This is a genomic window from Burkholderia pseudomultivorans, from assembly GCF_001718415.1.
Lineage (GTDB): Bacteria > Pseudomonadota > Gammaproteobacteria > Burkholderiales > Burkholderiaceae > Burkholderia > Burkholderia pseudomultivorans_A.
The window spans coordinates 1,090,026-1,144,245 of record NZ_CP013377.1 but is presented as its reverse complement, the minus strand read 5'-3'; the positions used below and the strand labels follow the sequence as shown (position 1 = coordinate 1,144,245).

Here is a 54,220-nt window from a genome sequence, read left to right as displayed (position 1 = left end):
CTGCGTTGAACCCGACCGGCACGCTGATCACCGGGCAGCCGGCGAGCGTCCACGGCACGACCGTCTCCATCCAGCGGTGATAGGTGTCCATCGGGCGGCCCGCGATCTCCTTCGGCCAGCGCTGCCCGACGTCGAACGGGAACACCTGCGCGGTCGGCGCCGCGATGAAGTCGTAACGGTCGAAGAACCGCAGCACGGCCTGATGCCATGCGGTGCGTTCGACGCTTGCCTCGAACACCGCGTCGCCCTTCATCGCGAGCAGCCCCTCGATCTCGTAGATCGCCTCGGGCTTCAGCAGCGCGCGGCGCGCCGGGTCGCGATAGTGCGCAAGCAGCCCGCCGCCGGACAGCAGGTGCCGGTGCGTGAGCCACAGGCGCCAGATCCGCTCGGGCGCGAACGCCGGCAGCGCGGCATCGACGTCGCAGCCGATCTCGCGCAGCGTCGCGAGCCCCTTCTCGCACTGCGCGAGCACGCCCGGCTCGGTCGCCAGGTAGCCGTTCCAGTCGCCGACCCACGCGATGCGCTTGCCGCGCAGGTCGGTGTCGAGCGGCTGCGCGAACACGGCCGGATCCTCGGCGAGCGACAGCGGATCGTTCGGATCGTAGCCGGCCTGGATCGCGAGCAGCTGCGCGACGTCGCCGACCGTGCGCCCCATCGGCCCTTCGATGCCGAGCTGCTGGACGAACACGTCGACGCCCGGCCAGCGCGGCACGCGCCCCTGCGACGGCCGGAAGCCGTAGATGTTGCAGAACGCGGCCGGATTGCGCAGCGAACCGCCGAAGTCGCTGCCGTCCGCGACCGGCAGCATCCGCGCGGCGAGCGCCGCCGCCGTGCCGCCGCTGCTGCCGCCCGCGCTCTTCGTCAGGTCGTAGGGATTGCGGGTGGCGCCGTACACCTCGTTGAAGGTGTGCGAGCCGAGCCCGAACTCCGGCGTATTGGTCTTGCCGATGAAGATCGCGCCCGCCGCGCGCATCCGCGCGACGCCGACCGAATCGGCCTGCGGCACGTTATCGCAGAAGATCGGCGAGCCGTAGGTCGTGCGCAGCCCCTTCGTCATCGCGAGATCCTTCGGCGCCTGCGGGATCCCGTGCAGCCAGCCCTGATACTCGCCGCGCGCGAGCGCCGCGTCCTTTTCCGCGGCTTCGGCGAGCAGCACGTCGCGCTCGCGCAGCGCGACGATCGCGTTGATCGAACCATTCACGCGCTCGATGTGATCGAGATACGCGCGCATCGTCTCGACGCAGGACACGGCCTTCGAGCGGATCGCCGACGCCAGTTCGCCCGCCGGCAGGCGCACGATCGGATCGACGGGAATGGAAGCGGGAGCGAGAAGCGACGGGGCGCCGTGCGACATGCGGGGTCTCCTGGAAAACGCGATGGATGGGCGGCCCGCGTGCGGCGGCGGTCTGTTCCGACCTTGCCGGGAAGCACCGTGCGGCGCGCCGATGCTCTACTCTACGCGACGCTGCGCAGGCGACCTCCGATATTTTCCGGCGCGATTCATTGCGGATTCGACTAAATCGGACGCGCGGGACGCCGCGACGCGATGCGCGCCAACGGCGGCTCGGCGCACCCCCGCGATGAAATCGTTTATGCGCATAAACTTAAAATTCTTATATTTTTTATCGGCTCGCCTCGGGCAGGTGCGCGTTAACGACTTTTTTACGCGGACGCCCGATCTCTTTAGGGCATTCGGATCGGCCGCGCGCTACGCTTCAGGCATCTCGTTCCTGGGACATCATCCATGCTCAAGCTGCTGGTTCCGGTCGGTCACTCGCCCCGCTCGCTCCAGGCGGTTCGCCACGCGACATTCCTGTATCGCGAACGCTGTGCGTCCGAGATCGTGCTGATCAATGTGCAGGCGCCGCTCGAAGCGACGCGGCTCGAGGCCTATCACCCGCTCTCGCGGTTGCGCTCGATCGAGGAAAAGTTCGCGTGCGACGATCTGGCGACGGCCGAGCGCATTCTGCAGGAAGCCGGTGTCCAGTACAGCGTCGTGAAGAAGGTCGGCCCGGTGGCCGATACGATCGCGGCAGCGGCGTCGGAGATCGGCTGCGACGAGATCGTCGTGGTCGCGCCGAGACACGATCCGCTGCATGCGCTGCTGTCGATGTTCCGGCGCAGCGTGATGGACCGGCTGGTGCGGATTTCGAATGTGCCGGTGACGGCGGTGCAATAAACGATGCGCAGCGCGCCGCCACGCGGCTCGGGCAAGCGCGCCCGGCGCGACGCGCGCGCGCCGGCATGAATTGGCGCTTGCGGCGCTTACTTGAGCGCCTTGCGCCAGAACACGAGATAGGCGGCGGCAGACGATGCGACCAGCAGGATGCCCCACATCGGAGCCAGACTGACGAGCACGGCGGAGACGGGTAACATTTGGATTCCTCACGATTGGGATAACGATTTCGATACGCGACTGCTTCGCCCGGAATCGAAGTGCCGGGCGCGCTTCGTGTTCCGTCGAACGATGTATTCATGCTATCGCCCCGGACAGCCGCGCAACCGCGGCCGCCCGCGCGTCCCCTGACATTCGTCAAACTCGCGTCAATCACGTCATCCGCCGGGCGATTCCACATTCGGGAACCCGGTCCGGTCGCGGCTTGCGCGCGGCCATTCGCGTGCCGACTCCGCCCGGATCTCGCCTGCGGCTGTCAGGAAATAACCAGGCAAATCGCCAGCCGCGCGTGTTCCGGCTACGGTTTCCCCTTGCCCTCGGCGCAAAAAAACAGGACAGGATCACCCTGTCGCGCACTCATTTCAGCAGACGTTTACCGGGGGAAGCCCCAAGTGCTTCGCGGAGCGGGTCCGCGATACGCTAGGGCAACGAGGAGACGAACCATGATGAGACGAGCCGTACATATCGCCGTTTTCGCGCTGCTGGCCTATCTGATCGCCGATCGCGCGGTCCTGCACGCGCAGGGTCGCGACGCCAGCCCGCTCGCGTGCGAGCAGGGTGCGCAGCGCGTGAAGTACGACGCGCTGAGCCGCGGCTTCGGGGAGGCCGCTGCCGGCAGCCAGAGCGAAGCGTTCATGTCCGGTTGCCTGGTGACGGGTCGCGGCGACGCCGACGTGTCGCTCGCGAAGAATTGACGCGAATCGCGAGGCGCTTGATCCGGGCTGCGCGGGACGGCCCGCGCAGCCGGACTGTGACGGTCGGCCGGCATCGTCCGGATATGCCCGCGACAACTCCCCGCCCCGCTTTCACGTAACTGAATTCCATGCGCGCGGCGACTGGCCGAGCAGCCCGGATGCCATTCGAGCCGCCGCCCTGCCCGGTCGTCCCATGCATCGCACGGGCTTGTCTTGCGATCCTCGCCGATACGATCACGCGTCGAGAAACGGCGTCGATAGCCTCGCTTCACCGCCACGGCCGCGCTCGCACGATGCCACGACAGGTGAACCACGACTCACCGTGCATATCGCCGCCAGTCTTGCGCATCGGCCGCAGCGATCGAAATGCCCTCCCATCGGCTGCGTATTCGCCCTTCCCCGGTTGCGTCTGCGATAACGACAAGGAAAACCATGCAGCTCCAGTCGAACTACGCGAAGACCTTCCGGTACATCCGGCAGAACGCGCGCCGCCTGCCTTACGACATCGGATACCACCTCGTTCAGCGCGACGACGGCAGGATCGTCTATGGGTTCGAGATCGTGCAGGAATCGTATGACGGCCGTATCGGCAGCGGCGCGGCCGCGCTCGATTTCTGCGGCTCGCTCGAAGACGCGGAACAGTATCTGATCGGGAAGCTGCAGCAGATGGTCGAAGCCTTGCCGGAGTCATGGGAGTCCGGTCGCACTCGCCCGCAAACGGACGAAAGCGCGGTCGAACATGCGTGGCTGATTCGGCAAATCTTCGGCTACTGGCCGTCGTTTCACGATGCCGAACTGCTTTCGGTCACGCTACGCCGGGTCGCATCGAACGGAGCGGCACATACGGACATGGAACTCACGCTCCGTCATGACGGACAGGGCAATCCGGCCGGCAGCGTGCCGACGACGCCGTGCAGGATCACGTTCGTTTTCGAACAGGTCGACGGCGACACGTTTTCGACGGAAAACGTGTGCTACCCGTCATGGATATACGATCTGCGGTTTTCCCGCTGTGACGGCGGCCGCATCCAGATCGACCTGTACCCGTCCACGGGGTTCGAGATCCTGCTCCAGTGCCGCGCGGCAAGGGTTGCGCGTATCGAGCCGTGCCTACACGCGTAGGGCCGCGTTTGACGATACGTCGCATGGCACCGCTGCGGAAGCAAGCCACGGGCGCCCGAATCGTCGACAATAGCCGGCTTGTACCCGAACGCCCGACGTCGCCACGATGAAATCCCCCCACGCCATGAAGCCCGTTTCCGTCGACACGGTTCTCGCAGCAGCCGAGATTCTCGGCGCGCATCCGCATGTGGACGACGAAACCGAACAGCGTGTCCGCGCGCTGGTCGACGACGATCTGACGATGCGCAGGCTCGTCGACATCATTCCGGAAGCGTTCGGCCTCGTCGTCGCGTCGCATCTGCCGTCGGCATCCGGCATGACGCTGCCGGACAGCTTCTCCGTACAGGACGAATCGGGCACATGGCACAGTGCCGATCGATTGCGAGCCGGTGTTCGTCGCGGCGCTCGAGATTGCCCGGCACGCTTTTCACGCCGGCCCCCGGCATCTGGTGAAAAACAATGCCGAGCGCAGCAGCATGCTCTGCGCCATCAGCAATGCGCTCGATGACGGCGTATCGCTGGCAGGCAGCACGCTCGGCGGCCCGGCGTTCCTCGGCCTGCCGGCTTCGCTTTATGCATGACGCCGGCCGCACGGCTACATCGCGTGCGGATCGAAATAGGCTTCCCACGTCGCCGGATCGGCATCGAGCGCCGTGCCGCGCGCCAGCACGGCCCGCGCTTCTTCCATCGTCGAATGGTCGAGCATCGCGACGAACAGATTGAAGAACGTGTTCCGGTCGGTCGAGCCGAGTTCGATCGCCCGCGTCAGGCACGCGCGTGCGTCGGCACGCAAATGCAGATCGCACAGCACTGCGCCGAGGCAGGTCAGGATCGCGACATCACGGGGATCGTCCGCCAGCGCCGCCTCGAGCAGCGCGCGGGCTTCGCGAAGCGATTCGTCGTACACGCCCGGCCTCGTCATCGCCTGAATGACGAGCGCCTTCGCCGATGCGATGCGCATCCCGTTCCGATCGTTCATATTCCGCTCACTGGCCATCTCGTGGCACGTTGAAGGCATACGGTCTTGCCGCGTCATCCGTTGATCGCGCCTCCGGCGAGCAAGCTTCTTCAGGACAGGAACGCACGCGCCGAATGCGCGCCGCCACCGTCGCATCGCGTCACTCATGTCGCATCGGCGCCCGGTTCAGGCCGGATCACCAGTTCGTCGAATCCGGTGGCCGCATCGAACGCGCGGGAGAAACGGTGTGCCGGAAGCAGCGCGAGCAAAATCTCGGCGGTCGTGCGCACCTCGCAGCCTCGCGCGACATGGCCGCCCGATACGCGCCCTTGCGCGTCGGACACCGACATATGCAGGTGTGCGCCGTCCGGCGAGACCGAACCGGCCAGCGTCAGAATTTCGAGGTCGCCGCGCAATGTGGTCGGCGCGTCCATCCCGGCAAACCGCAGTTCGGCAACGCAAAGACTCCCGATTCCCTGAACGACGAACGCCGCGCGCGAGCCGTGCCGGCACAGCGCGTCCTCGATCGACGCGCGCAGGTCGTCGCCGGGGGAAAGGCGCAGAGGATGGGCTTGCATGGTCGATTACCTGTTGGCGGGCCGATGTATCGGCAAAGAGTACGGTCGGCCGTGGCATACGGCAAGTCCCGTCGGCTAGGCACGCGCAGCCGATTGCTCTAGTCTTCACGCTAATCCAGCTCGCACGCCACGCCCCGCATCCGATGACTACTCTTCCGAACCAAACGACCCGCCTGCGCGGCGGCCTGCTTGGCCTGCTGATCGGCGACGCGCTCGGCGTTCCCTACGAATTCCATGACGCCGCATCGATTCCGCCGCCCGCGCTGATCGACATGACGCCGCCGCCGGGCTTTGTCCGCGCGCACGCGGGCGTGCCGCCCGGCACGTGGAGCGACGACGGCGCGCAGGCGCTCGCGCTGCTCGACGCGCTGCTGCGCGACCGCGCGCTGAATCTCGACACGTTCGCCCGCAACCTGCTGGACTGGTTTCATCGCGGCGCCTTCACGCCGGACGGCCGGGTGTTCGATGTCGGCCTGCAGACCCGCCGCGCGTTCGACGCGCTCGCGGCCGGCGCCGCGCCGTCGGCGGCCGGCCCCGACGGCGAGCGCGACAACGGCAACGGCGCGCTGATGCGCTGCTTTCCGGTGGTCATGATCGCCGCGTCACGCGACGATGCGATCCGCGTCGCGCGCAAGCAGAACCTCGTCACGCACGGCCATGTGCGTTCGCAACTCTGCTGCGCGCTCTATGCGCTGACCGCGATGGGCATGCTCGAAGGCCGGTCCGCGCCCGACGCGGTGCGCGCCGCCGAAGACGAACTGCTGGCCCGCTACGAAGGCACGGCCGACATCCTCGAATTGAAGATCGTGCTGGACGGTCGCTTCGATGCGCCGCAGGGATCGGGGTATGTGGTCGACAGCTTCTGGTCGGCGATCCATTGCCTGCTGTCGACCGGCAGCTACGAGGACTGCGTGAAGCGCGCGGTCGCACTCGGAAACGATACGGACACGACCGCGGCAATCGCCGGCAGCCTCGCCGGCGTGCTGTACGGCGAATCCGCATTGCCCGCGCGCTGGATCACGGCCCTGCACGGGAAATCGATGGTCGAGGACTTGCTCGCGACATTCTGAGCGGTGGGCCGCCCGCGCCTCCTGCACCGGCCGCCGTCAGCGTCCCTCGCCGCCTCCCGTCGCGCGCCGGTCGCTGTCGAGCAGCCCGTACAGCGCGCTGTCCGACACCTCGTCGCCGACGATCCAGCGATCCCGCAACAACCCTTCCCGTACGAAGCCGAGCCGTTCGAGCAAGCGCGCCGACGCGATGTTGCGTGGATCGATATCCGCTTCGATCCGGTGCAGGTGCAGCGTGTCGAACGCATGATCGAGCATCGCGGACGCCGCTTCGCGCATATAGCCGCCGCCCCAGTACGCGCGCCGCAGGCTGAAGCCGATTTCCGCGCGCCGGCATTGCGCGTTCGCATGAAACAGCGAGCACTCGCCGAGCGCCTCGCCGCTTTCCCGCAGTTGGAGGACGCAAACCAGGTCCTGCCCGTCGGCCGACGCCTTCACGTTGCGCGCGACGCGTTCGGCCGCCTGCGCGCGCTGCGTCATCGGCGCGAACGAGAAATAGCGCATGGCGTCGGGATCCGACCAGACCTCGAACAGCGCCGCGGCATCGTCGTCGCGGGGCGGCCGCAGCACGAGACGGGACGTATGCAGCGTAACGGGTTCGAACAGCGGCATGGCGACGGGCAACTCGGAAACGGAATGCCGGATTAAAGCACGCGAGCCGTGCGTCGACAATCTCGCGCGGACGCCCCAATCGGGATAGGGGCGGTCAGTTAACCTGACCGATCCCCTCCCACACCACCCGGCATGCGGGTCCGCACCGGGCGGTTGGAATGGTTGAGGTTGCCGGGCTTGTGTTGCTCCCGACCCGACACCCAGGTTCGCTGTTGTCTGCTTCACCGAAACTGATTCCTCGCTGCCTGGGCCTGTCGGGCTTCACCCTATCCACCGTTCGGCGAGCTTCACTTACGCGAACATCTGAGGCTATTCACTTCCGAGAACCAGAGGGCTTGCCCTCCCATTCCTTCGGCCCTTCGCTGGCAGCTTTAGCCTTCCCGGCCACACCACCTCACTACTACGGCCTCTGCTGACTTCTCGCTCCGGTCTGCACCGTCGCCCTTTCAGGCACAAGGCGAGATCTCCCCAGGTAAGAACGCACTCCTTCATCGCACAACCGCCGTATTTACGCCGCTTCGCTTTGGTCACGAGAGCTTTGCGGTTTGTTGCCCGCTCGCCCTGCTCGGCAGCGCCTTCTATACGGTTCTTGTCCATCGGCTCGCGATTTACGCTCCACGCTTCCTCCCCACACTCGGTCGCCCTCATGCAGTTGCGCTTCACTTCATTCGCCATGACCAGCTTATGGCGGGACTTTCACCCGCAGGAGTGCGCCCATGCTGGGCGCACAACGAAAAGGCCCGGACATCGTCCGGGCCCCGCCGAATCACGACACGTCGTCGCCGATGCTCAAGCCTCCAGCGCCTCCAGCACCTTGCCCTTCGTCTCGATCCCGACCAGATGCACCGTCACGGCCGCGATCAGCGGCACGGCGCCGATCAGGTAGAACGCCGGCGCGAGATTCCCGCCGATGATCGCATGCGGCACGACCATCGGCGCGACGAACGATGCGATCTTCAGCCACGCGCTGCCGAGCCCGCAGCCCAGCGCGCGAATGCTCGTCGGATACTGCTCGGGCGTATACACATATGCGGTGATGAACCCCGACGCCATCAAGCCGAGCGACAGCGAGCAGAAGATCGACACGACGTACACCGATTCCGCGTGATAGACGCCCGCGAGCACCAGCGACACTGCGCACAGCACGAACGACCAGACGATCACCGGCTTGCGGCCGAGCTTGTCGACCAGCAGCGCGGACGCCAGCGAACCGAGCACGCCCATCACCGAGCCGATTACCGCGAGGTTCAGCGCAAGCTGCAGCGGCGCGTGATAGAAGTTCTTGTAGAGCGTCGGCAGCCACGTCGACAGCCCGTACTGGATGAACCCGCAGGTCGCCCACAGCGTCGCGACGGCAATCGTGCGCTTGCGATACGCGGCGCTGAACAGGTCACGCATCCTGCGCTTCGGATGCTGGCGCACCATCTCGTCGAACGCGGCCGTCTGCGTGACGGGCGGCAGTTCGCCGCGCACCGACGCTTCGAACTCGCCCACCGCCCGGCCGGCTTCCGCGAGCCGCCCGCGCGATGCGAGCCAGCGCGGCGATTCCGGCACGAGACGCGTGAGCACCAGCGCGAGCAGCAGCGGCAAGCCGCCGACGAAGTACATGATCTCCCAGCCGAAGCGCGGCACGAGCCACGCGCCGAGCGCCATCGACACGAGCAGGCCGATCGGGAACACGATTTCGTACAGCAGCACGAAACGGCCGCGGCCATGCGCGCGCGTGATCTCGTTGATGTACGTCGCCGCGACCGGCAGCTCGCCGCCGAGCCCGAGCCCCTGCAGAATGCGCAGCAGCACGAAGATCTCGAAGGTCGGTGCGAAGCCGCACGCGATACTCGTGATGCCGATCACGGCCGAGCTCCACGCGATCGACTTCACGCGGCCATGTTTTTCCGACAGCGCGGGAAACAGGAAGGCGCCGATCAGCTGGCCGATCGCGCCGGACGCGATCAGCATGCCGATCTGCGTCGGCGACAGCCCCCACTTGTGAATCAGCAACGGCAGCGTCGCCGCGATCGTGATCACGTCGAAGCCGTCGAAGAACGTCGCGGTGCCGATCAGCACGCGTGCGCGAATCTGCATCCCATTGGCCGGAAGCCGCTCGAGCCGCGCGATGATCGCGCCGGGCGTGGAGGCGGCAGCTTCCATCGTGGCCCGACCGGCCACGACGTTGTCGAAAGTGCTCATGCGGGGTGTCTCCTGGATCTCGTGTGGGCCTGTCGGTCAGGCAAGCGCCTTGGTCGTGTCTGCCAGGGCTTCCATGTCCACCGCCCGGCCCTGGTTCATCCACTTGCGCGCGAGCTTCAGCTCACGCGCGTTGTTGATGGCGATCACACCTCTCACATGTGCATCGCCAACGAAAAACAGCGTCGCGCGTCGCGCGGCGAGATCGCCGCGCACGACGAGCCGCGCGTCGGCCGGCAGATCGCCGAGGATCTGCAGGTTCACGTCGTACTGATCGGACCAGAACCACGGAATCTCCGCATACGGCGCGCGCACGCCGAGCACCGCCCTGGCGGCCGCGATCGCCTGGTTCTGCGCGTTCGCCCACGATTCGAGCCGCACGCGCCGCTTCAGCCAGCCGTTGTGATGGTTCGCGACGTCGCCGCACGCGAAGATTGCCGGGTCGCTCGTCGCACCGAATTCGTCGACGACGATGCCGTCGTCGACGACCAGCCCCGCGTCGCTCGCGAGCGACGCATTCAGCGCGAGACCGATCCCCGCCACCGCGAAATCGGCGTCGATCGTCGTGCCGTCGGCGAGCGTCGCGCGCACCTTCGACGCGTCGTCCGGCTGCGCATCGAGCGACGCGAGCGCCGCGCCGAGCCGCACGTCGACGCCGTTCGCGCGATGCAGGTCGAGCAGGAAATCCGACACGATCTGCGGCACCGAACGCCCGCACAGCCGCGGCGCGCCTTCGACGACCACCGCCTCGACGCCGAGCTTGCGCGCGGTCGCCGCGACTTCGAGCCCGATCCAGCCGCCGCCGATCACGAGCACGCGCCGGCTGGCGCGCAGCTTCTCGCCGAGCGCGGCCGCCTCGTCGAGCGTGCGCAGGTACTGCAGGTTCGGCGTATTGACGATCGCGTCGGGCAAGCGGCGCGACGTGCCGCCGGTCGCGATCACGAGCCGGTCGTATTCGATCTCGCGGCCGCTCGCGGTCTTCACCACGCGGCGCGCACGATCGATCGATGCTGCGCGTTCCGGCTGCCATGCCTCTACGTTCAGCGCGTCGAATTCGTCGGGACGCACCACGCGCACGGTCTCGATGTCGGCGTCGCCGGCCAGCACGGCCTTCGACAGCGGCGGACGCTCGTACGGCAGATGCGGTTCGTCGGCGATCATCACGAGGCGGCCCGCGTAGCCTTCCGCGCGCAGCGTCTTCAGCACCCAGCCGGCGGCCTGCCCGCCGCCGATCACGACGACCGTGCCCGGTGCGGCCGGTTCCTGCGGGTTCGCGTCACTCATGATTTGCGCTCCGTCATGAACTTGCCTTCCGGCGCCTTCGCTTGCTTCTGCCGGCGCGTGTTGCCGTCGAGGCCGCCGTCCACCGCCCATTCGGCGAACACGGTCGGGCCCGGCTCGAATTCGCGCGGCTGCCAGTCGGGCGTCAGCACGTCTTCGTCCGCGTAGTACTCGATCAGGCCGCCGGCCGGATTCTGGAAGTACCAGAAGTACGCGGACGACACCGGATGACGGCCCGGGCCGAGCTGCGTTTCCCAGCCGCAGCGGTCGATATGCAGGCCGCCGCCGAACACCTCGTGGATGTCGCGCACGGTGAACGCGACGTGGTTCAGGCCGCGCTTGCCGTTCGGCAGCGCGAGCAGGAACAGGTCGTGATGGCCGCCGTGCGGCGCGCAGCGCATGAACGCGCCGCGGCCCGGATAGCGATCGGAAGTCTCGAAGCCGAGCAGGTCGTGATAGAAGCTTTCCTGCGCATCGAGGCAGTTCGTGAAGAACACCACGTGGCCGACCTCGACCGGTTCCGCGCGCGGATAGATCGGGCTCGGCTGGTCGACGCGCAGCGTCCGGCCCCACACGTTCGACGGCGAGCCGGTGATGTCGAGCGCACGCTTGCGCGTGACCTCGATGCGGATCGCCATCCCGTTCGGATCGATGCAGCCAAGCGCATCGTCGTGCGCGTAATAGCCGGGCTGGCCGGCAAGCTTGTCGCGCAGCGCGTCGAGTTCCTGCTGCGTGGCGACGCCCCACGTCACTTCGCGCAGCGTCGGGCCCGCTTCGAATGCGGGCGGCAGCGCCGGATCGTCGGCCTTGACGACCAGCACGGTGCAGCCGTTCATCGTCTCGAAGCGCGCGCGCGTGTCGTCGTGCGCGACTTCCTTCAAGCCCCAGTCGGCGAAAAAGCGCCGGCACGTGTCAAGATCGTCGACGCCGTACGTGATCTGCTCGATACCCAAAATGCTCATTGCGTGATTCCCCTTCGCTCAGTTCGCCCACGGCAGCGGCGCGTCGTTCAAGCCCCAGTAGAGGCTCTTCTGCTGCATGTACTCGCGGATGCCCAGACGCCCCTTCTCGCGGCCCATCCCGCTCTCCTTCCAGCCCGAGAACGGCGTGGAGATCGAGAACAGCTTGTACGTGTTGATCCACACGGTGCCGGTTTCGAGCGCGCGCGCGGTGCGCCATGCGCGCTTGTAGTCGCGCGTCCAGATGCCGGCGGCCAGGCCGAACACGCTGCCGTTCGCCTGCGCGATCAGCGACGCCTCGTCGTCGAACGGCATCGCGACCAGCACCGGCCCGAAGATCTCTTCCTGGCAGATGCGCGCGCTGTTCGGCAAGCCTTCGAGTATCGTCGGCTGGTAGAAGAAGCCATGCTCGCGCCCGTCGCCCGACGGCCGCTCGCCGCCGCACAGCAGCCGGCCGCCTTCCTCGAGGCCGAGCGCCACGTAGCGCTCCACCGATTCGCGATGCTTCGCGGTGATCAGCGGCCCCATCTGCGTGTCGGGCCGCGACGGGTCGCCCACGCGCAGCCGGCGCGCGCCTTCGACGAGGCGCTGCATGAAGGTGTCGTAGATCGAACGCTGCACGAACAGCCGCGAACCCGCGATGCACGCCTCGCCCGACGAACTGAAGATGCCGTACAGCACGCCGTTGACCGCGTGGTCGAGGTCGGCGTCGTCGAACACGATCGTCGGCGACTTGCCGCCGAGTTCGAGCGACACCGGCATCAGCTTCTCCGCCGCGATGCGCGCGATGCCGCGGCCCACTTCGGTGCCGCCCGTAAACGACACCTTCTTCACGAGCGGATGACGCACCAGCACGTCGCCGATCACCGAGCCCTTGCCCGGCAGCACGCTGAGCACGCCCTTCGGCACGCCGGCTTCCTCGCAGATGCGCGCGAGCGCGAGCGACGCGAGCGGCGTGACTTCGGCCGGCTTGAGCACCACCGCGTTGCCGCCCGCAAGCGCGGGTGCGAGCTTCTGCGCGTCGGACGCGATCGGCGAATTCCACGGCGTGATCGCGGCGATCACGCCGATCGGCTCGTACACGCTCATCGTCAGATAGTCGCCGCGCGACGGCGTCAGGTCTTCGTCGAGCGTTTCGAGGCACGCCGCGTAGTAGCGGAACGTGTTCGCCGCGCTCGCCACCAGCACGCGCGTCTCGCCGATCGGCTTGCCGTTGTCGCGGCGCTGCAGGTTCGCGAGCGCCTCGTGGCGCTGCATGATCAGATCGGCGATGCGGTACAGCACCAGCGCGCGCTGATGCGGCTTCAGCCCGGCCCAGTCGGCGCGGCGCCATGCGGCATCGGCGGCCTCGACGGCTTCGGCCGCGTCCTGCGCGTCGGCCGTCGACACTTCCATGTTCAGCGACTGGTCGGCCGGATAAACGCTCGCGTAAGGCGCGCCACGGCCGCGCCGCCACTCGCCGCCGATCAGGATGTCGCCGTTGGGCACGAGGCTCGTATCGAATGGAGTCATTTCACAAGTCCCACAAGTCTGTCTCTGCGCACCCGCCCTCGCCGTGGCAAGAACGGGCGCGCGGTTCGATCGCCCGGTCAGATCACGCAGCGGGCCGCACGGTTGCGCAGCGCGCGGATCGCGCTGAACGCGGTCAGCGCGGACGTCTTCGGGTTGTCCGGTAGCGGCTTGCCGCTCATTTCGAGCGACATCTCGCCGAATGCGCCGCGCGCGGCGATACGGTGCACGTTGCGCGTGACGGCCGGATCGGCGATCAGGCGCACGCGCGTCGCATCGAGGCCGACGCCTGCGAGCGCGACGGTCGCCGCGACGTTCGCATTCTTCGGATACAGCCGCGCAGCATCGCGCGCGGTGCCTTCGAAGATCACCTTCTCTTCGGTCATCGCGCGCAGGTCGCACAGTGCCTCGGCCGGCGTGCCGAGCCAACCGAGCGGCGGCTTGCGGCCGACGTACAGCACCTCGTCGAGCCCGCCCTGCCGCGCGGCGGCCAGCGCGTCGATGCCGCCGATCGCGCCGGACAGCAGCGTCACCGTCGCGTCGCCCTCGTCGGCAGCCTGCGACAGCGCGTCGAGCAGCGCGAGATCGGACAGCGCGCCGATCGATGCAACCGCGCAATCGGTGCCGGCCTTCAGCAGCGGCACGACGTGGTCGACCAGCGCGCCGTGGCCCGCGCATTCGAGCGCGAACTCGGGACGGCGGGCCAGCGCGTCGACCGACGACACGACCTCCACCGCCTCGCCCAGCTCGCGCTGCACGGCGCTGCGCTGGTGCTCGGGCACGATCACGTGCGCGACGCGCAGCGACGCGTCGTGCTCGACCGCCCGGTACACGGCCGCGCCGATCGCGCCGAAGCCGATCATCGCGACGTCGACGGGCGCGTGCCCGTGTGCGTGTCCGTTACGCATACTGGCGCTCCTCGGGCGCTTCCTTCTTGACCGGCGGGCCCGCGAACGCGGACGCGAACGAGCCGACCGACAGCATGTCGACTTCCACCATCACCGGGCCTTCCTTCGCCAGCCCTTCGCGCACGATCTGCTCGGCCTGGTCGAGCGACGTGATGCGGTAGTGCGTGAGGCCGAAGCTCGCGCAGAACTGCGCGAAATCGGGCTGGTGCAGCTGCACGAAGCAGCGGCGGCCGCCGTACTGCGCGTCCTGGATGTTGCGGATCACGCCGTAGCACTGGTCGTTCATCAGCACGATCATCACGTTCGCGTTTTCCTGCACGGCCGTCACGAGCTCGCCGACGTTGACCATCAGGCCGCCGTCGCCGACCAGGCAGACCGTCTTCGCCGCCGCGCCCGCGAGCGCCGCGCCGATGCCCATCTGCATCCCCTGGCCGATGCCGCCGCCGAGTGCGTGCACGCCCGCGCGCGGCTCGAAGATCTTGAGCAGGCGGTTGCCCCACGTGCTGTTCGAGATCGTCACGTCGCGCACCCAGTTGTAGTCGCGGCCGACAGCGGCCTGCAGCGTGTCGACCAGCGCCTTGTACGGGCCGAGGCCTTCCGACACGTCCGCCACGGCGCGCTCGCGCGCGGCGGCCAGATCGACCGCGAATTGCGGATCGACCGACAGGCGGCCTTCGAGGCGGTCGGCCAGCTCGGCCAGCACGCGCTTCGAATCGCCGTGCACGAACAGTTCGTTGCGATAGCCGCGGTTGTCGGCAAGCGCGTCGGCATCGACGCGGAACAGCGGCTGCGGCAGCGCAAGCTTGTACTTCAGCGTTTCGTTGCCGCGCAGCCGCGAGCCGACTACGACCAGCGCGTCGCAGGTCTTGTAGAACGCTTCGACCGCCGCATGCACGTTGAACGCGCCGAGCGTGGCCGGATGATCTTCGGGCAGCACGCCGCGGCCCTGCACGCTCGTCACGACGCCGAAGCCGAGCTTGACGAGGCGTTCGACTTCGGCGCGCGCGTGACGCGCGCCGCCGCCGAGCCACAGCAGCGGGCGGCGCTTCGCGGCCAGCGCGTCGGCGAGCTTCGCGACGCGTGCGCTGTCGTGCTCGCGCACCGCGACGTGCGCGGGCGCCAGGTCTTCCGGCCATTCGATCTCGGCCGCCTGGATGTCGATCGGGATCTCGACCGAGACAGGGCCGGTCGGCGCGGTCTGCGCGACGCGCACCGCTTCGCGGATCGTCGGCAGCACGGTCTCGACCGTGCGCACGCGGTATGCGGCCTTCGAGATCGCGTCGAGCATCGTCAGCTGGTCCGGCGCTTCGTGGATGTATGCGAGGTCCTGGTCGAGGTACGGCGTCTCGATCTGGCCGGTGATGTGCAGCAGCGCGGTGCCGGCGGTCAGCGCCTCGACCATCGCGCCGGCCGCGTTGCCCGCCGCCGTGCCGGTGCTCGTGAACGCGACGCCGAGGCCGCCCGACACGCGGGCCAGGCCGTCGGCCATGTTGACCGCGCCGGCTTCGCCGCGCGCGCCGACGTAGCGGATGTTGCCGCGCGAGTTGATCGCGTCGAGGATCGGCATGTTGTGGATCGAGATGACCCCGAATGCGGTCTTCACGCCGCACTGCTCGAGAAAGGCGGCAATCAGCTCGCCAACCGTGGTTTTTTTAGACATGGCGTGCAAAGCCTCCAGAAACGTCGATATGGCTGCCCGTCGTGTAGGACGACAGATGCGTTGCGAGATAAAAGAGCGCCCAGGCGGCCTCGTCGGGCCGGCCGAAGCGGTTCAGCGGTATGTTCTTGTTGCGCGCGAGCGCGCCCGTCCAGTCCTCCCAGCTTTCGCCGGGCTGTGCCTGCGCTTCGTAGCGACGGCGCCACTGCCCCGACTCGACGATGCCGATCAGGATCGAGTTCACGCGGATGCGCTGCGGCGCGAGCTCGTTCGCGAGCGACTTCACGAGGCTCAGCACGCCGGCGCGCGCCGACGACGTCGCGACCATGTGCGGCTCCGGCTGCAGCGCGAGCAGCGAGTTCACGCAGGTGATCGTCGGCGCGGCCGCGTCGCGCAGCATCGGCAGGAACGCGCGCGTCGGGCGGATGATGCTGAAGTACTTCAGCTCCAGCTCGTCGCGCCATGCGTCGTCGGTCGTGTCGGCGAAGGTCGACACGCGGCCCTGGCCGGCGTTGTTGACCAGCATGTCGGTGCAGCCGAAGCGCGCCGACACGGCCTGCGCGAACGCGGCGACATCGGCTTCGTCGAGCACGTTGCAGCGCACTGCGAGCAGCGGCGCACCCGGATATTTTTCGCCGAGCATCGCCTCGGCGCGCGCGAGACGTTCGCCGTCGCGGCCGCAGATCGCGACCGACGCACCCGCCTGCAGAAACCGTTCGGCGGTCGCGAGGCCGATGCCGGACGAGCCGCCCGTCACCACCGCCACCTGCCCGCCCAGATCGATCTGAATCATCGGAGTCCTAAAGCCTTGAGAAACGTGTGCTCGTCATCCGAGCGATAATTGAGTCTTCGCGACAGTTCCGCCGCCGCGCGCTGCACCTTGTCGATCAATCCGTCCGCGATCAGCGCGTCGTCGATCTCCGGACGCGGCACCGTCACCGTGATGCACGCGACGATCTTCTGCGTGTCGTTGCGCACCGGCGCCGTGACGACCGAGATGCCGCGCTCGAACGACGAATTGCTGACGCCGTAGCCGCGCAGCGCATCCTCGCGGATCACTTCGTACAGCGCCTCGACCGTTTCCGGCGTCGCGCTCGTCATCCGCGGCAGCACGCCTTCCGGATACAGCGCGCGCAGTTCCTTCAGCGACAGGTCGCCCATCAGCACGTGGCCGTGCGTCGTCGCATGCGCAGGCAGCCGCGTGCCGACGTTCACGCGAATGGAGCTGAACACCGCCGCCTGGCTCTGCGCCTTCGCGACGAACACCACGTCGCGGCCGTCGCGGATCACGATATGCGTCGTGAAGCCGGTCGCGTCGCGCAGGCTTTCGAGCACCGGCAGGCCGAGATCGGTCAGCTCCAGCGAGCTCAGGTATTCGAAGCCGAGCCGCAGCACCGCGATGCCGAGTTTGTAGTTGCGATCCTTGTCCGCACGTTCGAGAAAGCCGAGCGATTCCAGCGTCTGCAGCAGACGGAACACCGTCGTGCGCGGAATCCCGAGCCGCTTCGACAGTTCCGGCGCGCCGAGCACCGGCTCGCGCGGCGAGAATTCGGCGAGGATCCGCAAGCCGCGCTCGAGGCCCGGCACCACGTAGTTGGCCTCGCTCTTCGCGCCTTCCACTTCCTTTTGCAGCGGTTCGCTCATGCCAGCCCCCACTGCCGGTCGCACTGACGACAGAACGCGTCGATCAGCGCGGAATAGACGGCCGGCGCTTCCACGTAGCCGGCGTGGCCGGCCTGCGGAATCACCTGCAGCCCGACCCGCGCGGCCGCGGCGATCCGCTCGCACGCGGCGGGCGGCGTGATCGCGTCGTTCGCGCCGACCGCCACCGCCGTGCGGCCGCGAAAGCCGGCGAGATCGGTCGCGAGATCTGCGTTCGCGAGCAGGTGCGTGGCCTGCGCATAGCCGGCCGGCACGATGCGCGCCATGTTCCAGCGCACCCATGCACGTGCATCCTCGCTCGCGAAGCCCGACAGCATGTTGCCGCTGCGCTGCGCTGCGAGCCCTTCCGGGCCGAGCTCCGCGAGCATCGCGAGGCGCGCGTCGCGGCGCGATTCGCGCGTTTCGGCGGGCGCACTGCCGTAGCCGCCCGCGGGCGAGATCAGCAGCAGGCCGGCGATCCGCGCGGGCATCACGCGGGCCAGGCCGCCCGCGACGATCGCGCCGAGCGAATGCCCGACCAGCACGCAGCGTTCGATGCCGAGTGCGTCGAGCCACGCGTTCAGCGACGCCGCGTAATCGGCGGCGGCCGGCGACGCGCCGTTCACGGGCGTCGATACGCCGTAGCCGGGCGCATCCCACGCGAGCACGCGGCGCGACGCGCCGAGCGCATCGAGCTGGCACACCCACGACGCGGCGCCCGAGCCGATCCCGTGCAGCAGCACGACGGGCAGCGTGCGGCCGGCCTGTTGCGCGCCGGCCTCGCGGTATCCGATCGTGCCCGCCGCACCGGCCGCGCAGCGCTGCTCGGGAAACTGCCCGAGCAGCGTCGCGAACCGGTCGCGCTCACGTTTTTCGACGACACTCATCGCTTCGCTCGCTCCGTGTCAACGCTTGATCTTCGCGAGCGGCGAATCCGGCGGATAGGTCGGCGTGATCGGCTTCGGCGAGCCGAGCATCACGCACATCAGCGCATCTTCCTCGCCGATGTTGATCTCCGTGCGGTACACGCCCGGCGGCACCGAAATCAGGTCGCGCTCGCCGAGGATCGCTTCCCAGGTCTCGCCGTCGCGCTCGCAGATCACCTTCATCTTGCCGCGCAGCACGAAGAAGATTTCCTCGACGTCGATATGGATGTGACTCGGGCCGATGTTGCCGGCCGGAATCACCATCGTCGAGAACGTGAAGTTGCCCGCCGGCACCGTGTTGACGTCCTTCGCGACGCCCGTGCCGCCGGTGCCGACATAGCGCATCTGCGCGCGGCGGTACTTCGGGTCGTAGTCGGCCTGGAACTTCAGCGCGTCCCAGTCGTAGCGACGCGTCGCATAGCGCGCGACGCGCCCTTCCATCCAGTCGCCAAAGCTTGCGCCTTCCGGCTGGTCCCACGACTTGCGTTCGAGATCGGCGTCCGCCATCGTCCTCTCCTTCCTCAGAGTGAAAACATCAATTCATTACGAAGCCGCCGTTGACCGGCAGCAGTTGACCCGTCACGAAGCGCGCGGCGTCGGACAGCAGGAACAGCACGGGGCCCGTCACGTCGCCGGGCACCTGCGCGCGCGTCAGCGCGCGGCCCTGCAGGTAGTACGCGTGGCGATCGGCCGGCACGTAGGCGGTCGCCTCGACTTCGGTCAGCCCCGGCGCGATCGCGTTGACCGTCACGCCGTGTGCGCCGAACTCGCGCGCCTGCGCATGCGTCATCGCGATCACCGCGCCCTTGCTCGCGACATACGCGAGCAGCTTCGGCGCACCCCACAGCGCGGTGTCCGACGCGAGGTTCACGATCGCGCCGCGCCCCGACTGCGCGAGGTGCGGCAGCGCCGCATTGCTGACGAGCCACAGGCCGCGCACGTTGACGTTCATCACCGCGTCCCACGTCGACACGTCGAGTTCCGTCGACAGCCTGCCGCCGGAGTTCGTGATCGCCGCGTTGTTGATCAGCCCGTCGATGCCGCCGAGCGCGGCCGCGCCCTGCTCGACGAAGGCCGAGACGCTGGCCGGATCGGCAAGGTCGAGCGCGACGAAATGCGCGGTATGGCCCGCCTGCGCGAGCTGCGCGGCGAGCGCGCGGCCTTCGTCGGCCAGCACGTCGCCGAATGCGACCTGCGCGCCCGCTTCGACGAGCGCCTTCACGAACGCCGCGCCCAGACCGCGCGCGCCGCCGGTGACGAGCACGCGGCGCCCCGCGAGCGACACGACCGGTGCATGCTCAGCCATTCGCCGGCTCCGATGCGGCCTGCGCCGCGCGGTGCGCGTCGAGCGCGGACAGATGTTCCTGCGCGCGCTGGCGCAGCATCCGGCGCACGCGCGTGATGCCGACGTCGTGCTGGTACAGGTATTCGTGATCGCGCGCATTCGGCGCGAGGCTTTCGAGGACGTAGCGGTCCTGCTCGAGCACGTCCCAGTGCAGGCCTTCGAGGCGGTTGCGGTACATGAAGCGCCACACGTCGCGCTGCCAGCCGCTGACCTTGCGGGTGCGCCAGAAATAGACCTGGCAGTGGTCGTCGTCGACCGGCGTCGCGAAGCCGATGATCCCGAAGCTGCCGCCCGGGCCGAATTTCTGCTTGTACGGGATCGCGAGGCGCATCCACAGGCAGCCCGTGTCGCCGAGCTCGACCCAGTCGAAGTTCACGTCGCGCTGGCCGATCTTCTCGAACATCAGGCCCGTTTCCGTCTTGCGCACGCGCATCTCGGCCTGCTTGTCGCCTTCGGCCATCGAGTGCGAGGTCGCGTGCAGGTACGCGCCGTGCATCGGGTCCATCACGTTGTCGATCGCGTACTGGTAATTGCACTTCCAGTTCGACACGCACAGGAAGTGCGCGTATTCGTCGGCGACCAGTTCCTCCGGCAGGTTCAGCGGCGCCGGCTCCGCGTGCGCTTCGTCGCCGAACCACAGGAAGATCGCGCCGGCCTTCTCCTCGACCGGGTACGACTTCACGCACCGGGTGCCTTCGAGCGGACAGTTCGCGACGGCCGGCACCTTGTTGACCGTGCCGCTGCCGTCGACTTCGATGCCGTGGTACCAGCAGGCGAGATTGCCGCCGAGATTCCAGCCGAGCGACAGGCGCGCGCCGCGGTGCGGGCAGCGATCCTCGAGCGCGTGAACCTTGCCGTCCTGGTCGCGCCACAGCACGATCTGCTCGGACAGGCGCGTCAGGCCCACCGGCGCGTTCGACACCTGCCAGCTCGGCGCGACGGGATACCAGAAGTTCTTGATGCCGCGGTCGAGATAGGCACGGACCGGGTCGTGTTGGGAAGCGTGTTGTGCGGGGGACGTCATCAGTGTGCTCCGGATGCGGTTGTCGTCGGGTCGGCGCTTGGCGCGGTCATTCCGCGAGCGAGGCCATTTCGGCGCGGAAGCGCTCGGCGGTCCACGGCGCGCCGTCCGGCGTGCGAAAGCCGATGCGGTTCAGGCCCGCGACGACATCGTCCAGTTCGGTTGCGCCCGACTCGAACACGCGTTCGAGCGCGTCGCCGAGGTCGTTCTCGTACTGCGTCGGCTCGGCCTTGCGGGTCTGCCAGACGCGGTTCTCGACCTGACCGGGGATCTCGATCTGCCCCTTGCCCGCGACGTTGTTCGGCTGCGGCGCCACCCACGGCTTCAGGAACGGGTTGAAGTTGACGGTCGCTTCTTTCATGTCATTCCACCTTGATCTGGATTTCCTCGCCGGCGAGGCGCACCGCGTACTGCTTCAGCGCCCGCCCGCCCGGCCCCTTCAGGCACTCGCCCGTCCTGATGTCGAACACGGCCTCGTGCAGCGGGCACTCGACCGTGCCCTCGTCGACGAAGCCCTGCGTCAGCAGCGCGTACGCATGCGGGCATACGTTCTCGAGCGCATACACCTCGTCGCCGACGCGATAGATCCCGATCTCGACGCCGTCGGTCCGCTTGAACTCGATCGGCGTGTCTTCCGACAGCGCGCCGGCGTGTCCGGCGCAAACCCATTGTTCAGACATCTCACACCCTTCCTTCTGATCGACTCTCGATTTGTTCCATATCAGGAACATCAGTTTATGGATGGTGATTATAGGAGCGACTTTCCACGAGCAAAACAAAAAGCTGCTCGTCCTAGGGAAAACACCGACCGACAAATCGGCGGTCGCCCGAGTGCCGTGCGCCGTGCGTGCTTTTTTCTTCTACTACGAGGATTTACGGCCTCCTGGCCGACATCCCGCGCCGCCGGCTTGCATCGCTTTCGAATGCTTCCGACCCGAAAAATTTATTTTTTTCCAGCCATCCACCGCCTCTATACTCCATTCCATCAGAGGCACATCGTTCCTTATATGGAACAATAAAAAGCCCATCCGGCAGTGGAACCGCGTGACGGCTGGTCGTCCTTTCGCGCGCCGCCACGGCTCGTTTTCATTCGGTTGGAGAGTCAGGAGATCACATGGTCAAGCATGCGGTAGCAGCAGCAGTCATCGGGATGGGCGCCGTGTCGGGCGCATGGGCGCAGAGCAGCGTGGTGCTGTACGGCAGCCTCGATGCCGGCATTGCGTACGTCAACAACGCCGGCGGGCACGCAAAATGGGCGATGATCCAGGGCAATACGCAGCCCGATCGCTGGGGCCTGAAAGGCAAGGAGGATCTGGGCGGCGGCCTGTCGGCGATCTTCCAGCTCGAAAACGGCTTCTATACGAACAACGGCCAGTTCGCGACCGCGAACACGATCTGGAATCGCGCGGCATTCGTCGGCCTCAGCTCGGAGCGTTACGGCACGCTGACGCTCGGCCGCCAGACGCCGCTGTCGTTCGACTATCTCGATCCGCTCAGCACCGCCTATCTCGCGATGAGCTGGTACGCGTTCCACCCCGGCAACATCGACGGGCTCGCGGCGACCGGCAACGTGCCGTACAACAATTCGGTCAAGTACCGCTCGCCGAGCTTCGCCGGTTTCTCGGCCGCGGCGACGATGGCGCTCGGCAATACGACGAACTTCTCGACCGGCAAGTCGGTCGGCGTCGCGCTGAACTATGCAAACGGCCCGTTCAAGGCGTCCGCCGTCTATTCGAACGAGCACGATCGCTCGATCCTGATCAGCCAGACGGGGATCGCCTCGTTCCAGGGGCAGAACACCGCGAACGGCTATATCGCGAACAAGGTCGAGAACATCGGCGCGGGCGCGTCGTACCAGTTCGGCGACTTCCTCGTGCACGGCCTCTACACGCGCACCAAGATGCAGTCGAACGGCTATTCCGACACGTTCCAGAGCTACGACGCGGGCGTGAACTATCGCAGCAGCGCATTCAACACGATCGCCGGCGGCGCCGCGACGACGACGCTGTCGGGCCGCCGCTGGACGCAGTTCGAGCTCGGCGACATCTACGCGCTGTCCAAGCGCACGCAGCTCTACGCGAACGTGCTGTACGAGCATGCCTCGGGCGGCGCGCACGCGGCGTTCTTCACGGCCGGCGTGTCGAGCACCGCGAACCAGGTCGTCGTGCTGGCCGGGATCCACCACTCGTTCTGAGGTCGCGCAGGCGCGCGTCGTTGCGGGCTCTGCGGGCGCGCCGGCCGGTTACGCGTGCGCCGCGTCGAGCGGCCGCGACCGGGCCGGATGCCCGAATCGGGATAGGGGCGGTCAGTTAACCTGACCGATCCCCTCCCACACCACCCGGCATGCGGGTCCGCACCGGGCGGTTGGAATGGTTGAGGTTGCCGGGCTTGTGTTGCTCCCGACCCGACACCCAGGTTCGCTGTTGTCTGCTTCACCGAAACTGATTCCTCGCTGCCTGGGCCTGTCGGGCTTCACCCTATCCACCGTTCGGCGAGCTTCACTTACGCGAACATCTGAGGCTATTCACTTCCGAGAACCAGAGGGCTTGCCCTCCCATTCCTTCGGCCCTTCGCTGGCAGCTTTAGCCTTCCCGGCCACACCACCTCACTACTACGGCCTCTGCTGACTTCTCGCTCCGGTCTGCACCGTCGCCCTTTCAGGCACAAGGCGAGATCTCCCCAGGTAAGAACGCACTCCTTCATCGCACAACCGCCGTATTTACGCCGCTTCGCTTTGGTCACGAGAGCTTTGCGGTTTGTTGCCCGCTCGCCCTGCTCGGCAGCGCCTTCTATACGGTTCTTGTCCATCGGCTCGCGATTTACGCTCCACGCTTCCTCCCCACACTCGGTCGCCCTCATGCAGTTGCGCTTCACTTCATTCGCCATGACCAGCTTATGGCGGGACTTTCACCCGCAGGAGTGCGCCCATGCTGGGCGCACAACAAAAAGGCCGGGCCCTGTACAAGACAGGGCCCGGCCTTCATTGGTTGAGCCGCATGCGCAGCCTATCCCAGTCCCGGGAGTCGGTTCACGCGAGCCGTTGTTCGTTCATCGCGCGAGGCGCGACGCGCCCGAGCCGCGTCGGCACAGTCAGAACATCGCGACCTTGTGGCGCGCATGCGCGAAGGTCGGATCGCTCTCGAGCGGACGATAGTTCAGGCGCTGCGACAGATCGACCGCCGCACCGCACACCAGCTCGACAAGCCGCTCCTTCTCGCCCGCCTCGCCGATCTCCGAGCGCGGCACCGTCGCCGTGATCGCCGCGACGATCGAACCCGAATGGTCGCGCACCGGCGCGGTGACGGCCGAGATGCCGCTTTCGAACGCGGCCTCGCTGACGGCGTAGCCGAGCCGCGCATAGTGGCGCACGCGTTCGTACAGTTCGTCGACGGTGCCCGGCGTGCGCTCGGTGAACTGTTCGAGCCGTTTTTCCGGATAGAGCTGGCGCAGTGCGTCGCGCGTGAGGTCGCCCATCAGCACGTGGCCGTGGACCGTCGCGTGCGCCGGCAGCCGCGTGCCGACATGCACCTTCACCGAGCCGAACATCGACGCATTGCTCTGCGCTTTCGCGACGAACACGACATCGCGCTGGTCGCGGATCAGCAGGTGCGTCGAGAAACCGGTCGCGTCGCGCAGCCGTTCGAGCACGGGCGTACCGAGATCGGTCAGTTCGAGCGAATTCAGGTATTCGAAGCCGAGCCGCAGCACGCCGACGCCGAGCCGGAAATAACGGTCGCCGTTCACGCGTTCGAGAAAGCCGAGCGCCTCGAGCGTCTGCAGCAGCCGGAACGTCGTCGTGCGCGGGATGCCGATCCGCTTCGACAGTTCGGGCGCGCCGAGCACCGGCTCGCGCGCGGAGAATTCCGCGAGAATCCGCAGCCCGCGCTCGAGCCCCGGCACCAGATAGGACGATGCGCCGCCGGACGACTCGTCGTCGGCCGCCGCGTGCGGCGGCGCGTCGCCGGCGGCCTCGCCGGCCGTCGCGCGCGATGCGCTGGCCCGCCGTGCCGGCAGTTTCGGTACGCCGCTCATCGTAGTGTTGCCCCAGTGCACATGGACGAAATGAATTCGTTCAAGAGATATCCGCGATGAAGGATTATGGAATGCCGCTTCGGCCGGATCAACACGATCCGGCTCGCGGGCCGCTCGCGCCGACCGACGGTGCGCGGCGCGACGCGGCGCCGGCCGCATAGGCTGACGCGATTGAAAGGATATCAGCGATAGACGGGACTGCCCACCGCAGGCCGCATCGAACGCGCACGGGCCGCGCGCAGTGCGCCGGCGGCCGCCTCGTGTGCGCGTATACGGGAACCCGGCGCGCGCCGGTTGCGCCGCCACCCGAAGCGGGCGCCGCGCTCAGGCGATCACGGCGGCGTCGTACTCGGCACGGGCGCGCTGGCCCGCCGCGTACGCTTCGGCCTCGCCCCGGAAGCCTTCCCGGCTGAACGCCACGACCTTGACGCCGACCCCGGTCGCCCGCTTCACCGTCAGCGCCCATTGCCATCCGCCGTCTTGTTCGAAGACGTGCAGCGAGGGTTCGAAGGATGGGTCCAGTACGGTCACGCGGTGTGCTCCTGCCCGTCCGCATTGCATCGGCAACGCACGGGGCATGTCGAAAAGGCTTGCGCCGGACATCGGCGCGCTTCAGCCATTCGATAGTCTAGTCAAGGAATGTTGCGACGCACCATCAGAGGTTTCACTCATCTATCGGAACCGCACGGTCGATGAATCCGCTTGCAAGCCTTGTCGCACGGCCCTCCGAGCGGTGTGCGACGGCACGGCGGCGCACTCGTGCGGCAACGTGCCGCACGTCCGGGCGCTTGCCGTCGCCGGCCGTCCGTGGCCCGGAAAAACAGGTCGCGTTCGGGCGGGCGCGCGCTACCGCCCCGATCCCCCAGCGATCACGCGCCGGAACGTCAGGTTGACGCGCTCCCCCTGCACGGCCGGCGCCTTCGGCACGCGATGCTGCCACTCGGCCTGGGTGCGGCCGCGCATCACGAGCAGGCTGCCGTGCGTCAGGCGATACGCGTGCGTGACGCCGGTCGCGCGATGCCGGAGATCGAACACGCGCATCGCACCGAGGCTCACCGAGGCGATCACCGGCGCCTCGCCGAGCTCGGGCTCGTTGTCCGCATGCCAGCCCAGGCTGTCTTGCCCGTTGCGATAGCGGTTGAGCAGCACGCTGTTGAAATGCGCGCCGCAGGTCGTCTCGACCGCACGTTTCAGGTCGAGCACGGCGGGCGTCCACGGCGCCGGCACGTTGCGGATCCCCGAGTACAGGTAGACGGCATCGGGCTCGCCCTGCCATGCGGTGAGCCGCGGCAACGGAATGCGCCCGCGCGGCGTGCGCATCGTGTCCTGCCGCCACGCGACCTCGTCGATCAGCGCGGCCAGCAGGCGGTCGGCGTCCGGCAGCGCGAGCCAGTCCGGATACCAGTCCACGTCGGGAACGGGTGTATCGGCGAAAAGATCGGGCGTCGACATGAGGATAGGGACAGCGAACGGGCGAACACGCCATGCCTGCATACTAGCCAAGGGCGCGCGGCGCCGCCATGCGATCTCATTCGCGCCGGCCGCTCGCCGCGCGCCGTGGCCGCCCGCGGCAAACCGGCATGCATCACGCTATCATCGCGGCCTGTCGCAACGCGCCGCCCGCCGGCGCGCCGCGCTTTTTCACCACGCCCTCCGGCGCGAGCCGGACGGCTGTTTCCCGGATCCCATCATGACGCTCTCCGATTCCGCACTCGACCAGTTGTTCCTCACGGCCCGCACGCACAACGCGTGGCAGGACAAGCCTGTCGACGACGCGCTGCTGCACCGGCTGATCGACCTGGCGAAATTCGGCCCGACTTCGGCGAACTCGAGCCCCGCCCGCTTCGTGTTCGTCAAGTCGCCCGACGCGAAGGCGCGCCTGAAACCGGCGCTGTCCGAAGGCAATCTCGCGAAGACGATGGCCGCGCCCGTCACCGTGATCGTCGGCATGGACCTCGCGTTCCACGAACATCTGCCGCGGCTGTTCCCGCACGCCGACGCGCGCAGCTGGTTCGCCGGCAACGACGCGCTGATCGAGGCCACCGCGTTCCGCAATTCGTCGCTGCAGGGCGCTTACCTGATCCTGGCCGCCCGCGCGCTCGGCCTCGACGCGGGCCCGATGTCGGGCTTCGACGCCGCGAAGGTCGACGCCGCATTCTTCGCGGGCACCACGATCCGGACCAACTTCCTCGTGAACCTTGGCTACGGCGATCCGGCCGGCCTGCACCCGCGCAGCCCGCGCTTCGATTTCGACGATATCGCGCGCATCGCCTGACCGGGACGCGGCGCCTACGCGCCGCGCGTGAGCCGGATCAGCGTGATCTCGGAGGGCACGCCGAAGCGGTTCGGCGGCCCCCAGTACCCGGTTCCGCGGCTCGTATAGAGCCACATGTCGCCGACACGGCTGAGCCCGCCGATCACGGGCTGTTGCAGACGCACGAACGGCGGCCACGGCAGGAACTGGCCGCCGTGCGTATGCCCCGACAACTGCACCGAGAAACCGGCCCGGTTCGCGTGCTCCGCACTGCGCGGCTGATGCGCGAGCAGGATCCGCGTGCCGACTTCCGGCGGCGCGCCCGCCAGCGCACGCGCCGGATCGCTGCGATGCGCCGGGTCGAATCCGCCCGCGGTGAAATCGGTCACGCCCGCGAGCACCGCGCGCGCGCCGTCGTGCTCGATCAGCACGTGCTCGTTCAGCAGCACCGTCAGGCCGATGCGCCGGAATTCGTCGATCCACGCATGCGCACCCGCGTAGTACTCGTGGTTGCCCGTCACGAGAAAGCTGCCGTGACGCGAGCGCATCGTCCCGAGCGGCGCCGTATGCGCGCGCAGGCGCTCGACCGAGCCGTCGACCACGTCGCCCGTCACCACGACGCAGTCGGCGTCGAGCGCGTTGACCGCGCGCACGATCCGCTCGACGTAGGGACGCTTGATCGTCGGCCCGACGTGGATGTCGGACAGCTGCACGATCTTCAGGCCGTCGAGCGCCGGCGGCAGCCCCGCCACCGGAATCGACACGTGCCTGACCGCCGCCGTGCGCCGCGCGCCGACGAAGCCGATCGCCGTGACCAGCAGCGCGCCGACCAGCACGCCGCGCGCCGTATCGGACGCCGCGCCGGTCCATGCGCCCGCGCCCGGCAGATGCCGCCACAGGAACGCACCGAGCAGCACGAACTCGCGCAGGAAGGTCAGCACCAGCAGCGACGAGAAGAAGCCCATCGCGAGCGCGCCGGCCCAGCCGAACAGCGTCGCGGGCCAGCCTTCGTCGAAGCGGCGCGAGAACATGCCGACCGGGATCAGCACGCAGAAGCTGGCCAGCACGAGCGCCGCGAGCGTGCGCGCGAGCGGTGAAGCGAATGCGTCGGGAATGATCCGCAACCCGACGTACAGATGGAACAGCACGCCGATTGCAATGAACCGGACAAAGAAACTGCGCATGGAGCACTCATCCTCGTGGCGATACCGCTTTCGCGATGCGCGTCGGGCGGGATCGCCGCGCTTCGCGCCGTACGCAGGATGGTACACATATCCATGGCGTCCGCTCGTCCGGCCCGGACGGTGCGGGGCGCCGCTTTCGTCGCCGGTTTCGACAAGCGCGATTCGTGCCCGTCCGTGCGGCAACCCGAGGTTCGCGCGTCGATTCCATCCGGTTCGCGCGTCAATGCGCCGTCCGGCCTTTCATCTGACGATCCTTTACCATCCGTTAGCAAACCTACACGAACCCATGCCGACGGGCGCGCCAACCGCCCGGCCGGCGCCGGCGCCGAGCACCGCCGAACCGGCATCGGCGCGGCTATTCGGGCGCAGGCGACCACCACGAACCGAACCGCACGCCCCGTCCCGCGCCGCCATCGAAGCGCGCCGGACCGCTAGCCGCCGGCATCGCGCTGATTTATTATCGGCCCCATATCGCGCAACCGCCGTCGCGGCGACGGTTCGCGTTGCGCCGCGCCCGGCCTCCACCCCCATCGTCGAGCTCGTCACATCATGAGAAAAACAACGCCGCTGCGCGTCGCCGCCATCCTGGTGCCCGCCATGCCGCTCGCCGGCTGTACCTCGCGCGGCGCCCCGTCCTTCGCGCTGTTCGGCGCGTACTTCCCGCTCTGGCTCGTCAGTGCGCTCGTCGGCGTGATCGGCGCGATCGTCGCGCATCGCGTGTTCGTCGCGACCGGCTGGGCCGCCGTCGTGCCCTACCAGCTTGCCGTCTGCACCGCGATCGGCCTCGTGGTCGCCGTGATCGTCTGGCTCGCCGGCACGGGGCCGTTCGCATGAAGGCCGCCGGACTCTCCCGCCCGTCCGCGAAAGGCCGCGTGATCGCGCTGGCGATCGTCGCGCTCGGCATCGCGGCCCTCGCGTACGCGTATCACCGCACCACCGCGTACCCGTCCACCGACGACGCGTCGATCGACGCGGACGTCGTGCACGTCGCGTCGCCCGTCGGCGGACGCATCGTGCGGCTCGCGGTGCACGAGAACCAGCGCGTCGCAAAAGGCGACCTGCTCTATGAAATCGATCCGGTGCCGTACCGGCTGACGGTCGCGCAGGCGCAGGCCGACGTCGAACTCGCGCGCGCGTCGCTCGACACGCGCCGCCGCTCGCTGATCGGCGAGCGCTCGAATGCGGCGGTCGCTGCCGGGCAGGTCAAGCGCGCGCAGCAGAATCACGATCTCGCGACGCGCGACGTCGAGCGGCTTGCACCGCTCGCCGCGCAGGGCTATGTCAGCGCGCAGCAGTTCGACCAGGCGAAGGTCCGGCAGCGCGACGCGGCCGTGTCGCTCGCGCAGGCGCAGGAGCAGCAGCGCGCGTCCGCGCAGACGATCGGCGACGAGGCCGACGCGATCGCGACGCTGCATGCGCGCGAAGCCGCGCTGGCCCGCGCGCAGCACGCGCTCGAGGACACCGTCGTGCGCGCGCCGCACGACGGGCTCGTGACGGGCCTGACGGTGCTCGCCGGCGAAACGCTCGCGCCGAACCAGTCGATCTTCACGCTGATCGACGCGAGCGAATGGTTCGCCGTCGGCAACTTCCGCGAGACGTCGCTGAACCGCATCGCCGTCGGCGACTGCGCGACCGTCTATTCGATGATCGACCGCGGCCGCCCGATGACGGGCAAGGTCGTCGGCATCGGCGCCGGCATCGCCGACAGCGATCGCATCAACCTGCCGCGCTCGCTGCCGATCGTGCAGCGTTCGGTGAACTGGGTGCATGTCGCGCAGCGCTTCCCCGTGCGCGTGAAGCTCGACGAACCCGACGCCGGGCTCGTGCGCGTCGGCGCCAGCGCGATCGTCGAGGTCCGGCATGGCTCAGCCTGCCGCTGAAGTCCGCTCGCCCGGCCTGCGCGAAGTCCTGCGACTGCTCGCGCCGTTTCCGGGACGCACGGCGATCGCCGTGCGCGTCGCGCTGATCTGCACGCTGACCATGCTCGTGACGAGCGCGTACGGCACGCCCGAGGCCGCGCTGTCCGCGTACGTCGTGTTCTTCATGATCCGCGCCGACCGCGTAACGAGCATCGTGCTCGAGGTCGCGCTGCTGCTGATCGTCACGATCGTGATCGGGCTCGTGCTCGGCATCGCGATCTTCAGCATCGACTACCCGATCCTGCGCGTCGCGTGCATGGTCGTGATGTCGGTCGGGCTGCTGTACCTGACCTCGGCCAGCAAGCTGCGCCCGGTCGGCGCGATTCTCGCGATGATCGTCGGCTTCGGGCTCGACGAGCTCGGCCTCGCGCCGTTCGGCGAAGCGGCGACGCGCGCGCTGCTCTATATCTGGCTGACGGTCGCGATTCCGGTCGGCGTCGCGATCGTCGTCAATCTGCTGATCGCGCCGTCGCCGCGCAAGCTCGCGCTCGCGCAGCTCGCCAAGCGGCTGCGGCTCGCCGCACGGCGACTGCGCGGCGACGACGACGCGCGGGCCGGTTTCGACGCGAGCCTACGCGAGGGCGACAAGCAACTGCTGACCTGGCTCAAGCTGTCGAAGCTCGAAGGCTCGTCGTCCGCCGCCGACATCGTCGCGCTGCGGCAGGCCGTTGCATCGAGCACCGCGCTGCTCGTCGCGGTCGCGCTCGCCGATCGCGAAGCGGATGCGCGGCTGCCCGACACGTTCGCGGCGCCGATCGCGGCCACGCTCGACGAGATGGCCGCCATCCTCGAACGCGGCGGCTATCCCGTCGACATCACGCTCGCCTTGCCGCCGGCGGACGCGCTGCCGCCGCTCGCGCGCATCGCGGCAGCGGACCTGCACGCGGCGATCACGCGCTTCGCGCAGCCCGATGCGATTGCCGGCTCGCCGGCGACCGACGCGGCAAAACCGGCCGCATCGCCGACGCCGCCAACCGCCCCACGCGGCGGTTTCTTCCTGCCCGACGCGCGCACCAATCCCGACCACATCCGCTACGCGCTGAAAACGACGGCCGCGGCGATGTTCTGCTACCTGCTGTACTCGCAGCTCGACTGGTCGGGCATCCATACCTGCTTCATCACCTGCTACATCGTGTCGCTCGGCTCGACGGCCGAGACGGTCGAGAAGCTGACGCTGCGGATCGCCGGCTGCATCGTCGGCGCGCTGCTCGGCACCGCCGCGCTCGTGTTCGTCGTGCCGGCGCTGACATCGATCGGTCAACTGATGATGCTCGTATTCGTCGGCGCGTGGCTGTCCGCCTGGGTCTCGTTCGGCTCGCCGCGCATCGCCTACGCGGGCTTCCAGATCGCGTTCGCGTTTTTCCTCTGCGTGATCCAGGGCGCCGGGCCCGGCTTCGATCTGACGATCGCGCGCGACCGCACGATCGGCATCCTGCTCGGCAACGTCGTCGTGTATCTCGTGTTCACGCGCATCTGGCCCGTCAGCATCGGCAAGCAGATCGACGTCGCGCTCGCGGCGCTGCGCGAGCAGTGGCGACGGCTCGCGCAGATCGCGCAGCCGGCCGAGCGGCGCGCACTCGCGGCCGAAGCGTTCGCGCGCCACGGCGCGATCGCGCAGGAACTCGGCCTCGTCCACTACGAACCGTCGTGGGTGCGACCGACCGCGGCCTGGCTCGCCTCGCGCCGACGCGTGCTGGCCGAGCTCGGCGCGCTCGAGGGCCCGCTGTTCCTGCTCGCCGAGCGTGCGCCCGGCGACGCGGCGATCGGCACGCGGCTCGCGCGCGTGGCCGAACTGCACGACGACGAAGCGATGCCGGGCGCGCACGATGCACGTGAAGAAGCAACCCCGGCGCCGGCCGGCACGCCGCCGTCGTCGCGACCGGCCGGGCAGCCCGTGCCGAACACCGCGTCTGCGCCGGCGGCCGACCCCGCGCGCGACGCACTGCTGAACCTGATCGACGCGCGGCTCGCCGCCATCGCCGACGCCGCGCGTCAAGCCACTTCGAAGGAGTCTGCCGCTCATGCGCCGACCTGAAACGCCGGCCGCGTCGATCGTCGCAGCCGCCCTCGCAAGCGCCGTCGCGCTGGCCGGTTGCGCGACCTCGTCGATCGATCTTGCTCCCGACGCATCCGACCGCCCGTGGCAGCCGCAGACGTCCGCGGCGGGCGAAATCCTGGCGGCGCCGCCGCACGCGTCCGCAACGCCGCACGACTACACGCTGCCCGCCACGTCCGCGCTCGCGTCGGTATCGCCGCCCGCCGCGCTCGATCCCGCGCACGCGTATACGCTGCCCGAGCTGATCGACCTCGCCGAATCGACCAACCCGCTGACGCGCATCGCATGGAACGATGCGCGCAACGCGGCGCTCGCGGTCGGTATCGCGAAGGCTGCCTACCTGCCGCAACTGTCGGCGACCGCGATGGGCGCATACCAGACCGGCCACGGCACGACGTCGACGATCCTCGGCGACGCGTCGAGCGACACCACCGTGCACGGCACGATCTCCGCGCTGTCGCTGCAATGGCTGCTGTTCGACTTCGGCGGCCGCGCGGCGCGCGTCGAGGCGGCCGAACAGGCGTCGATCGCGTCGAACGTCGCGTTCACGGCCGTGCACCAGCAGGTGATCCACGACGTGACCGTCGCCTACTACCGCTACGAAGCCGCGCGCTCGCGCGCGCTCAGCGCGCAGCAGGGCCTCGCGAACGCCGATGCGATCCTCGCGGCGTCGCGCGCGCGACTCGGGCACGGCGTCGGCACCGTCGTCGAGCTCGCACAGGCCACGCAGAACCGCGCGCAGGCGAACCTCGCGCTCGTGCAGGCGCGCGGCGCGGAAAGCGACAGCTACCTCGCCCTCGTGTCCGCGCTCGGCATCTCGCCGCTGTCGAAGCCGACCATCGCCGCGCTGCCCGTGCGGCCGCTGCCGGCCACGCTCGGCTCGTCGGTCGACGCGATCGTGTCGGACGCGATCGCGCGCCGCCCCGACCTGCAGGGCGCGTATGCGCTCGAGAAGGCCAACCGCGCGAAGATCAAGGCCGCCGAGGCCGCCTTCATGCCGAAGGTGTTCCTGTCCGCATCGACGTCGTATGCGAGCGGCCACACGGCCCTCTCCGCACTGCCCGCGATCGGCGACCAGGCGCCGACCGTGAACCTGAACGGCAGCCGCTACGGCGGCGGCGTGTTCCTCGGCGTGACGATTCCGCTGTACGACGGCGGCCTGCGCTCGGCCGTGCTGATGCAGGCGCGCAACGACGCGCAGAGTGCGACCGAACGTCTGACGCGCACGAAGGAGGAAGCCGTGCGCCAGGTCGTCGCCGCGCAGAACGCGGTACAGACGAGCCTCGCGTCGCACGATGCCGCGAAGGCGCTCGTCGATGCCGCGCAGACGAGCTACGACGCGGCGCTGACCGCGTACCGCAGCGGCGTCGGCTCGATCACCGATGCGACGCTCGCGCAGAGCCAGCTGCTTGCGGCGCGCAACGCCGAAGTCGACAGCTATGCCGGCGCGCTGTCGGCGGCCGCCGCGCTCGCGCTCGCGACCGGGGCGATCGGTTCGGCGCAATAACGCCCGCGGCAGACGGCGGCCTGCCCGTGTTCCGCCGTCGCCGCGGTTGACGCCCGCGCACGCGGCCCACTAGAATGCCGCGCATTCTCCCTTCAGGAACCATCGTGGACAGTTGCAGCACTCCGTTGCGTGCGCCGCTTGCCGCCTGAACGCCTGTCCGCCGCAGTTCCCTGCCCCGGCTCGCGTTCCGCGAGCCTCGCACGCCTCCCGTTTCACACTGAATGACGCATTCGCGCGGTACAGTACCGCGCGATGACGGCCGTCGTCGCGCCGCCGCCGGCATTGCGCGGCGGCGACGCCGGCCGGCACGCGCCTCTTGCACGGCAGGACACCCATGACTTTCGATTTCGCACTCCGACTTTTCACCGCGTTCGCCTGTGGCGTCGCGATCGGCCTCGAACGCCAGATGCGCCAGCGCACGGCCGGCCTGCGCACGATCACGCTGGTCGCGAGCGGCGCCTGCCTGTTCGTCACGCTCGGCGTGCTGACCGGCAACGGCGTCGCGGGCGTCACGCAGATCGCCGCATACGTCGTGTCGGGCGTCGGCTTCCTCGGCGGCGGCGTGATCATGCGCGACAAGGGCTCGATCCAGGGCATCAACACGGCCGCGACGCTCTGGTGTTCGGCCGCCGTCGGCGTGCTGTCGGGCTCCGGCCATTACGTGCCCGCGCTGGCCGGCACGGGCGTCGTGCTGCTCACCAACACGGTGCTGCGCGGCGTCAGCCAGGCGATCAACGCGACGCCCGTATCGAACGCCGACCTCGTGCGCGAATACCAGATCACCGTGATCTGCCTCGCCGCCGACGAAGTGCATATCCGCACGCTGCTGTCGAACTCGATGTATGCGAAGCCGCTGTCGTTCCAGAGCCTGACGAGCGAGGACGTGCCCGATCAGCCGGACCGGCTGAAGGTGACCGCGACGCTGAAGCTGCATCCGAAGGACCAGCAGAAGCTCGAGCAGATCGCGAGCCGGATGAGCATGGAGAAGAGCATTTCCAGCGTGAGCTGGACCGCAAAGGAAGCGGAGCCGATGATGGAGTGACCGCCGTCGGCGCGCGGGCGCGCGACGTGCCCGACCTGCCCGGGGCGCCTGCCCGCTGCAGGCGCGGCGGCCCCGCCGCGGGCGCCGTAACTGCCGTTCGGCCGCCTCAAGGCGTCTCGATGAGCCCCGCCGAAATCGCCTTGACGACCGCCTGGACCTTGTTCGTCGCGCCAAGCTTCTCGAGGATGTTGTTGACGTGGAAGTTGACCGTGCGCTCCGAGATGCTGAGGATCTGGCCGATCTCGCATGCGGTCTTGCCTTCGGCGGTCCAGCACAGCACCTCGCGCTCGCGCGCGGTCAGCGCGACCCGCGCCTCGGGCGACAGCTTCGGCACCATGAAGCGGCTCATCAGCGAATGCGACAGGTTCGCCAGCCAGTTCGTCTGCAGCGTCAGCATGTTGATCTCGGCGGGCGTCAGCGGATCGGCGTGACGCGCGATGCTGAGCAGCCCGAAGGCGCCGCGCGCCGCCCAGCTCGACTGCGCGACGCCGACCGACAGCCCGCAGTCGTGCGCGTCCCGCCACAGCGGGCACGGCTCGATCTTGTCGACGTCCGGCCAGACGATCATGTTCGTGCTCAGCGCACCGTCGCGGACCGTCGAATCGATCTCGATATAGTTCTGCGCCTGGTAGTGCGCCATCCAGCCGTCCGGATAGGTATCGAAGATTGCGACGGCCGGCTTCGACACGGGCAGCGGCACGCGAATGCCGTAGCAGCAGTATTCGAAGCCGAGCCGTTTCGAATAGGCGGCGATCCGCTGGAAGAGCTGCTGCTCGTCTTCCGCGGCGCTGAATTGATCGTAGGCGTCCTGCCAGCGCAGTTCCATTGGTTCTCCGACAACGTCACGCTGTCATACTTGTCAGGTTCCAGCATCCGTTCGGTGCTGATACATTCCACGCATGACTTCCCCCTTGCTTCACCCGGCCTCCGGCCCGTCTCCGGACGGCTACGTGCGCCTGCCCGCAAGCGCATTGGCCGGGCTTGCGCTCGACCATGTCGCGAGCGGCCTCGACGCATCGCTGCTGGCCGAACTGCGCGACAACGCGATCGACGCGCGCCTCGCCGGCTATACGGAATGGCAGCGGCCGGCCAGCCGCGGCGCCGCCTACGTGACCGTCGGCTGGGACTGGTACCTCGAACGCGCTTCGGGCGCGTTCATGCTGGCGGGCCACGACGTCCGCAGCAACCTGATGGCCATCGACGCCAGCGGCACCGACATCGGCATGTCGGGCACCGCCGCCGCGCTTGCGGCGCGGCTTGCGCGGCTCGACTGGGCCGCCGCGGTGGCATCGGCCATCCTCGGGCACAACGCCGCCTATCATGCCGGCCGGATGCTTCAGTGACAACTGCCGGCCGCGTATTCCTCTGACATTTCCGAATGGCTGGCGCTCTTTATAAGCAAAAGCGGCCCGGTTTTCAATCCCGCCGGTCAGGAAAGCGTTACCGCCTCCCGATCGGCGTCCCCGCGTTCGTACCCTGTAAGAGTTGCCAGTTACCGCCCGGTCGGGACGCGCGCTGTAATGCACGCATACCAAGGCCAGATCCGAGGACAGCATGCAGACCTTCGTTCACGAGGGCGGGCGGTTGCCACCCGAACATGCAGCGGAACTCGGGCGCTACCGGCGCCGTGTGTTCGTCGAGCAGCTCGGTTGGGCGCTCCCGGCGGCGAACGATGGTGTCGAACGCGACCAGTTCGATCGCGACGACACGGTCTACGTGTTCGCGCGCAGCGGCGGCGGCCGGATGTGCGGATGCGCACGCCTGCTGCCGACGACGCGCCCGTATCTACTGATGTCGCTGTTCCCGGACCTGATCGCGGCCGACATGCCGCTGCCGCAGTCGGCTGCCGTCTGGGAACTGTCGCGGTTCGCCGCGACCGGCGACGACGGCGGCGCGGATCCCGCCGAATGGGCGGTGCGTCCGATGCTGGCGGCGGTCGTCTCGTGCGCGGCGCGACTCGGCGCACGGCAGCTGATCGGCGTGACGTTCGCGAGCGTGGAGCGGCTGTTTCGCCGGATCGGCATACACGCGCACCGCGCAGGCCCGCCGAAACAGGTGGACGGACGTCTGGTGGTCGCGTGCTGGATCGATATCGATCCGCAAACGTTTGCAGCACTGGGAATCGAGCCGGGATTGACTGCCCGGCCGGCCATCGCCGCCTGAACCGGAACGCGCGTATTCCGGCGGGCGGCATCGTAACGAAGGAGAAACAACGTGGACCAGTCTCAGGTCTTTCGCGCGATGATGCCCGGCTTGACGAGCGCCGACGGCGCGCGCATCGCGATCGCCTATCCGTCGTATGCCCGGCCGCTGCCGCTCGTGCGGCTCGACCGGCGCGGGCTCGTGTTTCGCGCCGGTGGCGCGGCGCCGCTCGTCTGCGGGCTGCCGCGCGCGGCGACCTTGCTGGTCGCGGACGAGCCGCTGTGCTCGCTGCGCGTCGTGATCCGCGACGTCGCGCCGACCGGCGACGGCCGGCACGACCTGACGATGCAGCCGTCGGGCGCCGCAGGCGACGAGCTGCTGTGGCATGCGCTGCGCGACCGCGCGCGCAGCGGACGGATCCAGCGTCCGCTCGCCCCGGTCGATGCGGCGACGCTCGCGCCCGACAGCGAGCCGCACGTCGCGCCGGGCGACGCCGCGCGCCCGTCGCGCAGCGCGGCGTTCCGGCTGCAGTCCCGCGGCGATGCATTGTTCTTCGCCGACTGGATCGAATATCACTTCGACGAACTGCGTGCGCTGTCGCAACGGCACGGGCCGCAACTGCAGCTCAACGAGCTCGAACGGCAGGTTTCCGACGACGAGGTGGACGTGCGCTTCGTGTACGACATCCACGGGCATGCGACGCGGCATGTGCTGAACGACTGCGCGCGCGAGGCCTGTGCGTGGATCGAGACGGAGATGCGCGACAAGTTCGCGCTGCCGATCGCGCAGGGGCGGTTCGGCGGGCATTCGGTGCATATGCGAATGGGCGGTGTGTAGCGGACGGGCTTGCACCGCCGCGGCACCGTATCTTGTTGCATCGATACAACAAGCAGCTCGCCCGAACAACAAAGGGTTGCTTCTTACAGGGTTTTCCCTTAAATTTACGTCTGTCTCCTCCATGTCTCCAAACATGGATTCAGCCCGCTCAAGCAGCGGGCTTTTTTATTGCCTGTCCGATCTGCCGCGCCACCGGCGCTATAGGCGCGCAGCCGCGCCCGTCGAGCGTTTCTGCCACCAGTACAGCGCCGCGATCAGGGTTGCGCATGCGACGAACGCGAGCCGCCTGCGCCATCGTCCCTCCTTCGCGGCCGGCGCCCCCAAAAAGTCGGCGCCGCCGCCCATCAGGGCCATCAGCACCGCGAACGCCAGCATCGCCACGATCATGACGGCCTTGAATACAGCGCCGACGATGCGCGCCAGCGCGGTCGACCAGCGGGATTGACGGTAAGGTCCGGAAACCGGACGACGCAAGTCGGGTTCGCTCATTGTTATCTCTCGCAGCGCCGGACGCCGGATTTCGCGTACGTTTCGACATGGCAAGACCGGTCGCACATGGCGTTCACAATCGATGTGTGTCCGCCCGTCGCATCGTTGGCTCGCGCGTTCGTTCTTCGACTCCCCGACGAGAGTTCACGCTGGTCGGGCCCGATACCGGTCTCCGTGCCATCAGCCCGGACCGTCGCTGGCGGCAGCGAGAAGCGGCACGATCAGATCGCTGATCGGCGTCGAAATGCCGTGAGACCGTCCGTAGCGCTGCACAACCCCGTTCCGGCAGTCCCATTCGAGCGGGCGATTGCCCTGCCGGTCGGCAAGAATCGACGTACCCAGATCGGATGGCAGGCGCTGGAATCCGTCGACGATCTCCCGAGGCACTTCATCGCCGAGCTTCGCACCCGACGCACGCGCGACCTCGAGACATTCCCGCAGGTAGGCCAGCGACAGTTCGGTGATGTCGCTTCGCGAGAACATGCCGGCGCGGCGGCCGGTCAGCACCATGAGTCCCGCGGCTGCATTCTGCAAGAGCTTTCGCCACGCGAGCGAGATGAAATCCTCCGCGACCTCGACCGAGCAGCGCGTGCCGCGCAACGCCGAGACCACCACCTTGCTCGCCGGCGTATCGGGCACGGTGAGGCGAGGCTCGCCGCGCAGCCACACCGACGCGTCCGATTCGCGTTGCGCAGGAAACCAGACCACCGACGGCACGACAACAGCGTCGGCTGCATATGGTGCGAAGGCGGCTTTTTGCTCCACGCCATTCTGCAGCACGCAGACAACGGTGCTCGCGTCGCATAGCGCGGCGATCCAGGGCGCCGCGCTCGCCACCTGCGTCGACTTGACCGCAACGAACACAAGATCGAACCGCGCCTTGACCGCCTGCGGATCGGTCAGCACGGGTCCGGGCACGACGATCTCGCCGCCGTCGAAGCGCAGCGCGAGCCGTGCGTGCGGCGAGCGCCCGCAGATTGCCGGCGTGCGGCCGGCCTCATGAAGGGCCGCGGCTACGGTCGTTCCAATTGCTCCCGGGCCGACAACGGCGACGCTCGGGTGGTCAGGCTTCGTCATGGCATTTCATCCTGTAGAGCCATCGGTCAGGCGCGGGCGCAGGGCGAGCGCGAGCGGAAAAATCGCGAGAGCGGTCAACGCGGTGGCGTAGGTGGCGCCCTGCACGCCGATCCCGTCGCCCAGGAAACCATAGAGGACCGGCGATATCGCGCCCGATGCGATCGTTCCCGTGTAGAAGATCGCGAATGAACGCTCGGTGCGCTCGGGCGCGGACAGCTCCGGAACGGTTCCGTACAGCACGGAGGACGTGCCGTTGAGCATCATGCCGAGAATCGGCAGCAGCACCATGGTAAGCGACAACGGGAGATACATCACTGCGACGATGCACGCAGCCGTCCCCCCTTCCGTGAGCAGCACCGTATTCACCACCCCCAGGCGCGCACCGAGCCAGCCGCACACGAACTTGCCGGCCGCGCCGCCAATGAAAACGAGCGCGAGGGCCGTTCCCACCAGTCGGGGCGAAATGCCCTTTGCGTTGAGCAGGAAAGGCAGAAAAGTAAGCAGTCCCATGCGTACGGCCGTATCGAGCACACCGATCGAAAACAGCGCTGGGAATCCGCTTGCGCCAGCGCCTCGGCGTTGAGCGGACGCTTCTGCAGCTGCCGTCGCCTTGCCGGCGCCACGCGGCACTGCGGGAAACCGCAGCGCGACGACCGCGGCAACGATGCAGCCGAATCCGGCGACGATCCATAGCGCGTGACGCCACGGCATCATGGTGACGAGCAGCGAAATCGCTGCGGGCAGCGCGGATTTCCCCAGATCGCCGGCGAAGTTGTAGACGCCGAGCGGCCCTCTCGCGTCACGTCCGTAGATGCGGGAGATGGCGCCCGATGCGATCGGATGCTGCGTGCTGGAGCCGCCACCCGAAATCGCCAGCGCCACGCTCAAACCGACCAGGCCGCCCGACATGCCCGCGATCGCATAGCCGAGCGCCGCGAGCAGCGTGCCGACCGCGAGCGTCGCGCGACTGCCCAGACGTTGTGCAAGACGCCCGGCAGGTAACTGCAGCGCCGCCATCGTGCCGGCATAGACGCCGCGCAGGATGGCCAGCGCCGCAAAGTCGAGTCCGAACTCCGACTGCCATACGGGTAGCAGCGCGTAAATCATGTCCGTATAGCCGTCGTGGAGCGCGTGCGCCGCGCACGACAGCCACAGCACGCGCGACCGCGACGGCGCAGTCTCCCGCACGACGGGAGGGGAAAAAACCGGCAGGCTCATCGTGATTCTCTCCGTACGCGTGGCTGGCTAAAGCCGCTTGCGGCATGGCTCTCAGGCCCGACATGCAGATTCTATGGCCGAGGCGCCGGCTATTTCAATTGAGCTAAAATCGCATCAACCGGGAGAAAAAGTCACGTCATGAACGCAAGCCAGAGCACTGCGAAGAACCGGGACGAACTGCCCCCGCTCAATGCGCTGCGCGCTTTCGACGCGGTCGCGAGGCATGGCAGCTTCGCGGGCGCCGCGGTGGAACTGCATGTCACCCACTGGGCCGTCGGAAAACAGATCAGGCTGCTGGAGGACTGGTTCGGCCTGCCGTTGTTCGACCGTCGTCCGCGCGGCGTCGTGCTGACCGACGAAGGGGCGGCCTTGCTGAACGACGTCAGCAATGCGTTCGAGCGCCTCGGTACCGCGGTGGTCCGGCTGCGCCACAACACCTTCTCGCACCGAATATCGGGCGTCGTGCGCGTGAATGTGCCGATGAGCTTTGCGCTGTGCTGGCTGCTGCCGCGGCTTGCCGATTTCCATTCGCGATACCCCGACATCGACGTGCGGGTGTCGACGACATCGCGCAAGCTGCGCTATGTCGCTGATGCCTTCGATATCGGCGTTCGGTCCGGCCCGGAACAAGGCGCCGGTATCGTGTCGCGCCCGCTGATGCCCGACCTGCGCGTACCTGCGTGCAATCCCGCGTTGCTGCGCCGGCATCCGATACAGAGCGTGGCCGACCTGCGCCATCACACGCTGCTGCATTCGGCCACGACGCGCTCCGCCTGGGCGCACTGGCTGAAGGAAGCGGACGCTGCCGACCTGCGGCCGGCGCGCCATGTCGAATTCGATCACGTGAATCTTCAGCTCGGCGCAGCCATCGAGGGGCTCGGCGTCGCGCTGGCATCGCTGCCGCTGATCGGGCGCGATCTCGCCGAGGGCCGCCTCGTGTGTCCCCTCGCGTCGCCCGTCTGGCGTGCCGACGACTACATGCTGGTGACGAACGGCGATCGTGCCGACGATGCCGCGGTGTCCGCGTTCGAGCAATGGATGGAAGGCATGGCGAGCCCGGAAGCGGGCTAGCTAGCTGTGAAGCGTCAAGAGCGGCAATCCGATCTTCAGGCTCGCGCGCTGGCGCTATGGCTCGGCGCGGGAAACTCCGCTGCCCGAACAGGCTGGTTGGCTTTCGTGAAGGAAGGACAATTGGCGCAGGTTTCTGCATAACGCAAAAAACCTGCGCCGATGCGGCACGTTCGGACGTGCGCAGACAAGCGTCGATACAGCAGCCCAAGGGCAGGAAATTCCGCGTTTTCGTTTTTGATTCATCGAGTTGCGGAATTTCCCCGGACCTTCCTGGCCCGTCCCGGACACGGCTGAATTTCCCGCTATTCGTTTTCCTCGAAGTAATGTCCGAACTTGACCTGCTTCGTGCGGATATAGCGCTCGTTCTCCTCGCGCACCGGTACCGCCAGCGCCACCCGCTCGCATACCGGAATGCCGTGCTTCACGAGCGTGTCGAATTTCTTCGGATTGTTGCTCATCAGGCGCACCGACGTCACGCCGAGGATCCGCAGGATCGCGGCAGCCGAATCGTATTCGCGCGCATCGTCGGGCAGGCCGAGGTCGAGATTCGCCTCGACGGTGTCGCGCCCCTGCTCCTGCAGCGCGTATGCGCGGATCTTGTTGCTCAGGCCGATACCGCGCCCTTCATGGCCGCGCAGATACAGCAGCACGCCGCGGTCTTCGGCCGCGATGTAGCGCAGCGCCAGGTCGAGCTGCTCGCCGCAGTCGCAGCGGTACGAGCCGAACACGTCGCCGGTCAGACATTCGGAATGCAGCCGCGTCAGCACGGACTGCTCGCCGGTCACGTCGCCCATCACGAGCGCAAGGTGTTCGGCATCGCTGCCCGATACGCGAAACGCGTACGACGTGAACGTGCCGTAGCGCGTGGGCAGCGACGCGGTAGCGACGAGCGTCACGCACTCGTCGGCCTGGCCATTGCCCGGCATGGGCGATTGGGGACGCGAAGACATCATGAATTCAATCGAAACGAACGGTATGTAGGAATTTTCTGGATAGTGCGTGACCGGAGTTTACCGCTAATCTGGAAACGTCACGCGACTGCCACCGCCTGCCCGGCTATACTGGTTCCATCGGGTGACGCGCATCACGCCTGCCTTTCCAGCATCGTCCCGCACACGGAGAAAGCGAATGAGCACGACTGTCGCGCAGATTCTCAAGGCCAAGCCGGACGCCGGCCGCACAATCTATACCGTCACGAAAGCCGACCTCGTCTACGACGCCATCAAGCTGATGGCCGAAAAAGGCATCGGCGCATTGCTGGTCGTGGACGGCGACGACATCGCGGGCATCGTCACCGAGCGCGACTACGCGCGCAAGGTCGTGCTGCAGGATCGCTCGTCGAAGGCCACCCGCGTCGAGGAGATCATGACGGCCAAGGTGCGCTATGTCGAACCGTCGCAAACGACCGACGAGTGCATGGCGTTGATGACCGAGCACCGGATGCGCCACCTCCCCGTGCTCGACGACGGCAAGCTGGTCGGCCTCATCTCGATCGGCGACCTCGTGAAAAGCGTGATTGCCGACCAGCAGTTCACGATCAGCCAGCTCGAACACTACATCCACGGCACGCCCGCGGTCACGTCCGCCTGACCGGTTCCAGCAAAAAAGGCCCAAACGCGCGAGCGTCTGGGCTGAAAGCCGCCGGGTTGCGGCGACGGAGGTTCTGCTCCTGCGGGCGAACGACGCGCGCGATTCGCGCGCGTCTCGTCGATTGAATGGTGCGCTCGGGCAGACCCGGGGGATGTTCAGTTACCGAAATACACGGAGTTCACGGGGTTCGGCGCTTCGCGCGTCATGCGGCGGCCCGATTGTTCGGTGCCCGTCGCCACTGCACCGTAGCCGCTCGTATCGGCATGGGCGAGCATCGGCTGGTTCGGCTGGATCCGCTGTTCGGCCGCCTGGATGTCGCTCGGGTATTGCGAATCGCTCGCCAGCGGCTTGTAGCCGTTCTGTTCGAGCTGCACGAGTTCGGCCTTGACCTGGTCGCGCGTCAGCCCCTGCTCGGACTGTGCGAACGATGCGACCGGGGTCGCGATAACGGTAGCGGCAATCGCTGCGTAGATGATCGACTTCATGATTTACCTCCGAAATATGTTCTGTTCTGGCATCGCCCCGGGCAGAACTGTCTGAAGCGAATGAAACAAGTGTAGTTCCCGGCGAACCAAGGGGAAACCCTTGGTTTGAACATACAGCGTTGCGATTTTGGAAAATATCGCCCCATATTCGCCGAGGCGAATCCGCTTACTTGCTTCACCAGCACAACAATCCCTGACGGAACGCTGACAGCGCAGTCGCCCGCCGGAAGCTTGTGTTGTAGAATCGAAAGGTTTTTATTCGCCAGCCGATATTCACCCGACATGCACGCGCCTACGTCCTTTTCGGTTTCGCCGTCCGGTCCGGCCGGCGCACGCGCGCGCATCGGCCATCCGGCGCACCCCCTCGCTCGACGCACGGCCCAGGCGCCGCTCGACCCTGCCCGGCGCCTGATCTGACCACGCGGTCTCCACCCGGAGCCGGTCAGACAGGCTCCGGGCGATCCCATAGGCACGTCACGCCTGCCCCTGCCGATCATTTGGAGAACTGCCATGAAACAACGTCTTTACCAGCTGACCGAACTCGACGTCGCTCGTCTCGAAAAGCACGCCGAACACAACCCGCGCTTCCAGACGATGCTCGACACGCTGCTCGAGCGCGCCGACATCGTTCGACCGGACGCGATCAAGGCGAACGTCGTCACGATGAACTCGCAGATCACGCTGCTCGATGAAACGACCCAGGAACAGGCGACCTGGACGATTGTTTATCCGGACGCCGCCAATCTCGAACTGGGGCGCCTGAACGTCTTCTCGCCGGTCGGGATGGCGCTGCTGGGCACGCAGCGCGGCCAGCTGGTGAAGGTGACGCAGCCGAGCGGCGCGGAAAAGCTAATGAAGGTTGCGGAAATCGTGTTCCAGCCGGAAGCGAACGGCGAATACACGCGCTGACGGCGCCGCGGCCCGCATCGCGCCACTCCGGGCCGTCAAACGAAAAGCGAGGCAAAGGCCTCGCTTTTTTGCGCCCCGGGCGGCGCGACCGTCCGCAGGATCCAGGCCCGTCGCATCCGGCAGGCGAAAAAAAAGGCGCCCGAAGGCGCCTTTTTGAGCTGCGAAGCGGGTTGCCCCGCCGTCACGCTTAGAAGCGGTGACGCAGACCAACCGTTGCTGCGGTTTGGTTGATCGACGAGCTCGGCTCGGTCGACAGGTCGCCGTTGTAGATCGACGTGCCGAACGCGTTGTTCTTCGCGCCGCGCTGGTACACAGCTTGTGCGTACACGTCGGTGCGCTTCGACAGCGCGTAGTCAGCTTGCAGGCCGAACTGGTTCCAGTGCGAGCTGCCACCGTTAACCTTCGCGTTCGTGTACGTGTAAGCTGCGCCCAGGCCGAGAGCCGGCGTCAGGTTGTACTTTGCGTTGACTTCGTAGTTGTCAGCACGCACCGTCGGAGCGCCTGCAGCACGGTTGTCGATACGCGATTGCGTCCATGCAGCACCGACTTGTGCCGGGCCGAATGCGTAACCAGCAGCAGCACCGTACGTACGGACGCGGCCTTGTGCAGCGATGTTCGTCGCGCCGTTGGCGTTGGTACCGTCGCCCAGGTTAGCTTGCGAGTACGCTGCACCCAGCTTCAGGCCCTGGAACTGGTACGACAGACCGCCGCTGTATGCACGGTTGTTGCCGAAGTTCTGGTTGTTCGAGAACGAGTACGTGCCGCCGAATTGCAGGCCAGCGTAGTTGGCGCTCGTGTACTTGATCGAGTTGTTCAGCGCGACGTCGCCGTTCGTGCTCAGACGGTCGTTGTTGAACGGGTGAGCGAAGTACGTGCCGCCCCACGAACCCGTTGCCGTCAGCGGCGCCAGGTAGTCTTGGGTTGCGTCATACTGCTTGCCCAGCGTGACCGTGCCGTACTGGCTCGACAGGCCGACGAAAGCTTGACGGTTGAACATGCCGCCGTTGTTGCCCAGACGGCCGTTACCGATGTTGAAGCCGCTTTCCAACGTGAAGATTGCCTTCAGGCCGCCGCCGAGGTCTTCCGAGCCACGCAGGCCGAAACGGCTTTGGTCGATGCCCGAGCCCATCGACCACAGCGACTTGCTGGCGACGTTGCTTTGGTAGGTGATGCCTGCGTCCAGCACGCCGTACAGCGTGACGCTGCTTTGCGCGTGAGCGACGGTTGCGAACGATGCTGCAGCTGCTGCAACGATCAGAGTCTTGTTCATTCGTGGAGCTCCCTTCTAAAAAGAGGCAGGTCTCGCGACCTTGTTTCATAAACGGTCTCAACCGCCCGGGAACGCCATCGGTCCTGCTGGCTGCGCCCGGATAGTTGCCCGTTTGGGAACCGTGAGTTTAGGGGTGTACCCTAGGGGAGCGATCCGCAAATAAAGAAATAAGCTTTTCCAGAACTAGAAATAATGAAAGTGGGGCCTCGTTATAAGTATTTGTTTTGTCGGCTTTTTTTGACTTCTTGACGAGGGCTTTTTGGCAGCGTTCATCCGACCATTCTTTCATGTCATCGTCTTGACGGTTGCATAGAAACAACAGACGGATCCCGCCAAATCATACGAAATCGGTAATTTTTACCCAAACAAATCTCAAATATTGGGCGCCGGCCGCTAAAACGCGTCGGCCGGCCGATAAACGTCTGCTCCGGCCCCCGGTCGCGCCCGCCGCCTGGACCTCGGGAAACGCAACAATCGGCCCGCACGGCGTCGTTGGCGTGACATGCCGTAACAGCCTTAACCGGGCGCGTAACCCGAGCGGCGGACTGGCAGGTTAATGTAAGGTCACTCGACATCAGAACAGGACATGCAATGAATCGACGCTCGTTGTTGCGCGCCCTCGGATCGACCGCGATCTTCGCCAGCGCCGGCGGCTGGCTGCACACGGCCGCCGCCCAGCCCGCGCCGCCGGGCCATCGGCCGCCCGACCCGCATCGCAAGCCCGGCAAGCCGCCTCATTCGAACCGCCCCGGTTTCGGGCCGCCGCCGCCGCGGCACGACCGCCGTCCGCCGCCGCCGCGGGCGCATGGCTATCTGTGGACCGACGGTTACTGGCGCTGGCAGCACGGCCGCTATATATGGGTGCCCGGCCGCTGGGTCGCGCGACGCCCCGGCCATCGCTGGATTCCCGGCTACTGGCGCCGCCAGGGCCATGTGTGGGTCTACGTCGACGGCTACTGGCGATAGACGTCGATCGCGCGGGCCGGCACCGCCGCACCGACAACGGACGCCGGACTCGGCAAGACGCATCGGACGACAAACCCGGCTCGACGCCACCGCGGACAGGCGCGGCGCACCGGCTCGATGTCGCCTGCATACCGATCGACCAGCGGAGCGCCCGCTCAACTCACCCCACCCTCCTGCATTCGCGCATGACGCCGCGCGGCGCAGATCGCGCGATGATGCTCGTCGGCCCAGCGGATCATCGCCTGCATCGGCGTCATGAAAGAGCGCCCGAGATCGGTCAGCGCGTATTCGACGCGCGGCGGCACTTCGGCGTACAGCGTGCGGTTGACGAAACCATCCTGCTCGAGCCGCTTGAGCGTGCGCGACAGCATCTGGTTCGACACATCGCCGATCGCACGGCCGAGCTCGTTGAATCGCATCGTTCCGCCGGACAGCGCTTCGAGCACGAGCAGGCTCCATTGGTCGCCGATGCGGTCGAGCACATCGCGGATCGGACACGGCTGATCGAGTTCGACGGAGTCGTCGGCGGGCGGAAGCGGCATGACGGGATTCTCTTTCACGGGCGATCCACGGTCATCGCGGTGTGACCTGTTCACACCGCGATGACTTCTTGTGACGGGGTCGCGGCAACTGTACCATTCGAGCCGCCCGCCTCCGCACGACTTCGCGAGTTGAACGAAGCATGCGGGCACGATCTGCACACCGTCGCCGAATGCGCCAGGCCGCCGCCATGTCGACGCCACGCACACGATCGCCTCCGTCGCGAGCCGATCGTCGCGAGTGGATCAACCCGCAACCGCGCATCGCGCCGGCCACCGATTCGTCCTGCAAGGAAAACGCCTCATGTCATCGCTCCGCTCTTCCGCTCGCGCCGCTGCCGCCTGTGTCCTGCTCGCCGCATCGACCGCCGCGCCGGCCGCCGGCCCGACCACGCGCGACGTGGCCGCCGAAGCCGCCAACCGCCAGCTCGTGCTGACCTTCTACGACCGCTTCTTCAACCAGCACGAAGCGGTCGAAGCCGCGGCCGTGGTCGCCGACGACTACAGGCAGCACAACCCGCACGTGCCCGACGGCAAGCAGCCGTTCGTGTCGTATTTCGTCGGCGCGTTCAAGAAGAATCCCGAATCGCGTGCGCGGGTCGTGCGCAGCGCGGCCGAAGGCGACCTCGTCTACCTGCACGTGCACGCGACCGAGCATCCGGGCGATCGCGGCGAAGCGGTCGTCGACATCTTCCGCGTGAAGGACGGCAGGATCGTCGAGCACTGGGACGTGATCCAGCCGGTACCCGAACAGGCCGCGAACGCGAACACGATGTTCTGACGCAACAGGGCCGTCCGCGCGTCGCACTCGCGCCCGGCGACCGGGCAACGACAACCGCCATCGCCACGCCCCCGCTCCGGCGACCCCGTACCGCAGCCGATTCCGCCAGCGCAAAGCTTCGGCGCGGCGCACCGCCCGCCGCTGTCCCGCCACGACGAAGTCCCCTACAATCGGGGCTTCGCCGCCGCCCCGGATGCGGTTCGCGTGTCCGCACTGCGCGCCGTGTCCGCTGCGCGCGGCCGGATCGCAGCCTGACCGGCGCCGGCGGCCGTTCGTGCAGATGACTCGACGATGAGCCCCGCCCACCTTTCCCTGAGCCGAGCCGGCGATCTGGTCGCCAGCCTCGGCAGCCCGCAGTTCCCCGCCCGGCTGTGGGCCTGGCTGCGCGAAACCGTCGATCCGCAGTCCCATTACAGCGTCGCGACGCGCTACCGCCGCGGCGCGACGTCGCAATCGGTCGACGGCGTCGACGTGCTGTTCTTCGCCGGCGGCGACGATCCCGACGGCACGCGCCACGCGCTCGACCTGTATGCACGGGGCGACTGGCGCTCCGACACGCTGCTCCCCCATATCGAACGCCTGACCGATTCGCAACTGGTGTTCTCGTGCAATCAGGACATCGACACGGCCACCGAATACGGCCGCTATTTCGCGCTCGGCGAACTCGGCGAAGACTGCACGCTGCTCGGCAGCGAGCGCGACTATGTCTACGCGTTCTCGCTGTTTCGCCGGCGCGGCCAGCCGTCCTATACGCTGGCCGAGCTGAACCTGCTGCGACAGCTTGGCGATTTCGTGCTGCCGCTGCTGATCCAGCACGCGCGGCTCGCGCGACTGGCACCGCGCCCGGACGAAGACGCGCTGCTGCAGCGGTTCGAGCAGCGGCTGTCGGCGAGCGGCGCGGCGCTGTCGCAACGCGAGCGACTCGTGTGCCGCGCGGTACTGCAGGGTCGCCCGATCCCGCAGATCGCCGACACGCTCGCGCTCAAGCCGAGCAGCGTGCGCACCTATCTCGGCCGCGCGCTCGCGAAACTCGGCGTCGCGAACCGGGCCGGACTGTTCGCCTGGTGCGTGACCGACGAGGAACCGCCCGCGCAGCGGGCATGACGCCGCCTTCCCCGTTACCGCCTTTGTCGCGGCTTGTCCTCAAAACGATGACAGACAGCCGGCCGCCCCGCTCCTAGTATCTGGCTCACCCGACGACACCTACCTGTCGGACGCCACGGAGACACGGAATGCCGAACCCCGGATCGACGCCGGCCCATGCGGCCGGCCACGCATCGCGCGCCGAGGTGCCGACCGGCACGGACCAGCGGGACCGGCATCCCGTACCGCCGGCTGCGGCCGGCTTTCGCCGCAGCACGGCCCCGCCGTGACATAACGCGCCGCATTTCATTCCAACCCGCCCGGGTCCACGCGACCGGACGAGCCTGCCGGGCCGTCCGGCGGCTTCGTGCACCCGTCGCACTCCCACCCCGATCCGGAGGAGACAATGCAATACGCCGATACCGTCTATCTGAACGGCCTGCTTTACACGGGCGACGCGCAGCGCCGCTTCGCCCAGGCGCTCGCCGCGAAGGACGGCAAGATCGTCGCCGTCGGTCGCGACGACGACATCCGCCCGCTGGCCGGCCCCGCGACCCGAACGGTCGACCTGGCCGGCAGGCTGATGCTGCCGGGCCTCATCGACGGCCACGTGCATCCGCTCGAAGGCCATCAGATCCTCGGCGACTTCGACCTGTCCGGCATCAACGATCCGGACGCGATCCTGCAGCGCATCCGCGCGTGCGCCGACGCGACGCCGAACGAGTCGTGGGTGTATCTCGGCGGCGCCAACCTCGCCGCATTCGGCGCGTATCCGACGCGCGAACTGCTCGACCGCATCGTGCCCGACCGGCCGCTGCTGGTGGTCGGCTTCGACGTGCACAGCGGCTGTCTGAACACGAAGGGGCTCGAGGCGGCCGGCATCACGGCAGACATGCCGGACCCGGCGGGCGGCGTCTACGAGCGCGATGCGTCGGGTGCACCGAACGGCGTCGTGCACGAAGCGGCGTTCTACCGCGTGTGCCCGATCATTCCGCAACTGAGCCCGGCCGGCTATCCGAAGTCGCTCGCGAAAGCGCACGCGATGGCGCACGGCTACGGCATCACGGGCTGGTTCGACGCGCGCGTCGAGGAAGCCGAGCTGAAGGCGTATGCGCAAGCGCAGCGCGCCGGCAAGCTGAAGGCATACATGAGCGCGGGCCTCTATGCGAACCCGCGCCGCGATCCGCGCGAGCAGATCGAACGCTTCGTCGCGTGGCGTCGCGAGTACGAGCGCGACAACCTGCGCCTGCATACCGTGAAGATCTTCGTCGACGGCGTGCCCGAATCGAAAACCGCCGCACTGCTCGAGCCGTATGCCGGCACCGACGACTGCGGCCTCGCGCTGTGGAGCCAGGACGCGCTCGACGAGATCTGTCTGCTCGCCGATACGGCCGGCTTCGACCTGCACTTCCATACGCTCGCCGATCGCGCAGTGCGAATGACGCTCGATGCACTCGAACACGTGCAGCGCCGCAACGGCATGCGCGACCGGCGCGCGCAGCTCGCGCACCTGCAGATCGTCGACCCGGCCGACATGGGCCGCTTCAACCGGCTCGGCGCGATCGCGAGCGTGCAGACGCTGTGGACCGCCGCACGCGCCGAACAGCAGCAGCTCTATCGCGACCTGCTCGGTGAAGAACGCACCGCGCGCAACTATCCGTTCCGCAGCATGCGCAATGCAGGCGTGATGCTCGCGGCCGGTTCGGACTGGTCGGTCAGCACGATGGATCCGATGCAGATCATCCAGACCGGCGTCACGCACCGCTTGATCGACCAGCCGGACAGCCCGCCGTGGAACCCGCACGAGTGCCTCGACCTGCTGACGATGCTCGAAGCCTACACGGTGAACACCGCGTACGCGCTGCGTTTCGACGACTGTACGGGCTCGCTCGAAGCGGGCAAGGACGCCAGCTTCGCGATCCTCGACCGCAATCCGTTCCAGCACCCGGTCGAGACCTTCGCGCAGACGCGCGTGCTCGAAACCTGCTTCCGCGGCGAGGTCGTGCACGCCGCGCCGGGCTGGGCCGATTGAGCGGCTGACCGAGCGGCCGGCCGCGTAAGCGCACCAGCCGCCGGCGCCGCCGTTCGTCAGGCGACGTGCAGCGCGAGCACCTGCTCGGTCGTCAGCACGTCGCCGAACACGTCCGTCAACGCGGCCAGCGTCGCGCGGTGGAGGGCATCGTGCGGCACCGTGCCGCCGGCCGCGACGTCGAGCTCGCGCGTCGCGCAGGCGTCGTCGACGACGATCACCGCGTAGCCGAGCGGCACCGCATCGCGTGCCGCGCCGGCGACGCATGCATGCGTCATCAGGCCGGTGACGATCAGCGTGTCGATGCCGGCCGCCTTCAGGCGCGCGTCGATGTCGGTGGTCGGAAACACGCTGACCGAGGTCTTTTGCACGACCGTGTGATGCGGCGCCGGCTGCAGGTCGGCATGGAACCGGAACGCGTCGCTGCCGTCGGCGAACAGCGGGCCGTCGGCCGGGCCGACATGCTGCACGTGAAATACCGGAATGCCCGCGCGGTCCGCGAACGCGATCACGCGCTGCGCATTGCCGAGTGCGCGTGCGCCGTCCGGAATCGGCAGCCGGCCGCTGAAATATTCGTTCTGGAAATCGATCACCAGCAGCGCGGTGCGCGCCGCATCGATCGACGTCGGCGCCGTTGCGCCGGCCAGGGTACGGATGGTCGGATGTTGCATGGGTCGTTCTCTCGGTTGGCACATCGTACGGAGCGGCGAGCCGGCGCGGGCCGGCGCCGCCGGGCGCGGCCCGCGAGCCGTTCACGCCGGGAACGGCTCGCGTCGACCGCGAGGCGCCAGTGTCGGTCCGCGCGGCGCGGCGCGACAGCGGCGCGCGGGACAAGCTCCGACAGGATCGGGCCAACCTGTACGGCACGCACCGCGCTACGACAGCGCAGCCGTCCTCGCACTGCCCCGCGTGCGCCCGTACGCGACCATCATCAGGAAGCTGAGCACGAAGCCGGCGCCGCCGATCAGCAGCAGGCCGGTCTCGCCGACCACCGGCAGCAGGTTCGTCAGCGCGCCCGTCACGACCCACGCCACGGCCATCACCGAGCCGGCGACGCCGAGCGCCCAGCCCTGCCGGTCCTCGCTGACGGCGTCCGAGAACGCCGTGTACATCGTCGTATAGGCGACCATGTCGAAGCAGCCGACGACCATCGCGAGCGCCCACAGCACGGGCTCGTGCGGAAACAGCGCGGACAGGATCTGGCCGATGCCGGCGACCAGCAGCCCCGTCTTCGCGATGTCGACGACGCGCCATACGCGCAGCATCAGCCGCACGACGAATAGCAGCCCGAACACGAAGCAGATGCCGATCACGCCGCTGAACAGCCCGAGCCGCGCGCTCGTATAGCCGAACTTCGCCTGCAGCAGCAGCATGATGGTCTGCAGGTAGAGCCCGTAGCCGACCTGCATCAGGAAGAACACCACCGACAGGAACGCGACGTTGCGCTGGCTCGCGGCCTGCCAGATGATCCGCAGCGGCAGCAGCGGATCGATGCGCGTGTCGCCGCGCGGCGCGGCCGTGTCGCGATACGACGCCCAGGTCCAGCCCCCGCAGAGCAGCGACAGCGCGGCGACCAGCACGAACGGCGTGCCGTAGTCGAACAGCGGCGAGATCGTCCGGTCCGACGCGACGCCGCCGAGCACCGGGCCGACGATCACGCCCGCGCTGAACGCGAGCGACATGATGCTCATGTTGTACGCCTTGTTCTCGGGCGTGCTGAGGTCGGTGATGGCCGCCTGCGCGATGCCCTGGCAGCCGGCCATCAGGCCCGTGAGGCCGCGCCCCGCGAGCAGCAGCGCGACGCTCGCGTGCCACGCGCCGGCAGCCATCATCCCGTAGCCGGCCGCAAGGCCGAGCACGCACAGCAGCAGGATCCTGCGCCGGCCGTAGCGGTCCGACAGCTCGCCCATCAGCGACGAGCCGAAAAACATGCAGAGCGGATAGATCCCGTAGCCGAGACCGAGATAGAAGTTGCGCGCGTGCGCGCCGGCGTCGGCCGGCAGGATGCCCGCATGCGGATCGCTGAAGATCGCGGACATCATCGGGTAGACGAGCCCGAAGCCCATCGCGTCGATCGCGATGGCGAGCAGGCAGGGGCCGAGCAGTGTGTAGTCGAGCCGGGACATGGCAACCATTCCGAATGGAGTCAGGACGATCGCCAGCGTAACGAGCGGGCGGCGGCCCCGGTAGGCCGCGCCCGCGATGCTAACCATCGGACGAACCGATAGTCTCCCTGCGGCCCGCCCCGATGCCCGGTCCGCGCGGCCGACCGCCCGGCGCGGAGCGGGTCGCGTTATTCGGCACTGGTCAGCGGCTCGCCGCGAAACTGCCGGCGCGCGAGCACGCACGGTGCGCCGTCGCGCATGAACACGCTCGCGGCCAGCCCGAACGACGCCGCGAACAGCACGTACCACGCGGGCGCCACGGGCGAGCCGCTCGCACGCGTCAGCCACGTGACGATGAACGGCGCGAAGCCGCCGAAGATCATCACCGCGATGTTGTATGCGAGCGCGATGCCGGTCGACCGCGTGCGCGTCGCGAACTGCTCGGCGAGCGCGGTCGGCGCAGGGCCGTAGGTCACGCCGATGATCGTGCAGATCACCAGCTGCATCACGAGCAGGCGGCCGACGCTCGGCGCGGCGGCCAGCCAGGAGAACAGCGGATAAGTGACCGTCAGCAGCGCCAGCATGCCGGCGAGCAGCACGGGCCGGCGGCCGATGCGGTCGGACACCATCGCCGCCACCGGGATCGTCAGCGTCAGCAGTGCGACCGCCGCCATCTGCGCCTCGAACACCTGGTCGAGCGGCAGCCCGAAGGTCCGGTTCGCGAAGGTCGGCATGTTGACGAGCATCACGTAGAACACGGCCGTGCCCGTGATC

56 protein-coding genes (2 of these 56 only partly in view) are annotated in these 54,220 nt (G+C 67.8%); 23 read left to right on the top strand and 33 right to left on the bottom strand.

The genetic code is table 11. The annotated features are described in order from the left end of the window. Positions 1-1,354 carry the 5' portion of an amidase gene (locus tag WS57_RS04870; protein ID WP_059604113.1) on the bottom strand. It extends 131 nt beyond the left edge of the window, so 1,354 of the gene's 1,485 nt are visible here — the first part of the coding sequence; it begins with the start codon at positions 1,352-1,354; the stop codon falls past the left edge of the window. Between the two features lie 390 nt (positions 1,355-1,744). On the opposite strand from WS57_RS04870, the gene WS57_RS04865 reads away from it, so the two are divergent. From WS57_RS04865 to WS57_RS36865, 4 genes are all read left to right on the top strand, one after another. After that, complete coding sequence (locus WS57_RS04865) at positions 1,745-2,179, top strand: universal stress protein (protein WP_009695549.1); 435 nt, start codon at positions 1,745-1,747, stop codon at positions 2,177-2,179. A 662-nt stretch (positions 2,180-2,841) separates the two neighbouring features. Next, positions 2,842-3,090 carry a hypothetical protein gene (locus WS57_RS04860; RefSeq protein ID WP_009695551.1) on the top strand — a complete coding sequence of 83 codons (249 nt, stop codon included), beginning with the start codon at positions 2,842-2,844 and terminating at the stop codon, positions 3,088-3,090. A 432-nt stretch (positions 3,091-3,522) separates the two neighbouring features. Then, positions 3,523-4,212, top strand: a complete 690-nt coding sequence (locus WS57_RS04855; RefSeq protein WP_059517480.1) for an Imm50 family immunity protein — start codon at positions 3,523-3,525, stop codon at positions 4,210-4,212. A gap of 106 nt (positions 4,213-4,318) precedes the next feature. Next, complete coding sequence (locus tag WS57_RS36865; RefSeq protein WP_155755074.1) at positions 4,319-4,720, top strand: hypothetical protein; 402 nt, start codon at positions 4,319-4,321, stop codon at positions 4,718-4,720. Positions 4,721-4,807: 87 nt separating this feature from the next. On the opposite strand, the gene WS57_RS04845 is transcribed toward WS57_RS36865, so the two are convergent. Continuing rightward, the gene (locus WS57_RS04845; RefSeq protein ID WP_009695554.1) at positions 4,808-5,191 is read right to left on the bottom strand and encodes a hypothetical protein; all 384 of its coding nucleotides are present in this window, start codon (positions 5,189-5,191) and stop codon (positions 4,808-4,810) included. 143 nt (positions 5,192-5,334) lie between these two features. Further along, a complete protein-coding gene (locus WS57_RS04840; RefSeq protein WP_009695555.1) occupies positions 5,335-5,748 on the bottom strand; it encodes a PPC domain-containing DNA-binding protein in 414 nt (137 codons plus the stop codon). A gap of 143 nt (positions 5,749-5,891) precedes the next feature. On the opposite strand from WS57_RS04840, the gene WS57_RS04835 reads away from it, so the two are divergent. Continuing rightward, positions 5,892-6,818, top strand: coding sequence for an ADP-ribosylglycohydrolase family protein (locus WS57_RS04835; protein ID WP_069243815.1), 927 nt, complete (start codon positions 5,892-5,894; stop codon positions 6,816-6,818). Between the two features lie 36 nt (positions 6,819-6,854). Here WS57_RS04835 and WS57_RS04830 read toward each other — a convergent pair whose 3' ends face one another. The 15 genes from WS57_RS04830 to WS57_RS04760 all read right to left on the bottom strand — a co-directional run bounded on the left by WS57_RS04830 (position 6,855) and on the right by WS57_RS04760 (position 21,541). Next, positions 6,855-7,427, bottom strand: coding sequence for a GNAT family N-acetyltransferase (locus tag WS57_RS04830; RefSeq protein ID WP_009694771.1), 573 nt, complete (start codon positions 7,425-7,427; stop codon positions 6,855-6,857). A 789-nt stretch (positions 7,428-8,216) separates the two neighbouring features. Continuing rightward, on the bottom strand, positions 8,217-9,617 hold the full coding sequence (locus WS57_RS04825) for an MFS transporter (RefSeq protein WP_009694770.1): 1,401 nt from the start codon (positions 9,615-9,617) through the stop codon (positions 8,217-8,219). Between the two features lie 36 nt (positions 9,618-9,653). After that, positions 9,654-10,898 carry an NAD(P)/FAD-dependent oxidoreductase gene (locus tag WS57_RS04820; protein WP_069243814.1) on the bottom strand — a complete coding sequence of 415 codons (1,245 nt, stop codon included), beginning with the start codon at positions 10,896-10,898 and terminating at the stop codon, positions 9,654-9,656. Beyond that, on the bottom strand, positions 10,895-11,857 hold the full coding sequence (locus WS57_RS04815) for a VOC family protein (RefSeq protein WP_009694768.1): 963 nt from the start codon (positions 11,855-11,857) through the stop codon (positions 10,895-10,897). The genes WS57_RS04820 and WS57_RS04815 overlap by 4 nt, the downstream gene beginning before the upstream one ends. An 18-nt stretch (positions 11,858-11,875) precedes the next feature. Further along, on the bottom strand, positions 11,876-13,366 hold the full coding sequence (locus WS57_RS04810) for an aldehyde dehydrogenase (protein WP_069243813.1): 1,491 nt from the start codon (positions 13,364-13,366) through the stop codon (positions 11,876-11,878). 77 nt (positions 13,367-13,443) lie between these two features. Next, positions 13,444-14,271 carry an aspartate dehydrogenase gene (locus tag WS57_RS04805; RefSeq protein WP_040131509.1) on the bottom strand — a complete coding sequence of 276 codons (828 nt, stop codon included), beginning with the start codon at positions 14,269-14,271 and terminating at the stop codon, positions 13,444-13,446. Further along, positions 14,264-15,931: a thiamine pyrophosphate-binding protein gene (locus WS57_RS04800; protein ID WP_059604101.1), complete on the bottom strand. Its 1,668-nt coding sequence runs from the start codon at positions 15,929-15,931 to the stop codon at positions 14,264-14,266. The genes WS57_RS04805 and WS57_RS04800 overlap by 8 nt, the downstream gene beginning before the upstream one ends. Further along, positions 15,924-16,721, bottom strand: a complete 798-nt coding sequence (locus WS57_RS04795; protein WP_059517485.1) for an SDR family oxidoreductase — start codon at positions 16,719-16,721, stop codon at positions 15,924-15,926. Before WS57_RS04795 ends, WS57_RS04800 begins: the two co-directional genes overlap by 8 nt. Further along, positions 16,718-17,572, bottom strand: coding sequence for an IclR family transcriptional regulator (locus WS57_RS04790; RefSeq protein ID WP_040131503.1), 855 nt, complete (start codon positions 17,570-17,572; stop codon positions 16,718-16,720). Before WS57_RS04790 ends, WS57_RS04795 begins: the two co-directional genes overlap by 4 nt. Continuing rightward, entirely contained in the window at positions 17,569-18,456 is an 888-nt protein-coding gene (locus tag WS57_RS04785; protein WP_069243812.1) for an alpha/beta fold hydrolase, read from the bottom strand. The genes WS57_RS04790 and WS57_RS04785 overlap by 4 nt, the downstream gene beginning before the upstream one ends. Positions 18,457-18,474: 18 nt before the next feature. Further along, entirely contained in the window at positions 18,475-19,002 is a 528-nt protein-coding gene (locus WS57_RS04780; protein WP_009692519.1) for a cupin domain-containing protein, read from the bottom strand. A gap of 28 nt (positions 19,003-19,030) precedes the next feature. Further along, on the bottom strand, positions 19,031-19,801 hold the full coding sequence (locus WS57_RS04775; protein ID WP_069243811.1) for an SDR family oxidoreductase: 771 nt from the start codon (positions 19,799-19,801) through the stop codon (positions 19,031-19,033). Next, a complete protein-coding gene (locus WS57_RS04770; protein WP_009692516.1) occupies positions 19,794-20,864 on the bottom strand; it encodes an aromatic ring-hydroxylating oxygenase subunit alpha in 1,071 nt (356 codons plus the stop codon). Before WS57_RS04770 ends, WS57_RS04775 begins: the two co-directional genes overlap by 8 nt. 46 nt (positions 20,865-20,910) lie before the next feature. After that, entirely contained in the window at positions 20,911-21,222 is a 312-nt protein-coding gene (locus WS57_RS04765) for a recombinase-like helix-turn-helix domain-containing protein (protein ID WP_009692515.1), read from the bottom strand. 1 nt (position 21,223) lies between these two features. Continuing rightward, positions 21,224-21,541, bottom strand: coding sequence for a non-heme iron oxygenase ferredoxin subunit (locus WS57_RS04760; protein ID WP_006396774.1), 318 nt, complete (start codon positions 21,539-21,541; stop codon positions 21,224-21,226). Between the two features lie 434 nt (positions 21,542-21,975). Between WS57_RS04760 and WS57_RS04755 the strand changes: the two genes are divergently transcribed. Next, a complete protein-coding gene (locus tag WS57_RS04755) occupies positions 21,976-23,055 on the top strand; it encodes a porin (RefSeq protein WP_040131495.1) in 1,080 nt (359 codons plus the stop codon). Positions 23,056-23,951: 896 nt separating this feature from the next. Here the strand turns inward: WS57_RS04755 and WS57_RS04750 are convergent. The 3 genes from WS57_RS04750 to WS57_RS04740 form a co-directional block, all read right to left on the bottom strand. Continuing rightward, positions 23,952-24,893 (bottom strand): IclR family transcriptional regulator, encoded by a 942-nt coding sequence (locus WS57_RS04750; protein ID WP_059518691.1) that lies wholly within the window; start codon positions 24,891-24,893, stop codon positions 23,952-23,954. Between the two features lie 324 nt (positions 24,894-25,217). After that, on the bottom strand, positions 25,218-25,424 hold the full coding sequence (locus WS57_RS04745) for a hypothetical protein (RefSeq protein WP_009690594.1): 207 nt from the start codon (positions 25,422-25,424) through the stop codon (positions 25,218-25,220). Positions 25,425-25,739: 315 nt separating this feature from the next. Further along, the gene (locus tag WS57_RS04740) at positions 25,740-26,345 is read right to left on the bottom strand and encodes an alpha-ketoglutarate-dependent dioxygenase AlkB family protein (RefSeq protein ID WP_059600797.1); all 606 of its coding nucleotides are present in this window, start codon (positions 26,343-26,345) and stop codon (positions 25,740-25,742) included. A gap of 238 nt (positions 26,346-26,583) precedes the next feature. Here WS57_RS04740 and WS57_RS04735 point away from each other — a divergent pair, with 238 nt between their 5' ends. Beyond that, on the top strand, positions 26,584-27,168 hold the full coding sequence (locus tag WS57_RS04735; protein WP_009690592.1) for a malonic semialdehyde reductase: 585 nt from the start codon (positions 26,584-26,586) through the stop codon (positions 27,166-27,168). A gap of 14 nt (positions 27,169-27,182) precedes the next feature. On the opposite strand, the gene WS57_RS04730 is transcribed toward WS57_RS04735, so the two are convergent. Beyond that, entirely contained in the window at positions 27,183-28,331 is a 1,149-nt protein-coding gene (locus tag WS57_RS04730) for a metallophosphoesterase (RefSeq protein ID WP_059480012.1), read from the bottom strand. A 549-nt stretch (positions 28,332-28,880) separates the two neighbouring features. On the opposite strand from WS57_RS04730, the gene WS57_RS04725 reads away from it, so the two are divergent. The 5 genes from WS57_RS04725 to WS57_RS04705 all read left to right on the top strand — a co-directional run bounded on the left by WS57_RS04725 (position 28,881) and on the right by WS57_RS04705 (position 34,855). After that, positions 28,881-29,165: a hypothetical protein gene (locus tag WS57_RS04725; RefSeq protein ID WP_069243810.1), complete on the top strand. Its 285-nt coding sequence runs from the start codon at positions 28,881-28,883 to the stop codon at positions 29,163-29,165. After that, positions 29,162-30,211 (top strand): multidrug transporter subunit MdtN, encoded by a 1,050-nt coding sequence (gene mdtN / locus WS57_RS04720; RefSeq protein WP_009690589.1) that lies wholly within the window; start codon positions 29,162-29,164, stop codon positions 30,209-30,211. Before WS57_RS04725 ends, mdtN begins: the two co-directional genes overlap by 4 nt. Then, positions 30,192-32,285, top strand: coding sequence for an FUSC family protein (locus tag WS57_RS04715; RefSeq protein WP_069243809.1), 2,094 nt, complete (start codon positions 30,192-30,194; stop codon positions 32,283-32,285). The genes mdtN and WS57_RS04715 overlap by 20 nt, the downstream gene beginning before the upstream one ends. Next, positions 32,272-33,813, top strand: a complete 1,542-nt coding sequence (locus WS57_RS04710) for a TolC family protein (RefSeq protein WP_069243808.1) — start codon at positions 32,272-32,274, stop codon at positions 33,811-33,813. Before WS57_RS04715 ends, WS57_RS04710 begins: the two co-directional genes overlap by 14 nt. A gap of 334 nt (positions 33,814-34,147) precedes the next feature. Next, positions 34,148-34,855: an MgtC/SapB family protein gene (locus tag WS57_RS04705; protein WP_006396758.1), complete on the top strand. Its 708-nt coding sequence runs from the start codon at positions 34,148-34,150 to the stop codon at positions 34,853-34,855. 106 nt (positions 34,856-34,961) lie between these two features. On the opposite strand, the gene WS57_RS04700 is transcribed toward WS57_RS04705, so the two are convergent. Continuing rightward, complete coding sequence (locus WS57_RS04700) at positions 34,962-35,681, bottom strand: autoinducer binding domain-containing protein (RefSeq protein WP_040131481.1); 720 nt, start codon at positions 35,679-35,681, stop codon at positions 34,962-34,964. Positions 35,682-35,754: 73 nt separating this feature from the next. Here WS57_RS04700 and WS57_RS04695 point away from each other — a divergent pair, with 73 nt between their 5' ends. From WS57_RS04695 to WS57_RS04685, 3 genes are all read left to right on the top strand, one after another. Then, positions 35,755-36,198, top strand: a complete 444-nt coding sequence (locus tag WS57_RS04695) for a DUF4902 domain-containing protein (protein ID WP_069243807.1) — start codon at positions 35,755-35,757, stop codon at positions 36,196-36,198. Between the two features lie 211 nt (positions 36,199-36,409). After that, the gene (locus WS57_RS04690) at positions 36,410-37,018 is read left to right on the top strand and encodes an acyl-homoserine-lactone synthase (RefSeq protein ID WP_069243806.1); all 609 of its coding nucleotides are present in this window, start codon (positions 36,410-36,412) and stop codon (positions 37,016-37,018) included. A 51-nt stretch (positions 37,019-37,069) separates the two neighbouring features. After that, positions 37,070-37,834 carry a hypothetical protein gene (locus WS57_RS04685; protein ID WP_069243805.1) on the top strand — a complete coding sequence of 255 codons (765 nt, stop codon included), beginning with the start codon at positions 37,070-37,072 and terminating at the stop codon, positions 37,832-37,834. Positions 37,835-38,032: 198 nt separating this feature from the next. On the opposite strand, the gene WS57_RS36850 is transcribed toward WS57_RS04685, so the two are convergent. The 3 genes from WS57_RS36850 to WS57_RS04670 all read right to left on the bottom strand — a co-directional run bounded on the left by WS57_RS36850 (position 38,033) and on the right by WS57_RS04670 (position 40,618). Next, positions 38,033-38,323, bottom strand: coding sequence for a hypothetical protein (locus WS57_RS36850; protein ID WP_009687892.1), 291 nt, complete (start codon positions 38,321-38,323; stop codon positions 38,033-38,035). Positions 38,324-38,503: 180 nt separating this feature from the next. Continuing rightward, on the bottom strand, positions 38,504-39,400 hold the full coding sequence (locus tag WS57_RS04675; RefSeq protein ID WP_059600786.1) for an oxidoreductase: 897 nt from the start codon (positions 39,398-39,400) through the stop codon (positions 38,504-38,506). 6 nt (positions 39,401-39,406) lie between these two features. Beyond that, positions 39,407-40,618: an MFS transporter gene (locus tag WS57_RS04670; protein WP_059518629.1), complete on the bottom strand. Its 1,212-nt coding sequence runs from the start codon at positions 40,616-40,618 to the stop codon at positions 39,407-39,409. Positions 40,619-40,756: 138 nt separating this feature from the next. Between WS57_RS04670 and gcvA the strand changes: the two genes are divergently transcribed. Further along, positions 40,757-41,689, top strand: a complete 933-nt coding sequence (gene gcvA / locus WS57_RS04665; protein WP_069243804.1) for a transcriptional regulator GcvA — start codon at positions 40,757-40,759, stop codon at positions 41,687-41,689. 302 nt (positions 41,690-41,991) lie between these two features. Here the strand turns inward: gcvA and ribA are convergent, their stop codons facing one another. Continuing rightward, positions 41,992-42,642: a GTP cyclohydrolase II gene (gene ribA, locus WS57_RS04660; protein ID WP_040131469.1), complete on the bottom strand. Its 651-nt coding sequence runs from the start codon at positions 42,640-42,642 to the stop codon at positions 41,992-41,994. Between the two features lie 175 nt (positions 42,643-42,817). Here ribA and WS57_RS04655 point away from each other — a divergent pair, with 175 nt between their 5' ends. Next, positions 42,818-43,279 carry a CBS domain-containing protein gene (locus WS57_RS04655; protein WP_009687887.1) on the top strand — a complete coding sequence of 154 codons (462 nt, stop codon included), beginning with the start codon at positions 42,818-42,820 and terminating at the stop codon, positions 43,277-43,279. Positions 43,280-43,434: 155 nt separating this feature from the next. On the opposite strand, the gene WS57_RS04650 is transcribed toward WS57_RS04655, so the two are convergent. After that, positions 43,435-43,764, bottom strand: coding sequence for a DUF4148 domain-containing protein (locus WS57_RS04650; protein ID WP_009687886.1), 330 nt, complete (start codon positions 43,762-43,764; stop codon positions 43,435-43,437). Between the two features lie 510 nt (positions 43,765-44,274). On the opposite strand from WS57_RS04650, the gene WS57_RS04645 reads away from it, so the two are divergent. Next, positions 44,275-44,673 carry a GreA/GreB family elongation factor gene (locus WS57_RS04645; RefSeq protein ID WP_009687885.1) on the top strand — a complete coding sequence of 133 codons (399 nt, stop codon included), beginning with the start codon at positions 44,275-44,277 and terminating at the stop codon, positions 44,671-44,673. Positions 44,674-44,860: 187 nt separating this feature from the next. Here WS57_RS04645 and WS57_RS04640 read toward each other — a convergent pair whose 3' ends face one another. Continuing rightward, entirely contained in the window at positions 44,861-45,943 is a 1,083-nt protein-coding gene (locus tag WS57_RS04640) for a porin (RefSeq protein ID WP_059518633.1), read from the bottom strand. Between the two features lie 591 nt (positions 45,944-46,534). On the opposite strand from WS57_RS04640, the gene WS57_RS04635 reads away from it, so the two are divergent. Continuing rightward, the gene (locus tag WS57_RS04635) at positions 46,535-46,909 is read left to right on the top strand and encodes a YXWGXW repeat-containing protein (RefSeq protein ID WP_059479992.1); all 375 of its coding nucleotides are present in this window, start codon (positions 46,535-46,537) and stop codon (positions 46,907-46,909) included. A gap of 155 nt (positions 46,910-47,064) precedes the next feature. Here the strand turns inward: WS57_RS04635 and WS57_RS04630 are convergent, their stop codons facing one another. After that, complete coding sequence (locus tag WS57_RS04630) at positions 47,065-47,451, bottom strand: winged helix-turn-helix transcriptional regulator (RefSeq protein ID WP_009687881.1); 387 nt, start codon at positions 47,449-47,451, stop codon at positions 47,065-47,067. Between the two features lie 301 nt (positions 47,452-47,752). Between WS57_RS04630 and WS57_RS04625 the strand changes: the two genes are divergently transcribed. The 4 genes from WS57_RS04625 (at position 47,753) to WS57_RS04615 (ending at position 51,344) form a co-directional block, all read left to right on the top strand. Then, positions 47,753-48,229: a nuclear transport factor 2 family protein gene (locus WS57_RS04625; RefSeq protein ID WP_059518637.1), complete on the top strand. Its 477-nt coding sequence runs from the start codon at positions 47,753-47,755 to the stop codon at positions 48,227-48,229. Between the two features lie 291 nt (positions 48,230-48,520). Further along, positions 48,521-49,333 carry a helix-turn-helix transcriptional regulator gene (locus tag WS57_RS04620; RefSeq protein ID WP_009687879.1) on the top strand — a complete coding sequence of 271 codons (813 nt, stop codon included), beginning with the start codon at positions 48,521-48,523 and terminating at the stop codon, positions 49,331-49,333. A 128-nt stretch (positions 49,334-49,461) separates the two neighbouring features. Next, complete coding sequence (locus tag WS57_RS36845) at positions 49,462-49,602, top strand: hypothetical protein (RefSeq protein WP_009687878.1); 141 nt, start codon at positions 49,462-49,464, stop codon at positions 49,600-49,602. 116 nt (positions 49,603-49,718) lie between these two features. Further along, positions 49,719-51,344: an amidohydrolase gene (locus tag WS57_RS04615; RefSeq protein ID WP_009687877.1), complete on the top strand. Its 1,626-nt coding sequence runs from the start codon at positions 49,719-49,721 to the stop codon at positions 51,342-51,344. Between the two features lie 56 nt (positions 51,345-51,400). Here WS57_RS04615 and WS57_RS04610 read toward each other — a convergent pair whose 3' ends face one another. The 3 genes from WS57_RS04610 to WS57_RS04600 all read right to left on the bottom strand — a co-directional run. After that, entirely contained in the window at positions 51,401-52,012 is a 612-nt protein-coding gene (locus WS57_RS04610) for a cysteine hydrolase family protein (protein WP_009687876.1), read from the bottom strand. A gap of 204 nt (positions 52,013-52,216) precedes the next feature. After that, on the bottom strand, positions 52,217-53,467 hold the full coding sequence (locus WS57_RS04605) for an MFS transporter (RefSeq protein WP_059518639.1): 1,251 nt from the start codon (positions 53,465-53,467) through the stop codon (positions 52,217-52,219). Between the two features lie 167 nt (positions 53,468-53,634). Then, a protein-coding gene (locus WS57_RS04600) for an MFS transporter (RefSeq protein ID WP_409070454.1) crosses the window boundary here: on the bottom strand, positions 53,635-54,220 show its 3' portion. It continues 758 nt past the right edge of the window; 586 of the gene's 1,344 nt are visible here — the last part of the coding sequence; the start codon falls outside the window, past its right edge — the gene reads right to left on this strand; the stop codon is at positions 53,635-53,637.

What these genes read in the sequence shown, in the direction of transcription:
- WS57_RS04835 (WP_069243815.1), top strand. Translation starts at nt 5,892, where the DNA reads ATGACTACTCTTCCGAACCAAACGACCCGCCTGCGCGGCGGCCTGCTT.
- WS57_RS04640 (WP_059518633.1), bottom strand. Translation starts at nt 45,943, where the DNA reads ATGAACAAGACTCTGATCGTTGCAGCAGCTGCAGCATCGTTCGCAACC.
- WS57_RS04695 (WP_069243807.1), top strand. Translation starts at nt 35,755, where the DNA reads ATGACTTCCCCCTTGCTTCACCCGGCCTCCGGCCCGTCTCCGGACGGC.
- WS57_RS04795 (WP_059517485.1), bottom strand. Translation starts at nt 16,721, where the DNA reads ATGATTCAGATCGATCTGGGCGGGCAGGTGGCGGTGGTGACGGGCGGC.
- WS57_RS04710 (WP_069243808.1), top strand. Translation starts at nt 32,272, where the DNA reads ATGCGCCGACCTGAAACGCCGGCCGCGTCGATCGTCGCAGCCGCCCTC.
- WS57_RS04855 (WP_059517480.1), top strand. Translation starts at nt 3,523, where the DNA reads ATGCAGCTCCAGTCGAACTACGCGAAGACCTTCCGGTACATCCGGCAG.
- WS57_RS04735 (WP_009690592.1), top strand. Translation starts at nt 26,584, where the DNA reads ATGACGCTCTCCGATTCCGCACTCGACCAGTTGTTCCTCACGGCCCGC.
- WS57_RS04830 (WP_009694771.1), bottom strand. Translation starts at nt 7,427, where the DNA reads ATGCCGCTGTTCGAACCCGTTACGCTGCATACGTCCCGTCTCGTGCTG.
- WS57_RS36850 (WP_009687892.1), bottom strand. Translation starts at nt 38,323, where the DNA reads ATGAGCGAACCCGACTTGCGTCGTCCGGTTTCCGGACCTTACCGTCAA.
- gcvA (WP_069243804.1), top strand. Translation starts at nt 40,757, where the DNA reads ATGAACGCAAGCCAGAGCACTGCGAAGAACCGGGACGAACTGCCCCCG.
- WS57_RS04815 (WP_009694768.1), bottom strand. Translation starts at nt 11,857, where the DNA reads ATGAGCATTTTGGGTATCGAGCAGATCACGTACGGCGTCGACGATCTT.
- WS57_RS36845 (WP_009687878.1), top strand. Translation starts at nt 49,462, where the DNA reads ATGCCGAACCCCGGATCGACGCCGGCCCATGCGGCCGGCCACGCATCG.
- WS57_RS04630 (WP_009687881.1), bottom strand. Translation starts at nt 47,451, where the DNA reads ATGCCGCTTCCGCCCGCCGACGACTCCGTCGAACTCGATCAGCCGTGT.
- WS57_RS04845 (WP_009695554.1), bottom strand. Translation starts at nt 5,191, where the DNA reads ATGAACGATCGGAACGGGATGCGCATCGCATCGGCGAAGGCGCTCGTC.
- WS57_RS04820 (WP_069243814.1), bottom strand. Translation starts at nt 10,898, where the DNA reads ATGAGTGACGCGAACCCGCAGGAACCGGCCGCACCGGGCACGGTCGTC.
- WS57_RS04765 (WP_009692515.1), bottom strand. Translation starts at nt 21,222, where the DNA reads ATGAAAGAAGCGACCGTCAACTTCAACCCGTTCCTGAAGCCGTGGGTG.
- WS57_RS04750 (WP_059518691.1), bottom strand. Translation starts at nt 24,893, where the DNA reads ATGAGCGGCGTACCGAAACTGCCGGCACGGCGGGCCAGCGCATCGCGC.
- WS57_RS04840 (WP_009695555.1), bottom strand. Translation starts at nt 5,748, where the DNA reads ATGCAAGCCCATCCTCTGCGCCTTTCCCCCGGCGACGACCTGCGCGCG.
- WS57_RS36865 (WP_155755074.1), top strand. Translation starts at nt 4,319, where the DNA reads ATGAAATCCCCCCACGCCATGAAGCCCGTTTCCGTCGACACGGTTCTC.
- WS57_RS04730 (WP_059480012.1), bottom strand. Translation starts at nt 28,331, where the DNA reads ATGCGCAGTTTCTTTGTCCGGTTCATTGCAATCGGCGTGCTGTTCCAT.
- WS57_RS04655 (WP_009687887.1), top strand. Translation starts at nt 42,818, where the DNA reads ATGAGCACGACTGTCGCGCAGATTCTCAAGGCCAAGCCGGACGCCGGC.
- WS57_RS04705 (WP_006396758.1), top strand. Translation starts at nt 34,148, where the DNA reads ATGACTTTCGATTTCGCACTCCGACTTTTCACCGCGTTCGCCTGTGGC.
- WS57_RS04625 (WP_059518637.1), top strand. Translation starts at nt 47,753, where the DNA reads ATGTCATCGCTCCGCTCTTCCGCTCGCGCCGCTGCCGCCTGTGTCCTG.
- WS57_RS04605 (WP_059518639.1), bottom strand. Translation starts at nt 53,467, where the DNA reads ATGTCCCGGCTCGACTACACACTGCTCGGCCCCTGCCTGCTCGCCATC.
- ribA (WP_040131469.1), bottom strand. Translation starts at nt 42,642, where the DNA reads ATGATGTCTTCGCGTCCCCAATCGCCCATGCCGGGCAATGGCCAGGCC.
- WS57_RS04690 (WP_069243806.1), top strand. Translation starts at nt 36,410, where the DNA reads ATGCAGACCTTCGTTCACGAGGGCGGGCGGTTGCCACCCGAACATGCA.
- WS57_RS04675 (WP_059600786.1), bottom strand. Translation starts at nt 39,400, where the DNA reads ATGACGAAGCCTGACCACCCGAGCGTCGCCGTTGTCGGCCCGGGAGCA.
- WS57_RS04645 (WP_009687885.1), top strand. Translation starts at nt 44,275, where the DNA reads ATGAAACAACGTCTTTACCAGCTGACCGAACTCGACGTCGCTCGTCTC.
- WS57_RS04755 (WP_040131495.1), top strand. Translation starts at nt 21,976, where the DNA reads ATGGTCAAGCATGCGGTAGCAGCAGCAGTCATCGGGATGGGCGCCGTG.
- WS57_RS04635 (WP_059479992.1), top strand. Translation starts at nt 46,535, where the DNA reads ATGAATCGACGCTCGTTGTTGCGCGCCCTCGGATCGACCGCGATCTTC.
- WS57_RS04700 (WP_040131481.1), bottom strand. Translation starts at nt 35,681, where the DNA reads ATGGAACTGCGCTGGCAGGACGCCTACGATCAATTCAGCGCCGCGGAA.
- WS57_RS04800 (WP_059604101.1), bottom strand. Translation starts at nt 15,931, where the DNA reads ATGTCTAAAAAAACCACGGTTGGCGAGCTGATTGCCGCCTTTCTCGAG.
- WS57_RS04760 (WP_006396774.1), bottom strand. Translation starts at nt 21,541, where the DNA reads ATGTCTGAACAATGGGTTTGCGCCGGACACGCCGGCGCGCTGTCGGAA.
- mdtN (WP_009690589.1), top strand. Translation starts at nt 29,162, where the DNA reads ATGAAGGCCGCCGGACTCTCCCGCCCGTCCGCGAAAGGCCGCGTGATC.
- WS57_RS04670 (WP_059518629.1), bottom strand. Translation starts at nt 40,618, where the DNA reads ATGAGCCTGCCGGTTTTTTCCCCTCCCGTCGTGCGGGAGACTGCGCCG.
- WS57_RS04805 (WP_040131509.1), bottom strand. Translation starts at nt 14,271, where the DNA reads ATGCGTAACGGACACGCACACGGGCACGCGCCCGTCGACGTCGCGATG.
- WS57_RS04725 (WP_069243810.1), top strand. Translation starts at nt 28,881, where the DNA reads ATGAGAAAAACAACGCCGCTGCGCGTCGCCGCCATCCTGGTGCCCGCC.
- WS57_RS04650 (WP_009687886.1), bottom strand. Translation starts at nt 43,764, where the DNA reads ATGAAGTCGATCATCTACGCAGCGATTGCCGCTACCGTTATCGCGACC.
- WS57_RS04770 (WP_009692516.1), bottom strand. Translation starts at nt 20,864, where the DNA reads ATGACGTCCCCCGCACAACACGCTTCCCAACACGACCCGGTCCGTGCC.
- WS57_RS04740 (WP_059600797.1), bottom strand. Translation starts at nt 26,345, where the DNA reads ATGTCGACGCCCGATCTTTTCGCCGATACACCCGTTCCCGACGTGGAC.
- WS57_RS04620 (WP_009687879.1), top strand. Translation starts at nt 48,521, where the DNA reads ATGAGCCCCGCCCACCTTTCCCTGAGCCGAGCCGGCGATCTGGTCGCC.
- WS57_RS04825 (WP_009694770.1), bottom strand. Translation starts at nt 9,617, where the DNA reads ATGAGCACTTTCGACAACGTCGTGGCCGGTCGGGCCACGATGGAAGCT.
- WS57_RS04785 (WP_069243812.1), bottom strand. Translation starts at nt 18,456, where the DNA reads ATGAGTGTCGTCGAAAAACGTGAGCGCGACCGGTTCGCGACGCTGCTC.
- WS57_RS04610 (WP_009687876.1), bottom strand. Translation starts at nt 52,012, where the DNA reads ATGCAACATCCGACCATCCGTACCCTGGCCGGCGCAACGGCGCCGACG.
- WS57_RS04615 (WP_009687877.1), top strand. Translation starts at nt 49,719, where the DNA reads ATGCAATACGCCGATACCGTCTATCTGAACGGCCTGCTTTACACGGGC.
- WS57_RS04790 (WP_040131503.1), bottom strand. Translation starts at nt 17,572, where the DNA reads ATGAGCGAACCGCTGCAAAAGGAAGTGGAAGGCGCGAAGAGCGAGGCC.
- WS57_RS04715 (WP_069243809.1), top strand. Translation starts at nt 30,192, where the DNA reads ATGGCTCAGCCTGCCGCTGAAGTCCGCTCGCCCGGCCTGCGCGAAGTC.
- WS57_RS04780 (WP_009692519.1), bottom strand. Translation starts at nt 19,002, where the DNA reads ATGGCGGACGCCGATCTCGAACGCAAGTCGTGGGACCAGCCGGAAGGC.
- WS57_RS04810 (WP_069243813.1), bottom strand. Translation starts at nt 13,366, where the DNA reads ATGACTCCATTCGATACGAGCCTCGTGCCCAACGGCGACATCCTGATC.
- WS57_RS04865 (WP_009695549.1), top strand. Translation starts at nt 1,745, where the DNA reads ATGCTCAAGCTGCTGGTTCCGGTCGGTCACTCGCCCCGCTCGCTCCAG.
- WS57_RS04775 (WP_069243811.1), bottom strand. Translation starts at nt 19,801, where the DNA reads ATGGCTGAGCATGCACCGGTCGTGTCGCTCGCGGGGCGCCGCGTGCTC.
- WS57_RS04860 (WP_009695551.1), top strand. Translation starts at nt 2,842, where the DNA reads ATGAGACGAGCCGTACATATCGCCGTTTTCGCGCTGCTGGCCTATCTG.